Origin of the sequence: Jeotgalibaca caeni (assembly GCF_028863945.1) — a bacterium.
Classification (GTDB): domain Bacteria; phylum Bacillota; class Bacilli; order Lactobacillales; family Aerococcaceae; genus Jeotgalibaca; species Jeotgalibaca caeni.
Genome location: NZ_JARBEA010000010.1, coordinates 1 through 57,671, shown reverse-complemented (window position 1 = coordinate 57,671; position 57,671 = coordinate 1). Strand labels below are relative to the sequence as shown.

Below are 57,671 nucleotides of genomic sequence, written 5' to 3'. Positions count from 1 at the left end.
CTGGGAACTCTTGCCCTCTGCGGTGATGATCAATAATGACTACTTTATTGGAAACCTTCATCAATTCCGGTGCCGGAAGCATGGAAGGTCGATGTACATCAACAAGAATAATAAGTGAATCTGAGGTAATCATTTCTTGTGCATGTTCTGGATCAATAATGTGTCTAGAGATATTGCTGTCTTTATCCACCACTTCCATCATCCGTAACATGTCATTGGAAAGTTGTTCCATGTCCATGACGACCCATGCTTCTTTATTATTCATTTGTACAATTCTGCGGATTCCTAGAGAAGAACCTAAAACATCCATGTCCGGATACGTATGCCCCATTACGAATACTTTATCAGCGTTAACAATTAATTCTTCTAAGGCTTGGCTGATCATACGGGCACGAATACGAGTTCGTTTCTCCATGGGGTTTACTTTTCCGCCGTAAAACCGTGCATCTTCATTTTCAGCTCTGACAACGACTTGATCTCCACCACGCGCTAAAGCTAGATCGACATTTGCTTGCGCGAGCTGTGCGATATCTTTCCATTTTACTTGCGTTGGACTCATGGTGTATGAGAATCCCATGCTTAAGGTTAATGGGAAGTTTTGTTTATAGGTACGTTCTCTTATTTGGTCTACGATTTCGAATTTACTCTTTTCTAGTCGCTCTAACGTTTTCTTTGTTAACAAGGCAATGAACCGATCATCTTCTACTCTTTTTAAGTAGATGTTGTTGATGTTCGCCCAATTGGTAAGTTGATTGGTGATGTAGTTATTTACATTAGACCGTTTACGGTCATTCATTGATTGAACCGCTTCATCATAATTATCAATAATAATATTTCCAAAGACAACACGTTCATTCTCATACTTTACTTCTATATTAGCGTACTGGGTAATATCCATTAAATAGAGTACGCCAATATTTTCTTGAATGATCATTTCAAATGTCCGTTCGCCCCAAACAACTTTTGTTATTTCATTTGTTTCATATTTTTCCATCCATTGATAAAGCTCTTCGTCTACGTCTTTAATCTTTCTCCCTAAAATATCTTTCTTTTCAAAGTACTTTAGTAAATAAGGATTTGTCCATTGAATTTCCTTTTCTTGATTAAATAAAAGAATTCCAATTGGCATTTGAATTAATGCTTCTTGTTCACCTTTTTTAATTCGATACGACAAATCAGAAATATATCGGTTGGTCTCCTCAACAAGATAATCCGAAGAGTAGTTCAACAACCAAAGTATCAAGAGGAGGATGAACAAGAGGGCAATACCAATCATCCAATTCGCTACAAACGTTAATACAGTGAAAATCACCATAGAAGCAAGTAAAAAAGTAGCAGGAACCTTTATTTGATCCGATCGGACAAAGGGAGGAAGATTCTTTAATTTTTCCTTTAGTTTCATTATTGCTCCTTTTCTTCCCTCATTTTTTCAGAATTACGTCTTCATATTTTACCATAATCGAAGTTGAATAGCTATATTGCTATTTTTATTACGCTCTCAAAATGTTTCACGTGAAACATTATTTCCACTACTAAAATGTTCCACGTGAAACATTCTGGATTATCCACGTTAATAGTTATCCACAGGTTGATAACTATTAACGCTTCGTATTTCCCTTTGGTACTGCTTATTTCATAGCTTTATACACATGTGCATAACTATTATTATTTTACCATACATACTGTGGATTATCTTGTTTTTCTTCTGTTTAGTGCGAAGTATTATCCACAGGTGGGTTCGGTGGCTGTAGCTACAATAATGGTAAGGAATTTCCATATAACGACAACTTCTATCTATATTTATGATGATAATTTTTTATGCAAAAAAACAGCTTCCAATAAAATTGGAAGCTGTTTGTTTATTTATATTATTCAGCGATTGTGAAAGGCATAAGAGCCATAATGCGCGAACGTTTGATTGACATTGTCAATGGACGTTGATGTTTTGCACATGTACCTGTTACACGACGAGGTAAGATTTTACCTTTTTCAGATACATAACGTTTCAATAGATCAGTATCTTTGTAGTCTACATGATCAATGTGATTTGCGCAGAAATGACAAACTTTTTTACGCTTACGTCCGCCGCGGCGGCCACGTTGTTGAGCCATGTTAATTTCCTCCTTTTTTACCCTTTACTATCAAGTATATATTAGAATGGCAGATCGTCATCAGAGATGTCGATAGACTGCCCACTTGATAGGAATGGATCATCATTTGAATTATAATCAGAAAAGTCATTTGATTGACCGGATGATGAGTAAGATTGATTATTAGATTCGTTGTAATTTCTGTTAGATGACGAAGATTGGTAAGAATTACCTCTGTCATTGGAAGTCGAAGAAGAGTTGTTTTCTCTTGGTCGTTGTTCCGTAACACTTCTAGATTCAAGCAGGGTAAAGTTCTCTACGACAATTTCAGTAACGTAGACCCTTTGTCCTTGTTGATTCTCATAGTTCCTCGTTTGAATTCTACCTTGAATTCCAACTAACGATCCTTTTCGAGTGAAATTAGCAAAGTTTTCTGCTGCTTTTCTCCAAATTACACAATTGACAAAGTCCGTTTCTCTTTCGCCTTGTTGATTCTTAAATTGACGATCAACCGCGATGGAGAAGGAACCAATTGCCGTGCCGTTTGAAGTATAGCGTAAATCTACATCTTTCGTTAATCTTCCGGTTAGTACAACATTATTAATCATCGTTTCTTACCCCCTTAAAATGTTTCACGTGGAACATTTTATGCTTCTTCTTTAACGATAATATGACGAAGAATGTCATTATTGATTTTAGCTAGACGGTCAAATTCATTAATCGCTGCAGCTTCTTCAGATTTGATTTTCACGATATGGTAGATACCTTCGCGGAAATCGTTGATCTCGTAAGCTAAACGACGTTTTGACCAGTCTTTCGATTCAATAATTTCAGCTCCATTATCAGTTAAAATAGAATCAAAGCGTTCGATCAATTCTGCTTTAGCTGCTTCCTCGATGTTAGGACGGATAATGTAGTTAATTTCGTATTGAGTCATGTTGACTGTCACCTCCTTATGGACTATTGGCCCTTCCTTTTTGAAAAGGCAAGGAGAGTATTTTGAAAATACTCACGTCTAAAGATATTACCATACTTATCAAAAGAAAGCAAGAAAAAAGAGAAAGCTCCCTTCGCTCATGCGTCAGAATCTCCCTCTTTCCTTATTTACTCTTCGGTATCTTCTAAGATGTCATCTGCAAAATCTTGCATATCCATCTTCAATGTTTCATCGTCTTTTCTTGGATCCATTCCAATTTCCTCGGTAGGAGACTGTTCAACAGGTACTTCGACCGTTTCCTCTTCATCTGGTTCTACAACAGCCATCGTAGAAACAGTAGAAGCATCGTCTAAACGCATCAAACGGACTCCCAAGGTAGCACGTCCTGTTTGAGAAACATCTTTCGCGTGGAAGCGAATCATGACTCCTGTATCGGTCATAATCATAATGTCATCTTCATCACGAACGGTTGCTAGACCTACTAGCTTGCCGTTTTTCGGCGTTACGTTCACAGTCTTGATTCCTTTACCCCCACGGCCTTTAATCGCATACTCGCTAATTTTGGTACGTTTCCCGTACCCATTTTCGGTAATGACAAGGACTTCTTTTCCTTCTTCCAGAAGATCCATCCCAACGATATAGTCGCCTTCACGTAAACGTGCCCCACGAACACCGGTAGCTGTACGTCCCATAATTCGAACGTCATTCTCATCAAAGCTGACAGAGTAACCAAAGTGAGTTCCAATGATAATTTTCTTTGTACCATCGGTTAGAAGAACTTTGATTAGTTCATCTCCTTCATTCAGGTTAATCGCACGCAAACCGCTTTGACGGATGTTACGGAAGTCCATCGTATCGGTCCGTTTTACTACACCTTGACGGGTAGCAAAGAAAAGATTTTCACCTTCTATTGGCTCATTCCCACTCAAGTTGATAATGGTTTGAATTTTTTCATCCGCATCCAAGTTTAGCAGATTGATAATCGGCAACCCTTTCGCTTGGCGACCATATTCAGGTACTTCATAACCTTTCGTACGGTAAACTTTACCTTGGTTAGAGAAGTAGAGCAGGGTGTCGTGGGTAGAAGCGGTAATCAAGGTTTCAATAAAGTCATCATCATGGATGCCCATTCCTTGTACACCGCGACCGCCACGTCTTTGTGCTCTGAATTCACTACTTGGTACACGTTTGATGTATCCGTTATTGGTTAGAGTAAGGACCACTTCTTCTTCTTCAATCAAGTCTTCATCTTCCAAGGACAGTACTTCACCAACTAAAAGTTCAGTGCGACGTTTGTCTCCGAAGCGATCTTGAATTTCCAACAACTCTTCTTCAATAATCGTGAACATCCGAGTTTCGCTGCCTAGAATATCTGCTAAATCAGCAATCAGAGCCATCAAATCATCATACTCACCGTCAATTTTTTCACGTTCTAAACCAGTTAGGCGAACCATCCGCATATCCAGAATTGCTTGTGCTTGGCGATCAGATAATCCATAGTCTTCCATGAATGTTTGTTTGGCAATATCACCACTTGGAGAACTACGAAGAATATGGACAATTTCGTCAATATGATCCAGGGCAATTTTCAAACCAGCTAAGATATGAGCCCGGCTTTCTGCTTTTTGTTTGTCATACTGGGTTCTACGACGAATCACTTCTTTTTGGTGATCCAGGTAATGCAGAAGAATACTCTTTAAGCTTAGGGTTTCAGGAATCCCGTTTACAATCGCAAGCATGTTAAATCCGAAAGAAGATTGAAGAGGAGTCAGCTTGTAAAGATTATTCAAAATAACCGATGCACTCATATCTCTTCTCACATCAATGACGATTCGCATACCATCACGGTCTGATTCGTCTGCTAAGTCGGTAATTCCTTCAATTCGTTTGTCACGTGCTAATTCAGCAATTCGCTCTACTAATTTCGCTTTATTGACCACATAAGGTAATTCTGTAATTAGAATTCGTTCTTTGCCATTTTTGAGAATTTCAATTTCTACTCGTCCACGAACAATAATGGAGCCTCTACCTGTTTCATAGGCTTTACGAATACCTGATTTACCCATGACGATTCCGCCAGTAGGGAAGTCAGGACCAGGGAGAGCTTCCATTAATTCAGCGGTCGTTGCATCTGGATTCTTCATCAAAATATGCAAGGCAGAAATAACTTCGGTTAGGTTATGCGGTGGAATATTTGTTGCCATCCCAACTGCAATCCCTGAAGCTCCATTAACTAATAAGTTCGGGAAACGAGCAGGAAGCACATCTGGTTCCCGCTCACTTCCATCGTAGTTATTATGATAGTCAATGGTGTCTTTGTTAATATCCCGTAGCATTTCAAGAGCAATTTTTGACATCCGAGCTTCGGTATAACGCATCGCAGCTGCGCTGTCGCCGTCAACCGATCCGAAGTTCCCATGCCCGTCTACTAATGGATAACGGTAACTGAAGTCTTGTGCCATCCGTACCATGGATTCATAAATCGCACTGTCACCGTGGGGATGATATTTACCCATTACGTCTCCGACAATACGAGCAGATTTTTTATGGGATTTATCAGGTGTGATTCCTAGTTCACTCATACCGTATAAAATACGGCGGTGAACAGGTTTCAATCCGTCCCTTACATCAGGAAGGGCACGCGCAACGATTACACTCATTGCATATTCCAAGAAGGATTTCCGCATCTCTTTGCTGAGTTCGCGGACTTCCATTCCTGAATCTAATTCTTTAAATTCTTCACTCATTTACTAATGACCATCCTTCCTAAATATCCAAGTTTTCAACGTACTCAGCATTGTCTTGAATAAAGTTACGTCGTGGTTCTACTTTTTCACCCATCAGCATGCTTAGTACGGCATCTGCTTCAATCGCATCTTCAACCGATACTCGGGCGAAGCGACGATTTTCTGGATTCATGGTTGTATCCCATAGTTGTTCCGCATCCATTTCTCCAAGTCCTTTATAACGTTGGACAGATGGCTTTGGTGTCGCAGGGATTGAGGCAATGTATTCAATTAATTCTTCTTCACTTTGCAGATATGCTTCTTTCTTGCCTTGTTTCACTTGGAACAAAGGTGGTTGCGCAATATAAACGTATCCTGCTTCAACCAAAGGACGCATATAACGATAGAAAAGGGTAAGCAGCAAGGTCCGAATATGAGCGCCATCGACATCCGCATCCGTCATGATTACTAACTTATGGTAGCGAGCCTTTGTCACATCAAAGTCTCCGCCGAACCCTGTTCCCATGGCTGTAAAGAGGGACCGAATTTCTTCATTGGCTAGAATACGATCCAAGGAAGCTTTCTCTACGTTCAAAATTTTCCCACGAATCGGCAAAATTGCTTGGAAATGACGGGAACGTCCTTGTTTAGCTGAACCACCCGCTGAGTCTCCCTCTACGATAAACAATTCTGATTCAGAAGGATCCTTACTTGCACAGTCAGCTAATTTACCAGGAAGATTACTGATTTCTAAACCACTTTTCTTCCGGGTTACTTCACGTGCCCGTTTTGCAGCGAGACGTGCTTTCGCAGCCAATATCCCTTTTTCAACAATTTGACGAGCTGTTTGAGGATTTTCCATTAAGAATTTCTCAAAGGTAGAAGAGAATAGACGATCCGTAATGGTCCGCGCTTCTGAATTTCCTAATTTGGTCTTCGTTTGTCCTTCAAACTGTGGATCAGGATGCTTGATGGATAAAACCATTGTCAATCCTTCACGGACATCTTCACCGGTCAAGTTTTCTTCGTTTTCTTTCAAAATTTTGGTTCGTTTTCCATAGTCATTGATAACCCTTGTTAGTGCGGTTTTCGCACCTGATTCGTGGGTACCACCTTCATAGGTATGGATATTGTTAGCAAAACTAAACAAACTAGTATGGTAACCATCCGTATACTGCAAGGCTACTTCCACTTGGATGTCATCTTGTTCTCCTTCGACATAAACAATCTCATCGAAAAGAGGTTTTTTATTTTGGTTTAAGTATTCAACGTAGCTTTTAATTCCGCCTTCGTAGTAATACTCATGAATAAGCGGTTCGTCTGGACGATTATCTGTAATAGAGATATTCAATCCTTTGTTTAAGAAGGCTAGTTCGCGTACTCGAATCGACAATTTTTCGAAATCAAATACGGTTGTTTCTGTAAAAATTTCTGGATCTGGCCAGAATTGAACGACTGTCCCGTGCTGATCGGTTTCACCAACAATGGTGAGGTCCGTCATGATGACGCCTTGTTCGTATTGTTGCTGATAAATATTACCGTTTTTATAAACTTGAACAATAAGCTTTTTAGAAAGAGCATTTACAACGGATGCTCCAACACCGTGTAGCCCACCGGATACTTTATATCCGCCACCGCCGAATTTCCCACCTGCATGCAAGACAGTATAAACTGTTTCTACTGCTGGACGACCGGAGTGAGCTTGAATATCAACCGGAATTCCACGACCATCGTCGGTTACTTTAATGCTGTTGTCTTTTTCAATAGAAATTTTGATGTTTGATGCGAAACCGGCAAGGGCCTCATCAATCGAGTTATCTACGATCTCCCATACTAAGTGATGTAAGCCAGCTCCACTAGTGGAACCAATGTACATTCCTGGACGTTTCCGAACTGCTTCTAATCCTTCTAATACTTGAATCTGACTCGCATCATATTCTTGGGCTAACTCTTGTTTTGTTTTTTCATGTTCTGACATTTATTTAAGCACCTTCCTTTTCTACCGTACCTGCATGAATATGAAAAATTGTCGGTTCTTCAATCTTATTTCGTTTAATTCCGTCTAAACTAGTAGTCGTTAAAAAGGTTTGGACTTTTTTCTCAATTGTTTTTAAAAGATGCGTTTGCCGATCATCGTCTAACTCTGACAAAACATCATCTAATAAAAGAATTGGATATTCGCCCAAAACTTCCTTCATACATTCAATTTCTGCTAATTTGAGACTCAAGACTGTTGTGCGCTGTTGCCCTTGAGAGCCGAACTGGTGCACATTTTTTCCATTTACATAAAACGTTAAGTCATCACGGTGAGGGCCAAAAAGAGTCGTTCCTTGTTCCAATTCCCGATCTTTCACCCGTTCGTATTCTTCCATCACTTTTCCATAAACGGTATCTTTATCCATCGTTTGTTGAACTTCGATCGTAGATTTATAGCGAATTCGCAAGTGCTCTTTTTCATTGGAGATCTGATAGTGAAGCGGATCTGCCCATCTCTCCAACTGCTCCAAAAATTGGAGGCGAGAGTGAATGATGTTCGCCGCTAGTTTCACTAATTGCTCCGTCAGCACTTCTAAATAGACCACATCGTTCTCTTTTCTAAATAACAATTGTTTTAAGTAGAGATTGCGTTGTTTCAGCACGCGTTGATATTGGACTAAATCATATAAATATACTTGGCTCATCTGTCCGATTTCCATGTCGAGGAATTTTCTTCGCTTAAGCGGCGCTCCCTTTACCAGATCTAAATCTTCTGGTGCAAACAGAACGACATTTAACTTCCCTACATACTCGCTCAGCCGTTTCTGCTCCATGTGGTTCACTTTTGCCATTTTACCCTTTTTGGAAAATTGTAATTCCAAAGGGTAATTGCCGTTTCGTCGCTCAATCTGACCGGTAATATGCGCGCCGTCTTCCTCCCACTGAATCATTTCTTTTTCATTGGACGTGCGAGGGCTGCGAGCCATGGAAAGCGCATAGATTGCCTCCATTAAGTTCGTCTTCCCTTGAGCATTTTCTCCCAAGAATACATTGATTCCGGGAGAAAAAGTAAGAGAAAGATCAAGATAATTACGAAATTGTCGTAAAGTGATCTCTTTCAAAATCATAGAGAAGAGCCATTTTCTGTTTCAGTATTTTTTTGAACAACAAAAGTTCCTTCACCTGGTACTTCTACTACAGAACCTGGATAAATTTTACGGCCACGACGGTCTTCTTTCTCCTGATCGACATATACGATATATTCGGATAAATACCACTTCGCCATTCCTCCGCTGGAAATAATATCTACATGTTTGAGTAGTTGCCCAAGCGTAATGAAATCTTCATCAATATGAACAATATTTTTCAATGATTTCACCCTTTTCCATTAAAATATGCGTGGAAACTCGCGAATCCACGCACCAACGCTTTTCATTTATTATTATACCATTTTTTTGATGAAAATTCAAATAAACGCCAAAAAAACGCCTTTCTAAGGATTTTAGTATGAAAATGATGTTTCAGTCCATTACGTATAAAAAACTGATATTGCACAAATTTGCGTAGGAGAGCAGATTAAATAAAAAATTTAATGCGAATATTGAAAAAATATAATAAAAAAAGAGGATAGAATTTTACTTCTACCCTCTTTTATCGTTTTTAGTAAGTTCGTACCGGTGTAATCAGTTGGATAAAGGATTGTTCAATCGCTGTATTGTCATCTGCTGGTACGACCGTGAATGGACGGATTGGAGCAGAAAAACCGACGCGCACGTTTTGTTGCCCGAATGTACGAAGTGCGTCTTTCAAGTAATCTGGGTTGAATGAGATCACCAATGGATCACCTGAAGCGTCCACATAGTTTAATTCTTCTTCTACCGTTCCAATTTCTGGCGAATTGCTGGAAAGCTCTACTTGATTTGCTGAAATAGTTAGTTTAACTACATTGTTCTTTCCTTCATGAGATAACAGAGACGCACGATCCGTTGCTTGCAGCAACTCAGCTGCGTTCATGGTTAACTCAGTCGAAGAGCTAGTTGGAATCAAGCGGTTGGTATCTGGATAGTACCCTTCTAATAAACGAGAGTAGAAGTAAATGTTCTCTGCTTTGAAGAGAACTTGATTCTCAGTCACCATCATTTCAATCGTATCCTGATCTTCTACAATCCGGGATAGTTCTACCAAACTTTTTCCTGGAATAATAACTTTGTAACTGTTCTCGCGCAAGTTTTCTGGAACCGTGATTGGAATAATCCGTTGGCTTAAGCGGTGGCTGTCTGTAGCAACTGCTTTTAGGGTGCCATTTTCAATCGTAATATTTACCCCCGTCAAGATTGGGCGGCTTTCTTGGGTCGATGTTGCAATAACGGTATGTTGAATCACTTGTTTGAATAAGCTGGTTGGTAAGGTGATGACCTCATTAGAGTCAATCATTGGGAAATTCGGATAATTGTCGACGTTAATGCTGTTGATCTTGAAGGATGCATTAGCTGAAGTAATATGGGTTTGGAAATGGTCTCCTACTTCAATCGTTAATTTTTCATCCGACATTTTTCTTACAATCTCACTGAAGATTCGAGCAGGAAGAACGATTCCTCCTTCTTGGAATACTTCTAATTGGTTAGACTCGTCTGCTACAGGAACAAATATTTCAATCGAGATGTCTGAGTCGCTACCGCTTAACATCAATCCACTTTCATCAGCTGTAATTTTTACCCCTGTTAATACAGGAATCGTAGTTCGGCTGGAGATCGCTCTTTGAACATCGGTTAGGTACTTAATGAATGCAGGACGATTAATCGTAAACTTCATAATGCTTCCCTCCGTGGTAATTTAGTTTATTTAAAAAATTAGTAGTAGTAGTAGGGCTTGTTAATACTGTGGAAAACTAAGAAACGAATAGAAAACATAAAGTTTTCCACTTGTGGATAGTCTGGGCATAACATTGCCCTTTTTGAAACAGTTTTCCACATGTGCAAAATGCAAATAAAAGTACTATTTATTTTTCAATGTTTCTTTAATGGTTTCTATTTCATTTTTTAATGAATGATCCTTCTTCAATGCAGTAGATATTTTATCATACGCATGCAAGACGGTAGTATGATCTTTCCCACCAAACTCGGTTCCAATTTTCGGTAAGGAACTGTCCGTCATTTCACGAGAAAGAAACATGGCGATTTGACGAGGCATAACGATGCCTTTTGTTCGTTTCTTCCCTTTTAGTTCTTCAATCGTAATATGATAGAATTTCGCCACCGTTTGTTGAATCGTATAAATGGATAATGATTTCGGTTTGTCTGTCGGCAAAATGCTCTTTAATGCATCTGCTGCTAAACTCGTTGAAATATCTCTTCCTTGAATCGCTGAAAAAGCCTGCACTCTTACTAATGCGCCTTCTAGTTCACGAATGTTGGAATCAATCTGGCCTGCAATGTAGCTTAACGTATCATCTGGAATTTCCAGACGCTCACTGTTGGCCTTGTTGCGCAGAATCGCGATTCTAGTTTCTAAGTCAGGCGGAGTAATATCGACAGAAAGTCCCCAAGCAAAGCGGGAAACAAGTCGTTCTTGCAGTTTGGGAATTTCATTCGGTAAACGATCACTGGTAAGGACAATTTGTTTGCGATCATCATAAAGAGCATTGAACGTATGGAAAAATTCTTCCTGCGTTCCTTCTTTATCTGCAAAAAATTGGATATCGTCCACTAATAATAAGTCCACGCTACGATATTCATTCCGAAATTGTTCTTGAGTTCGGTTCTGAATGGAATTAATGAAGTCATTCGCGAATGTTTCGCTGCTGACATATTTTACTTTTGCATTCGGTCGTAGTTGGAGCATTTGGTGCCCAATCGCGTGCATCAAATGCGTTTTTCCTAACCCAACTCCTCCATAGAAGAAGAGTGGATTATAAATCGTCCCTGGTTCTTCAGCGACGACTAGTGCTGCAGCATGCGCCATTTGGTTTCCTTTTCCGATGACAAAGGTATCAAAGGTATATTTGCTGTTTAATTGTGCTTGTTTGAATGGTTTTTTAGGTCCATTCTTTTGCGTGGTGGTTGTTAGAGATGGCATTTCTTCATTTTTAATCATAAAGATGGGTGAAATCTCTTTTCCACTAAATTCATAAATTCCTTCTACTACACGGGTGGCCAAATTATTTTGCCAGTAATCCTTATGCAGCGAAGAAGGTACTTCAATAATGATATTTGTTTCAGTGATTCGTAAGGGAATCGCACTATCAATCCAGGTATCATAGCTCACTTTCGATAAGGACTGTTTAAATTTATCCTCCAAGTAACGCCAAAGAGAAGTAAGATCTTCCAATAGGAGCTTCCTCCTTTTCTATTTTTTTTCTTGATACAAATATGACTTCCATCAAAATTTCCAAGTACCTCATATTCTAGCATTTTTTATTAAAGTTTTCCACAACTCTTTCTTCTGTGCATAATCTTTTCAAACTGGGGATAAAAAGATATCCACAACTAAGAATTGAGGTGGGGATATCTTTTGGAAGATTTGAATAGCCACAAAGACCTGTGGATAAAAACTATTTTCGAAACCCCTATCTAATAAGGTTTTTAAGAGTTATGAACAATTTTAATGAGTTATCAACAAAATAAAGTACACAAGATGTAGCTATGTGGATAACCTTTGACTAACTCGTAGACAACTATTTTCTCTTTTTTTATTATCCCAAAGCTTGTGCAAAAATGAAAGAGAAACTGTGGATAAAAATATAAAAAAGTGGAAATAATTTCTCTTCCTATAAGAGAAAAATTATGCTATGATATTCAAGTGAGTTTAAAGATTTATTTTTTACTTGACAGTTGGTACTTTGTTTTTCTATAATGTTTGAGACTGTCTATGAGAAAATAGATAATTTATTGAGGAAAGTTTTATCAGGAGGTGTACGAACAAAATGAAAAGAACATTTCAACCAAAAAAACGTCATCGTCAATCAGTTCATGGATTCCGCAAACGTATGAGTACAAAAAACGGCCGCAGAGTTTTAGCAAGTAGACGCCGCAAAGGAAGAAAAGTATTGTCTGCATAAGATCACTGACCGTCAGTGGTCTTTTTTTGTAGAAAGCATCAAGAAACGGTCATTTCCATGAGTCAGTTATTGATGAGGAAGTGACCTATTTTTGTTTTTTACGATTATAAAAACATCCAGAGAGAGGGATCACGATGAAAAAATCCTTCCGGGTAAAAAAAGAAAAAGAATTCCAGATGGTATTTCAAAGCGGTTCCTCTAAAGCGAATCGCCAATTTGTAGTTTATACGTTACCGAAACCGGGTCAACTTCATTTTCGAGTGGGAATTTCTGTTGGAAAAAAAGTAGGCAATGCAGTCGTACGAAATGCAGTCAAACGCAAAATTCGTCAGGCATTGCTGGAATTGAAACCAGAATTAAAAGCAGAAATAGACTTTATCGTAATTGCTCGTCCCCCGGCAGCGAAAATGTCTACAGAAGAAGTTAAAAAAAGTTTAATTCATGTGTTAAAATTAGCTCATGTATTAGAGAAGACTATGTAATAGTTTGAAGGAGGAAATTTTGTTGTCTAAGCGAAAGCGATTACTTTTTACACTCGGACTTGTTCTTGTTATGATGGTATTATCAGCTTGTGGGAATGGAAGCCAAGCACCTATTACTTCTGAGAGTACTGGATTTTGGGACGGAATGGTCATTTATAATTTCTCCCGCGTCATTATCTGGTTGTCAGATTTATTCTTCAATAATTATGGATTAGGAATCATTGCCTTTACGGTAATCATTCGGGTTATTTTATTACCTATTTCTTATTTCCAAACGAAGAGTACCCGCAAGATGCAAAGTGTACAACCTCAAATTAAAGAACTTCAAGAACGATATGCATCTAAAGATACGCAAACGCGTGAACTTCTCCAAGCGGAAATTTCCCGTGTTTACCAAGAAAATGATGTAAATCCTTATATGGGCTGCTTGCCAGCAATTGTACAAATGCCGGTTATGATTGCTTTATTCCAAGCCATTAATCGGACGGAAGTTTTAAGTTCAGGAAACTTTTTATGGATGAACTTAGGTGAAAGTGATCCGTTCTTTGTTCTCCCAATCTTAGCAGCAATTTTAACGTACTATACATCGAAGTTAACCTTCATGACGCAACAAGATGGCGGCGGTCAAGGAAAAGCGATGATGTATACCATGCCGGTTATGATTTTAGTAATGGGGATTAGCTTACCAAGTGCTCTTTCCTTATACTGGGTAATCAGTAATGCCTTTACGGTTGCTCAAACTCTTCTTTTGAGTAATCCTTATAAAGTGGTTCGTGAACGTGAACAAGAAGAGCAAAGAAAACGTGAATTAGAAAAAGCACTACGTAAAGCACAGCAACCGAAGAAGAAAAGAAGAAAATAATTAACTTTTTTGAAATGGAAGGATGGAACAACAATGGAAAATGAGAAACTTGTGGTAAAAGAAATAACCGTTGATAAAGCAATCAGCAAAGGTTTAGCGCAACTTAATTTAGGAAGCCATGATGTAGACATCAAAATCATTTCAGAAGGTAAAAAAGGACTTTTCGGATTTGGTCAAAAAGACGCAGTTGTAGAAATAACACCAAAACAACTTCCTGAAATGAGAGAACCTGGAAATATAGCGGTTTTTGAAAATGAGGAACGTGAAGATTATATCTCCGAACATATGGAAGAAGAAAATCTGAACAACGAAGAAGATGGCTATGATTATACAGAGACCGTTGAATATGCCGGTCAGGCTGATAATGAGAGCCGTGTAGCAGTGGTTGCTGATACGTTAGTAGATGTAGAATATGAAGACGATGAATTTGAAGATGACCTTTTGGATGAAGAGGATGAAACAGACGGCTCTTCTCGGAAGGAAACAATGGCATATATTGTTGAATATTTGACGAATACGGTAGAAGTATACGGAGCTGACGCAACTGTAACAACGGAAGAAAGTAAAAATGCGATTACCTTCCACATTGATACCAATAAACCTGGATTAATTATTGGGAAACATGGGAAAATCGTAAATGCTTTGCAAACTTTGGCACAGACCATTTACCAACAAAGAGAACGCCGCCGTGTATCGGTAGTCGTAAACGTTGGAGATTATCGGGAACGCCGAGCAAATATCTTAGAAAACATTGCTGATCGTACAGCAGAACGTGTATTGCGGACGAAGCAACCCGTTTTCTTAGAACCTCTTCCAGCATTTGAACGGAAGCAGATTCATGCTCGTTTAAGCAGAAACGAACGCATCAAAACCCACTCAGAAGGAAAAGAACCACACCGTTACTTGGTAGTGGAAATCGCTGAATAAAATGAAAAACCTCATCACCTAGAAATAGGTGGTGAGGTTTTTTTGTTGACTGGATATTAAAAGAAAATAGAAATCAAGAAGATCGCTAGGACTACTTGAACAACAGAAAGGGTGAGCCCATATAGAAGTACTTTTGGTCCTTCTTTTGCAATTTCTGCCACTCTGATCCGCATTCCAATTGCGGCCAGAGCCATGATCTCGAATTGACTGCGGACATTCGAAGAAAATGAAAGAAAGGATTCCGGTAAAATATCGAGACTCCTGATCCCAAAGAAAAGAAGAAACCCAATAATGAACCAAGGAATCGTGAAGGAAACACTTCGAGCGGTTCCTTTAGTGGAGGAATGAAAGAGTGGTTCCTCTTCTTTGAGGTTCAAGCGGCTGAAGATAAGGGCAACTCCTGCAATCATCAAGACCCGCAATAACTTGAAAACTGTGGCCAAGTGCAACACATCGTCGCCGACGATTTTTGCGGAAGCGACCACTTGCCCAACGGACTGGATCACTCCACCAATCAGAGCGGAGGTTGGAACAACTGCTTGGTCATAGAGAAGGGCAGCCAGCAGAGGCAGTCCCATCATTAAAAAAGTCCCCATTACATTGACGGCAGTGATGGACATACCTTTTTCTTTACTTTTTGCGTCTAAGATAGGAGAAACGGTTCCAATCGCAGCCGTACCACAAACGGCATTCCCAGCTCCCATTAACAAGGAAAACACTTTTGTGAAGCGAAAGAGACGGCCAATGCCATAAGCAGCCACAATCGTCAGCGTCATTTGAAGAAGGACAAAGAGAAGTCCAGCCAAGCCAATTTCTCTCATTAGTTGAAAATCAAGGGTAAGACCGTTCAAAACAATGGCTATTTCCAACAATCGTTTCTCAGCAAATTTTGTCCCAGCGTCAAAAATCGGTTGCTGGAAAAAAGTATTTCCGGCGATAAGCCCTAATAAAATAGCTAATAAAGCAGCACCAACTGTAGGAAGGAACTGAGCCAGCAGCTGACTGAGAATGGATAAAAGTAAACTTAATAATAATCCAGGAAACAGGATTTTAATACTATTTTTCATCAAGGTGGAAGATTCCTTTCTACATATAAAGATTGTCTTTAACTATAAGTGAATCGAGGAATTTAGTCAAAAAGTAAAAATATGGACCTATTTTGGAAATATAAATTTAATACGAAAATATTTTGAAAAATGTTTAACAATCTCTGTCCAAGAGCCGATAAGAAAGATAGAGTATTTGATTGAACAAAAAGGAGTGATTTTGTTTGGATACAACGCAACAAGTAGAAGAAAGTAAGAAAATTGTGTGGAAAGAACGGCTCAAAAAGTTTCAGCCAGACTGGAAAAACTGGAAACAAAAATTCCAGAAAATAGAATGGAAAAAGTTGAAGCAAGGAAACCGAACCATTCGAACGCGTATTTTAATGGCTTTCGGTGTGTTGCTGATTCTCTCCCTTGGCTCAGGAATAAGTAGCTATTATACCCTTCAAAAAGTAAATCAAGACGTAGAGAAACTCGTAAATAAAGATATTATTCTGATGCAAAATTATGAAAAAGTATCGTATTATATGGCCCAACGCAATTCTTCCTTAAGAGGGTATCTTCTTACCAGCAAATCAGAATATTTGAACCAATTCACTGACTATTCCGCCATGATCAAGCAACATCAAGGTGTCATCGTAAAACACGATGATTCTGCTGAAAACCAACGGATCTTCAGTTTGATGGATGAGTGGGAAACCTATACGAATGAATCGGTCTTAGCACTGATGGCAGATAATCAACGAGCCACAGCCATGCAGAATATGAATGAATATGTAAATCCGAAAGCACAACAAATTCAAAATGAAATATCTTCTCAAGCAGGAGCTCAATCGGTAGCAACACTCATGCAAGCAAATGCATTAATCGATAATAACAAGCAATCCATGCTTTTCATGGGAATCAGCCAGGTAGTTATTATCGCTGTCTCCATCTTACTAGCACTCATTTTTTCTAATAGTATTTCTAAGCCAATGAAGCAGATAGCGAACCGGCTACATGTCCTTTCTACCGGTGTATTGAATAAAGAACTAGTGGAAGTGAAAGCAACCGGTGAAATTGGCGAGCTGCATACAGCAGCAAACAGCTTACAACTCCGCCTCATTGATATTATTACGAAGTTAAGTAGCGGTGCCGAACAGCTTGCCCAGCAAAGTGAAGAACTTTCTCATTCTGCAGCAGAAGTGAAATCAGGTTCAGAACAAGTTGCTGTTACGATGCAGGAGCTATCTATTGGTACAGAGAACCAAGCTCATTCTGCCAGTCTATTGGCAGGAAACATGGATGTATTTGGGGAAGAGTTCAACCAAGTATTTGCTCGCAGTGAACAGATTGACAACCGTACGGATGAAGTATTGCAACTTTCTGGAAAAGGGAAGGAACTGATGATGTCCTCTCATCAGCAAATGGAAAAAATTAACTTTATCGTCCAAGAGTCAGTAGGAAAAATGGATAATCTCGAAAAAGCGAGCCAAGAAATTACTAAATTAGTAGTGATTATTCAAAATATCGCGAAACAAACCAATTTACTTGCTTTGAATGCTGCAATCGAAGCAGCGCGGGCAGGAGAACATGGTCGTGGTTTCTCTGTAGTCGCTGATGAAGTAAGAAAATTATCCGAACAAGTTGCTCATTCTGTGAAAGATATCACGCAATTCGTTGAAAATATCCACATCGAAACGAATGATGTAACGAAATCTCTGAATGAAGGATTTGAAGAAGCAAAATCAGGGCTTCTTGGAATCAAAGAAACAAACGAAACCTTTGATCACATTAATCAAGCTCTCCATAACGTAGTGGAAAACATTCATGAGGTAAATGAAAGACTGCAAGTATTGACGGAAAGCAGTAAGGAAATGAGCCATGCAGTTGCGGAAATTGCTTCGGTTTCTGAAGAGTCAGCAGCAGGGGTGGAAGAAACTTCTGCAGCGTCTGAAGAAATTAACAGCACCATGGAGGAAGTGGCAACCAACGCTAGTCAAATTGCCAGCTTGTCTGAAGAAATGAGAACTATGGTAGGGAATTTTCAAATCGATTAAATGTGTTCTAAAAAGTAGACCCACATCGTTCATTGTGCAGATGTTGGGTCTGTGTTTTGGATAGCACGAAGAACGAGAAAGAGGGAACATATGAATAAGTTTGTATTATTTAAGTCTCATGAACAATTTTTTGCTGTTTCAATTGCTATTATTGAAAAGATTATCCTTTTTCAACCACCTACCCTCATTCCAGATACATCGGCTTATATTTTAGGCTACCTGCCTTATGATGGACAGCCATTGGCATTAATTGATATGCGGATGCGCCTGTTCCAAGTAGCAGGAGTTCCTGATGAAGAAACGAAAATTATCGTTATTCATTGGAAGGGGAAAAAGTTGGGGCTAGTAGTAGATGAAGTAGTGCGAGTCCAAGATTTTCAAGCAGACTCCAATCGCGAAACCCGTTCAGAAGACGAAAAAACGAATTACATCGTTGAGATATTCCAAGAGAAGGATGAAATTATCTTGCACTTGGATATAGACAAGCTCTTCTCTGAAGAAGGTGTGGAAGAAATCGAAGCGATTATCGAAAAATGAGGGGATTAGGCGGGAATGGAAGACAGTATAAAAGTAGGAATCGGTGAGTACAAAGTCTCCCGATCACCGCATTCATTAATCACCATTGCGTTAGGATCTTGTGTTGGCATTGCCCTGTATGACTCCACCAATAGAATTGGAGGATTAAGTCATATCATGTTGCCCGACAGTACGGCATTCCAAGGAGAACAAAAGGTAGGGAAATTTGCTGATTTAGCAATTCCCTCCTTAGTAGAAGAATTACAGGCAATGGGTGCCTCCAAGCACTTAAAAGCAAAAATTGCCGGTGGTGCCAGTATGTTTAAGATCAGCAACCCTGTTCCGCAGATGCAAATCGGACAGCGGAATATAGCGGCGGTAAAAGAAGTGTTGGCAAGTTTAGACATCCCAATCATCGGTGAACACACAGGTGATCATGTCGGGCGTACGATGTGGCTGGATCTAACAAATCTGGCGGTAGGAGTCCGGACTGCAACAAGAGAATACATTGATTTGTAAGGAAGAAAGGAATTAAAAATGAATAAACGCATCTTAGTAGTGGATGATTCAGCATTCATGAGGAAAGTATTGACCCAGCAAATATCAGCGGTCCATGGATATGAAGTAGCAGGTACCGCTCGAAGTGGTGAAGATGCGCTGAAGAAAATGGAACTAGTAAAGCCGGATGCCGTCACATTGGACGTGGAGATGCCTGGAATGGGCGGACTAGAAACCCTCACGCATATTAAAAAACAGTATGATATTCCGGTATTCATGTTGAGTTCCTTGCAAGGAAAGGAAATTACGATTCAAGCTTTGGAAGCAGGAGCTACGGACTTTATCGAGAAGCCTAGTAATTTGTTGGAGAATGCAGCAGATTTCCAGGAAAGGTTAGAAGCTCATTTGTCAATATTGTTAGACAATAAGAGAGTCGTTTCTCCGTATCCTTTGCCAATAAAACAGGAAAAGATGAGCATGAAAAAAATAAAAGCAATCGTGATTGGCGCCTCCACGGGTGGACCCAGAGCGTTGCTACAAGTAATCCGATCATTACCTTCCGAACTCCAGATTCCTGTTTTTATCACCCAACATATGCCAGAGGGTTTTACTACCTCTTTTGCCAAGCGGTTAGACGATAGTGCACGGATACCGGTAAAGGAAGCGGAACATGGAGAACTGATTCAACCAGGTACGGTTTACGTAGCGCCAGGAAATTATCATATGGCAATAAAGGGAGACCGAATTTACTTAGACCAGACTGAGAAACTGAATGGCGTTCGTCCAGCGGTTGACGTGCTGTTTGATTCTGCTTCTCAGGTATATAAAGAAAATCTATTAGCTGTGATCCTGACTGGAATGGGTAAGGACGGTACAAAAGGAATGAAATCGGTGAAAAAGCTGGGTGGACATACGTTGGCCCAAGATGAAGCTTCTTCGGTCGTATACGGAATGCCGGGCAATGCTGTAAGAGCAGGTGTGGTAGACCGATGTGCAGATTTAGTGGAGATAGCCGATATTCTGAAGGAAGTAGCAAAGGTGAGTAAATGACATTACAATTTGAAGAATTTTATGCCTGGTCCAAGCGGGAGCTGAACTTGCAGCTGGATGGCTACAAACAGAAGCAATTACAACGCCGCATCACAACCATCATGAAAAAAAGCGGATCAGACAACTTAACCATGTATGCTCGTACGATAAAGCAAGATCCCGAGGTAAAGAAAGCATTCCTAGACTACATCACGATTAATGTGACGGAATTTTACCGGAATGACAAACTATTTGCCGAATTCGAGCAAATTCTAGTAAATGACATTGCGCCGAAGTTTCCTTCACTGAAAATTTGGAGTGCTGCTTGTTCAACAGGAGCAGAAGCCTATTCGGTAGCGATGATTCTAAAAAAACAGAAGCTAGAGAATCGCAGTACGATTATCGGTACGGACATTGATCAGACCATTTTACAAAAGGCGCGAGAGGGCATCTACCGAGATGGAGAAATTAAAAATATTCACCCCACTGACTTGAAGCAATACTTTGTTGAGAAAGAGGGGCAGTATCATTTAACAGACGCCGTTAAGAAAATGGTAACCTTTCGCCAGCATGACTTGATTCTTGATGCGTATCCAAAAGACTGCCAAGTAATCATTTGTCGCAATGTAATGATTTACTTCAATGATGAAGTGAAGGAAAACATTTTTAAGAAGGTAAGTGAAGCTCTTGTTCCAGGCGGTATCTTCTTTATCGGAGCAACAGAAACCATTTATAATCCAAGTCAATATGGCTTGCGAAAAATTGGTTCCTTTCTATATGAAAAAGTAGGAATAGAGGAGGGATAAAGATTGGACGATAATACACAATATTTAGAGATGTTCTTTGAGGAAACGGATGATCATCTGCAACGATTGAATGAGTTGGTACTTGATTTGGAGAGCGACCCATCTGACTTGGAGTTGCTAAATGACATTTTTCGTTCTGCTCATACCTTGAAGGGAATGGCTGCAACGATGGGATTTGTCACCATGACAGAAGTAACCCATCACTTGGAAAACGTCTTTTCCTTGCTGAAGGAGCAAAAGATAACAGCTGATGAAGATGTCATTACTCTTGTATTCAAGAGCTTGGATGCTTTGTCGGAAATTGTTGAAGACATTCGCCAAGGGAGAAATGAAGTTCGTGATTATTCAGAAGTCATCGAATTATGCGACCGAGTTGCCAGTAGAGCAGATGACTCTCCAACAGAAGGACCAAAAGAAAAGCAAGCCGTGAACACTCCAGCAAAAATGGAAACATTGGATTCCTCGGATTATGACGTTGCCAGAAAGGCAAAGGAAACAGGATATCATGCCTATACCATCGCGGTTCAAATAGAAAAAGAAAGCGTCATGGTAAACGCTCGTGTCTTCTTGGTATTCAATAAACTCGAGGAATATGGGGAAGTACTTAAAACAGAACCCGCAATGGAAGTGCTGGAAGCAGAAGAATTCGGTCATTTCTTCCAATGTCTCTTTTTAACAGAACTGGAGCAAGCAGAAGTTCAACAGATGCTGGAAGAAATTAGTGAAATAGAATCGATTCGAGTAGAGAAACTAGAAGAACCGGTAGCAGAAACGGAACAAGCGAAGCCAGTCGAAGTGGAAACCAAAAAAGCAGAAGGAAATACGCAGAATGCGCAGTCTCATAATCAATCGATTCGAGTAGACATTGGCAAGTTAGACTCCTTCATGAATTTAGTGAGCGAACTCGTTATTTATCGCACGCAGCTAGAAGATATTGGGCAAAAAACGCAGAATAAAAAATTAACGGAAACACTAACCTATGTATCCCGTATTACGGAACAACTACAAACGTTGGTCTTAAATATCCGTATGCAACCTCTGCACACTGTAACGAGTCGCTTCCCACGTTTAGTGCGTGACTTAAGCAACGATACAGGAAAACCAATGGAACTAGTGATTGAGGGAGACGAAACGGAACTTGATCGGACAATTGTAGCGGAACTCAGCGAACCGCTGATTCACTTAATCAGGAACAGCGCCGACCACGGAATCGAATCGTCAGATGTACGCGAATCGTTAGGGAAAGCTCCAAAAGGAACCATCAAAATCAGTGCTTATCAAGAAGGAAACCGCGTATTTATTACCGTTTCTGATGATGGGAAAGGACTGGATGCTGAGGCAATCCGTCAGAGTGCCGAGAGAAAAGGCATCGTGACAGAGGGGCTGACAAGTCAGGAGATTCAAGAATTAATCTTCCATCCAGGCTTCTCTACTGCTAGCACGGTAACCAAAATTTCTGGTCGCGGAGTAGGGATGGATGTTGTAAAAACAAAAATTGAGGAACTGGGCGGAAGCATTGACATTAAGAGTACGCCACATGTAGGTACTTCTTTCCGCTTGAGTTTGCCACTGACCTTATCCATTATTCCAGCTTTATTGGTCCAAGTGGAGAATCATGTTTTTGCTTTACCGTTAAGTGTGATTGACCATGTCATCCATACCCAAAAAGAGGACATTAAACAAACTCATCATGGAGAAGTCTTGATGAACCGGGGGAAAGCTGTACCAGTCATTCGTTTAGAGGATCAGCTAGGCATGACAGGCGATACGATGCATTCTACTCATATGGTTCTTGTCACCATTGATGGCAAAGAGTATGCCTTGTCTGTAGATTCCATTATTGGTCAACAAGAAATTGTGATTAAAGAATTAGGACCTGAATTCAAATCAATGAATGATTATTTAGGCGCTGCTATTATGGGAGACGGCAGCATCGTACTCATCTTAAATGTAACGGCTATTTGTATGGAAAGGAATCAAGTTGCTTATGTCTGAGATGTATACAGAAATGGAACTGGATGTCCTAAAAGAAATCATTAATATCGGCGGCGGAAACGTTGCGACCAGTATTTCGAAACTTTTAAATAAACGAGTAGAGATGGATGTGCCCGTGATTGTCCATCAAACGTACGAAGAAGTATTTGAAACGATCATGCCAGCAGAGATGATGGTCAAAGCAGTACAAATCCATACGAGCGGCGATTTATCTGGAGCGTTCCTATACATTCTTCATGAAGAAGGAATTAAGAGAATCGCTTCCGAACACTGGCAAGCTTTCCAAGAAAATCCAGAAATTGCTGATTCAGCTTTGTGTGAGTTGGCCAATATCTTGGTGAACAGCTTCTTAAATGCAGTCACTCGCTTCTTAGATTTGAACACGCAGTCTTCTGTTCCATATTTAGCGGAAGACATGTTCGGTTCTCTTTTAACGAGTGCTTATCTAGAAGAATTACAATATGATAATCGCATTTGGATTTTTAAGAATGATTTTTGGATTGAAGAACATAAATGGGAATCGTCCTTGTACTTTGTGCCACAAAAGGGTATCTTTGAAAAGCTAATAAACACAATCATGTGAAAAGGGGAAAAATAAAATGGGAAAAAATATTTTAATCGTAGATGATGCAGCATTCATGCGCATGAAGTTGAAAGATATTTTACAAAAAAATGGCTATACAGTAGTAGGTGAAGCTCAAAACGGAATAGAAGCGGTGCAATTGTATCAAGAAGTACAACCTGACTTGGTAACCATGGATATCACGATGCCAGAGATGGACGGAATTGATGCATTGAAGAAAATCAAATCCATAGATCCAGCCGCAAAAGTAATCATGTGCAGCGCAATGGGGCAACAAGGAATGGTAATGGACGCCATCAAAGCCGGAGCGATTGATTTTATTGTGAAACCATTTGACACCACTCGTGTCATTAAATCAATCAGTAAAGTAGCATTATAAGGAGGGATAAAATGCAAATTGTCATTTTTTCCCTAATGGATAAGCTTTATGCCATTCCTTCAGATGATGTAGAAGAAATTACGGGTAAAGTAGCGTGGACCGATGTACCTAAAACACCAAATTGGCTGTTAGGGTTGGTTAACTTGCGCGGTACGGTTATTTCTTTGATTCATTTTGAACAGTTTTTGAACTTTACAAGAACGAGTCAAGAAACAGAAAATCTATGCTACAATAATACCGTTATTGTTAAAAACGGCAAAACGAAGACAGCCTTCGCGGTGGATCGAGTAGAGGAAGTTATTCATTTGGATGAAGAAGAACTCCAATTGATTGGCAACCAGGATACCGTGCAAGGTGTATTTTCGAGAAAGGATCAGATCGTCAATCTCATCCATTTGCCGACATTATTTTCAAAGAATGAGGGGTCTATTTGAATCCAGTTTTATCACAAGAAGAAATTGATGCGTTGATGGCTGGCATGATAAGCGGTGAAATTGACGTCATGGCTCTGGAAGAAAAGGAGCAGGTAAAGGTCAAAGACTACGACTTCAGAAGACCGGTACGTTTGTCGAAAGAATACGTATCAACATTGAACATGGTCTTTGAAGAATACGCCAAGATTGCCGAGAATTTACTTACTACACAGCTCCGTTCTAATGTCGCACTTGAATTGAAATCCATCGAACAAGTGAGTTTCGATGAGTTTCTCCACTCTGTCCCTCATTTCACGATGATGGGTGTCTTTCATGCGGATCCTCAACCAGGGATTCAAATCATGGAAATGAACCCACAGATTTGTTTGCAATTAATTGAGTTATTGTGTGGAAGTGCAGAAACGACGACTTTTAATTACAACAATACGAAAGATCATTTTACTGAAATCGAACAAGCTATTTTAGAAGAAGTAGTGATTCAATTTGGGAAGGCATTTCAAGCCGCATGGCGCGATATCGTTGGGCTTCAAGTCCACCTCGATATGATGGAAACAAATTCCCAAATGATTCAAGCTATTTCACCGAATGAGCCCGTAACGTTGGTTACGTTTGAAATAGAAATGCTGGGAACGACCTCTTTCTTGAATTTGTGTATCCCTTATGTATTCTTTGAATCCATTTTGGATAAGTTGAGTTTACGTAATTGGTTCCATACGGGTAAGGGCGCGGACGCTGCAGACCAAGGACGTTTGGAACGCAATCTACAACATGTAGAAGTGAACTTGGAAGTCGTGCTTGGAAAAACCGAAATGAGTCTGGAAAGTTTCCTGCAATTGGAATTGGGAGATATTATTCCGTTAGAGAAGCGAACGAATGAACCGCTCGTTCTATCGATTGAAAAAGAACCCTATTACCTTGTAAAGCCAGGAATTGTGGATCGTCGCATGGCAGTAGAAGTATTACAAAATATTGGAGGAAATCAGGAAGAATGAGCAATGGAGCATTAACGCAAGAAGAAATCGATCGGTTGTTAAACCCCACTCCCGATGATACAGCGGTACAGTCGGTAGATGCATTAAGTCAAATGGAATCTGATATTATTGGTGAAGTCGGTAATATTTCTATGTCCCAAGCTGCTACAACTTTGTCCGAACTCCTTGGTAAACAGGTGAGAATTACGACGCCACGTGTACAAACGACGACAGTGGCCACCATCTTAAAAGAATCGCATATCCCAAAAGTGATTACTTCCATTACATTCAAAAAAGGAATCACTGGTAAAAACATGTTAATCTTGGATGTGTCGGATTCAGCTAGTATCGCAAACTTAATGATGGGCGGAGATGGCCAAGCCGAAACAGATACACTGGGTGAAATTGAGCTTAGTGCGGTAGCGGAAGCGATGAATCAAATGATTGGCTCGGCTTCTACCGCTATGGCTACGATGTTAGATCGTACCGTAGACATCTATCCTCCAAGCGTAAACATGTGGGACGAAGAAAATGAACACAATATGGATGAAGATTTGGAAACAACTGTATGTGAGATTTCCTTTGAACTAGAAGTGGAAGGAATCTTAAAGAGCACCATCATGCAAGTATTCTCTTTGGATGCGGTTCATGATATCACAGAGTTGATGTTGGGAGATGAGGCAATCGTGGTAACGGATCATGTAGAAGAACAGCCAGTTCCAGTAGTTGCTCCAGTAGAAGAAGTAGAGAAAGTTTCTGTCCATAAACCCGAATTCCAGCAGTTAGACAATCAGCCAACGCATCATCAGCCACAAAATTTAGATTTAATTATGGATGTGCCGCTTGAATTCAGCGTTATGCTGGGAGAAAGCAAGAAAACAATTCGTGATATCCTTTCGCTAGGAACAGGATCTGTAGTCGAGCTAGACAAAATGACAGAAGAACCACTTAGCATCTACGTAAATGGGAAAATGATTGCAGAAGGCGAAGTGGTAGTCATCAATGAGAACTTCGGTATCCGCATTACGAATATATTGAGTAAAGAGAAACGATTGAATAACATCTAGAAAGAAGCGGCATTGTGCCCGCTTCTTTTTTCTTTTTAGTAAACGAAGAATCACACAACTTCATCCTTTTAAGATAGAATAGGGAAGGATACTTTTTTCTATTTTCTGGTTAAATTAAATAAAAGAATGCCGATATAGTAAAAGAGCGAGAAATAAATCGGAAAAAGGAGGCACTTCCTATGAAAATAACCAATGGACACCAACAATATCTACGTGCAATTCAAAATAATCACAAAGCGCCTGCCGGAAATCAATCAAAACCAATTGAAAAAACAACCAAAGAAGAATATGTTTCGGTAGAAATATCTGATGAAGCTAAAAAACTTTCAGCTACTACTCAAGAAGCTGCACCAAGTGAACGCGCGGCTGCCATTAAAAAAGCAATCCAAGCAGGCACCTATCAAGTCTCCGCTGAAAAAGTTGCGGATGGCATGTTTGAGGCCATTACCGCTCAGAAAAAGGTTGAAGAATAATGAATCAAACCGCAATTACTTTTTTAACAGATTTCCTTCAATTACTGGAAACAGAAAAAGACGCATTGATGAAGAATGATGGTTCAGCAATTATCACCATCGTAAAAGAAAAGGAAGTTTTTGTAGAGGCATTTCCTACGATGGATTTTAAGAAGGTAGACCAAAAAGAGGTTACTCGACTAGTCGGAGACATTCGAAAGTTGCAAGAAACCAATTTATTGTTAACCAAACAAAGCCTTCGTTTCCATGAAACAGTAATGGAAGCTTTGAGCCAAGGCGCACAGAAAAATGGAAAAACATATTCGAAACAAGGTCAAAAGACGGGTTTGGACCAAGCTAATTTATTGAACCAGTCATTATAGGAGGTACATCGTGTCAGGATTATTTAATTCACTAAACATCGGAACGAGAGGGATGACTGCAGCGCAGACCGCATTGCAGACAACGAGTCATAACCTTTCGAATTTGAATACAGAAGGTTATTCGCGCCAACGCGTTGATTTACAGGCGAGCAATCCCTACCATATGCCCGGCGTAGGCCAGTTAGGTACCGGAGTGACGATGTCTGGAGTGATTCGCGTGGTAGATGATTATGTAACCAAGCAGATCCAACAAGAAACGAGTTCCTTCAAAAAATACGAAACAAAGTCCGACACGTTAGCCCAATTAGAAATGATTTTCAATGAGCCTTCTAAAGCTGGATTAAGTGAAGGGTTTAATCGTTTTTACTCTACATGGAACTATTTAGGGGCCAATCCAGAGTTGGCAACCGCAAAAACGATGGTAAGCCAAGAAGCACAAACCTTGACGGATACTCTTTCTAGTATGTCAAAACAAATAGAAGGTCTTAAGGGAGACACGACGTACGCAATTGAAAAAGATGTTCTTGATTTCAACAGCAAGGTCGATCAATTAAACACCTTAAATAAGCAGATTTTTAATGTGGTCGTAAAAGGCCACACCCCAAATGACTTGTTAGATCAGCGTGATCGTTTGACAACGGAACTAGCTGGAATTGTAGATGCAGACTTCAGCTATGATAAATTTCAGCGCGTAAGTATCAAGGTTTCTGGAAATGATATATTGAATGAAAACAGCAGCCAAAAGTTAGTCAACTTAGCAGATGGCCAAGTTGGTTTAGCAAATACGAACCAACCGATCACTGTAACAAACGGCAGTATCAAGGGTTCTCAAGAAGCCTTGCAGGTGATTACAGATAAAGGCAAAGAATTGGATCAAATGACTTATACCTTTGCGAGCGCTGTGAACAAAATTCATAGCGATGGAGGAAAAGGAATTGATTTCTTTACGGTTTCTCCAACAGATTCTGCGAAAAGTCTGAAAGTAAACAAAGACATTATTGCTGATCCAAGTAAAATAAATGCAGGAAGTTCCCTGATTAAACCAGTAAGCGGTGATGGATCAAGAGCGACTGCTATTTCATCCCTTGCCAATACGTCTCTTCTTTATTTTAACGGCGGACTTTCCAATGATTATGACGCCGATACGATGTCTTTCATTTCAAAGCCAGGCGGAACTACGACAGACGGCGCTTATAACAATATGATTACTAGTATGGGGATCATCAAGGAACAAGCTGACCACATGACGACCAGCCAAGGTGAAGTACTAGGATTTTTGAAAGATCGAAGAAGTTCGATTTCCGGTGTCAACATGAACGAAGAAGTAGTAGATATGATGAAATTCCAGAGTGCTTTCCAAGCCAATGCTCGAATTATTTCGATGGTGGATGAGATGCTGGATACTTTAATTAATCGGACAGGAGTGTAACCATGCGTATTAGCGACCAAATGACTTCCAGAAGTTACTTAACAAACCTTTCACGGAACCAACAAAACGTGCAAAAGTACCATGAACAGCTCTCAACGATGAAAGAAGTTTCCAAGCCTTCTGATAACCCACTCTTGGTTTCACAAATCATAGACTTGAAAACGAATATCAGCCAAAACCAACAATATCAAACGACAATCGAAGATTCGTTGGACTGGACGGACATGCAAGACGCGTCCCTCAAAGATGCATCAGATTCCTTGATGCGAATTAGTACATTGGTTCAATCTGCGGCGAATGATACGATGAGTTCTTCTGACCGTTTGGCAGTCAGAGCTGAAGTGGAAACAGAAATTGCAACGTTCGTGGATGCACTGAATACAAACTTCGGTGGCCGTTATATTTTTGGCGGTACAGAAACGATGACGACTCCGTTCGAGATTACTCGCGATACAACGGGTGAAATGACCGGAATCACTTATCATGGAACCGAACAAAATCTTTCCCGAGAAATTGCAAGTGGCGTGAATGTGAGCCTGAAAACGGACGGAGCCTCTCTCCTGCAATCAAAGGATGGCGATATCGGCACTTATTTCTCTGAAGTTCTCAGCGCCCTTAAGAACGATGAATCGGAAAAGCTAGGCGGATCGTTACTTAAAAAGGCCAATACTAGTATTGACCAAGTCGTGACGTATCGAAGTGAAATTGGTGCGATTTCGAACCGCTTAGAATCTGCCAAGACCAGAAATGAAAGTCAAGATCTCAATCTAAAAGGGATGCTATCTTCCAAGGAAGACATTGATTTCGCTGAAAAGTACATGCAATTCATGATGGAACAAGTTGCGTATCAATCTTCCTTGCAAATGGGAACCAAAGTATTGCAAACGACGATTTTAGACTACCTGTAGAGGTAGTCTTTTTCTTTGTTAAAAGCTATAAAAATAATAAAAAGCACTTAACAAAAATGAAAACCCTCCGATAAATAAGATAGAGGCAAGACCTCACTAAACATTGAGAAAACAGGAGGCAATACAACATGAGAATTAATACAAATATTTCAGCAATGAACACTTACTCTCGTCTAGGAGCAGCAAACTCTGCTAAATCAGGATCTTTAGCAAAACTTTCTTCAGGACTTCGTATTAACAAAGCAGGGGATGATGCAGCAGGTTTATCTATTTCTGAAAAAATGAAAAACCAAGTGAGTGGTTTGACTCAGGCTACTCGTAATGCCCAAGATGGTATTTCTTTAATTCAAACAGCTGAAGGTGCTTTGAAAGAAACGCACAGTATCTTGAATCGCATGCGTGATTTATCTGTGCAAGCAGCAAATGAAACAAACAGCTCAGATGACTTGACTGCTATTAAATCAGAGATGGATGAATTAGGTAGCGAAATTGATAGAATTGCTAAGACTACGAAATTTAACGAAAAATCTCTTTTAGATACTGAATCTAAGGCGTTTGTTTTACAAATTGGTGCTAATGTATCAGAAAACGATGCATTAACAGTTACAATTAATGCAATGGATACCGCAGGTCTTGAAATTGATGCGTTAGATGTAACTACAACGGCTGGGGCAACTGCAGCTATTAACACTTTGGATTCAGCAATCAAAGAGGTATCAGCGCAACGTACTTCTTTGGGGGCGAATCAAAATCGTTTAGAGCATACAATCAATAACCTGACAACTACCAAAGAAAACCTTTCCGAAGCGAACTCCCGTATCGTAGATGTTGACATGGCTGAAGAAATGATGAGCTTCACGAAATCTAATATCTTGTCTCAAGCAGCTACTTCCATGCTTGCTCAAGCAAACCAAATGCCTCAAGGCGTATTGCAATTATTGCAATAATCTTTATAAATTCTATTTTGAACTGGAAGCCGGCATCTGTCGGCTTTTGGTTTTCATTTTTACTACATAATAAAGGGGTCGTTTATCATGGAACCAGTGCCATCGATGAATCGGGTTTTATTTGATGCAAAGCAACGCTATATTGAGCAAGTCGAAAGAAGCGGTAATCCTACTGAATTGAGCAAAGGTGATAACAAGGAGCATCTCCATTCAGAAACCGACTTAAAGCGAGTGGTCAGTGAGGCGAACCGCTATGTAGTGGGCTTGAATGTAGAATTTTTTATCGAGACACATGAAGCGACCAATCGAACGATTGTCCAGTTGCGTGATATAGAGACGGATGAGATAATTAAGGAATTCCCACCAAGAGAACTGTTAGACATCGTGGCAGATATTTGGGAACAAGCGGGTATCTTGGTAGACAGAACGGAGTGAAACAATGGCAAGTACAATGAATATTTTGGGAACCTATTCCGGGATTACCATGGATACAATCGAACAACTGGTTCAAGCTGAAGCTAATAAAGTTGTAAAGTATACCAATGAACAAGAAGAAATAAAGCAAGAACAAACGGTTTGGAAGGATATTCAAACACGTCTAGATAACTTAGCAAGTAAGCTAAGCGACTTAATGAAACCAGAATCATTTGAATCTAAAAAAGTAACAGCTTCTCCAGAAGGAAAAGTTGTTTTTACAGCAGGAACAAAAGCAATCTCTGGTGATTATTCAATCACTGTTTCCAAACTTGCGACTCGTACGCAAGTGACCGGAAATAAGTTGAATTTGAGTGAAACCAAAATTACTGAAGCTTGGGGTAAAAACGGCACTCTTAAACTGACTTCTCAGAAGTCAGATCAATCAGACGAAGCAAAGTCGATTGAAATCGAGATTACTGCGGAAGACAGTTTAGAAAAGGTAATGAATAAAATCAATGATAAAACCAAAGACAGCGGCATTTCTGCGGTCATGATCGACAATCGTATTGTCTTGCAAGAGCAGGCCTTTGGTGACCGTACGATTTCCATTGAGGGAGACATTGCGAAGGACTTAGGTCTAGAGAACTCGGAAACTCGGAAAGGTCAAGCTGCGAACTTGACTGTTAATGGCATCCCTATTACAAGAGACAGCAATCAAATTACGGATGTTATGGACGGCGTAACCTTGGACTTAAAGGCAGTCACCTCTGAACCCATTCAAGTCAGTGTAGAAGATGATTTACAAAAGGCATCTGACACGGTAAAGGCATTCGTTGACCAATACAATTCCACTTTGAAATTTATCGAAGAGAAATTGGATGTAGGCGATCCTTCAAAAGAAGATAACAAAACCGGAGCATTATCGGGCGATAGCAGCTTGATGCGGCTGCAATCACAATTGCGAAGTCTCCTGACCCAAGCTGTAGACAATGGCAATAAAGGAATGAATACTGCTGAAGCAGTCGGAATAACCGTAGATCGTTACGGTGCAGCAACATTGGATGAAGGAAAGCTGAAAGAAGCATTGAAAGAAAATCCACAAAAAGTGATGGATCTCTTCAGCTTTACCAAAACGACAGAAGTAACTGAAGATGGTACAACGGTTACGAAGAAAGAAGAAGTAGGATTAGCGCAAAAATTTAATACGCTACTCAATAGTTTTACTGATTCCAAAGAAGGCGTTATTGCCACAAAGAACGAAACCTATGACAAGTTAATCAAAGACTTGAACAAGCGTATTGAAACGTTTAATGAGCGTTTGGAAGTAAAACGCAAAGGCTATATCGAACAATTCACTGCATTGGATATTGCGATGATGGAAGCAGAATCGCAACTTAGTTATTTAATGAGTCAAGTCGGTACGACGAATGGAAATAAATAGCAGCACGAAGGTAAAATGGAGGTTATGAAGTGGAAGTACGTTCTTTGACAGAAGATCGGACGATGGTTATCGAAAAGATGGATAAGTTGCTTCAATCTTGGGATGGAACAGCAGATTCTGGTCCAGTTATCATTGAGAAAATGAAATACTTATTGGATGAATTACAACAAATTCAGGAAAATAAAGGAGATTCAATCCCCTATTCTACAGAAGAAGCAACACTCTTAACGCAAATTTATCGTACAGAAAAGTTGTTGTTATTTGCCATGAGAAATCGAAAAGAATACTTGGCAAAGGAAATGATGGGGATGAATAAGAAAGAGACATTGGTCCAAAATTACTTATACCCGCGTAAGGCACCTGTTTTCGTGAACCAGCATTTATAAGGAGTTAATCATGTACAACCAAAATATTAAAAATGTCTATTTACAAAATCAAATCCTAACGGCTTCTCCTAAGAAACTTGTCTCGCTACTCTACGAAGGAGCCATAAAAAACTTAAAGCTAGCAAAAATCCATATCCAAAAAGAGAATTTTTCTGAAGCACATCAATCTCTCATAAAGTACCAAGATATCGTTGAAGAATTGCAACGCACCTTGGACTTTGAAGAAGGCGGAGACATTGCTAGCGACCTGGATGCTCTTTATTCATTTTTGTTGACGCAAGGGATGAAAGCAAACATTCAAAAAGATGTCACAATTATAGACACATCTGTCAACTTATTAGAAGAATTGTTAGAGACATGGAACCAAATTTAACTCTAAAAAGTGTTGATTTGAAGCCCTTTCTGGTTGTTTAACCAGTAATAAGGGCTTTTTTGTCGCGTAAAGTTACGACAAAATGTTTATATAAATTTTTTAACTATTTTTCTTTATCATCTTGTACAATAACGTAGGTGAGCAAACAATAGTTTGACTTTTATGAGAATTTTATAATGGAAAAGACTTTAAACGGTGTACTTTATAGATGTACGTGCATCGAGTACTTTGATGTTCAAATAAAACAGACAAAATTGAAAGGAGTTTTCCTAATTGAGTACGATCAATCTATTAAAGCAGTCCTTGAATGCTGCATCTTTCCGGCAAGAAGCCATATCAAGTAATTTAACCAATGCGAATACGCCTGGTTATAAAGCGAGTCAAGTACAGTTTGAGAGCTTACTTGGAGATGCGCTGGAAGGGACTGCTTTGCGGAAAACCCATCCCAATCATTTTGGTGTAGGGCCAGACATGAATGTGGAGCCAGTCCTCCAAAAACAAACCAATACGAGCGTAAAAGAAAACGGCAATAATGTCGATGTCGATATGGAAATGGTGAACTTGGCGCAGAATCAATTGCATTATCAAGCACTCATTTCTCAATTGAACGCACAGTATCGCCGTGTAAATACGGTAATCAATACGTAATAGGAAGGAGAAAGTCTTTTGTCCATTTTTGATTCATTACATATCAGTGCCAGCGGATTAAGCTTGGAACGGTTAAAACTAGATACGATTTCTACTAATATCGCGAATGTGAACACGACTCGTACGGAAGAGGGTGGACCGTATCAAAAGAAATCCATCGTTTTTGAAGAAGCATTAAAACAGAGCGGTCAAGCTTTTTCAGTTGGGAACGGTCAAAAAAGCTTTGGTGTGCGGGCGACTGAAATTACCGCAGACGAAACGGAACTTAGAGAGTATCAACCAACCCATCCTGATGCGGACGAAGAAGGGTATGTCCTCCTCTCAAACGTAAACATGGCCGATGAAATGGTCGAGATGATGAAGACACTCCGTGCATATGATGCGAATATTACCTCGTTAGAAGCAGGAAAAGATTTACTTAAACAAGCGTTAACTATTTCAGCAAAATAACCCGTAGGAAGGAAATCGATCATTGAATATTGAAGCAAGTACACGTGTCCTATTAGACAAAATGAATGCCATTCAAAATGGCGATTTACAAGCAATGAAGAAGCCAGAGGAAAGCCAAGCGTTTGGCGGGATTTTTGGGCAAGCAGTTCAACAGTTTGAAGCGTCACAGTTGTCTGCTGAGGAAGCAGTCCAGTCATTAGTAAAGGGAGAAGACGTGCAATTGCATGACGTCATGATACAAACGACAGAAGCACAACTTTCCTTAGAATTAGCGGTTCAAGTACGGAACAAGTGCCTGGAAGCGTATAACGATCTCAAGAATATGCAATTCTAGCATGAGTAAGGAGCTGCGGGAATACAATGGAAGTTGTGAATAATTTAATAAATTCAATCAAATCTGGTTGGGGCAGCATGTCAAAAGGTAAAAAAATTGGTCTAAGTACGATTATTGTTCTTTTCCTCGTAGGAGGGCTAAGTCTTTCGCTATTTTTGAATAAAGTTCAATATACCATGCTCTTCTCGCAAATTGAGGAAGAAGACGCAGGGAATATCGTGAATGATTTAGAGGCGCAACAAATTCCTTATCAGTTAGCTGATGGGGGAACGACCATTTATATTGATGAAAATTATGTCGATAAATATCGGATTGAACTCGCGGTAAATGATTTACTACCGAATAACTCCATCGGGTTTGAGATATTTGATAATACGAGCATGATGGCGACCGATGAAGACCGTGAAGTCATGCGTCAGCGTGCCATTCAAGGTGAGTTAGAGCGGGCAATCGGTTCTTTGAGCGGGGTGGAAAGTGTAAAGGTCATCCTATCGATGCCCGAGAAGAGTATCTTCACTCGTCCAGATGAAACTTTGCCGGCGAGCGCTTCTGTTATGTTGCGAACGATAAACGGACATACGTTATCTACACAGGCAGTAGAAGGGATTGCATCGCTTGTTTCTGGGGCGGTAGACCAATTGCCGAAAGAAAATATCAGCATCATCGATCAAAACGGAAATGTATTGAGTGCCTTTATCCAATCCGATACAGGGATGCAGACTGCTGATCTAGCTTCCCGTAACCGAGAAATGGAACAAAACTATGCACGAGAACTAGAGCAAAAACTATTAAAAACGTTATCTCCTATTTATGGAGCGAATAATCTCTCCATTTCTGTAAACGTAAAAATGGACTTTTCTATGGAAGAAATAGAAGACACGGTGTACGGAGATGCTCAGTTACGAAGCCAAGATATTTCAGCTTCCGGTGGTGAAATCGTTGGAGACGGCGAGGCAGGATTAAGTGGGAATGATGTTGCAGTTTCTGAAATTATTGAAGGAGAGACTGGAAATTCAGCTTCCTATCACAGCACGACCAATAACGAAATCAATACAACGATCACCCATACGATTAGTGAAACCGGTGAAGTGACAGCAATCACTGCCTCTATTCTCTATAACACCGGAATACCTGGCATGAATGAAGGGGATTTACAACGTGTAGCACTGAGTGTCTTAGGACCAGCTGAAGCACGGACTGTCGAAGTACACGGAGCAAACTTCTCTGTCCCAGAAACGGGAGACTTCACGGACCCAGTTGTTGCAGGGAATCCATTAGAAGCAATCTGGGAGCAATATGGCATGGTAATTGTGGCAGGCGTAGGTATTTTATTATTTGCGGTCGTGACAGGTTCCATCGTTCAGTCTTTGCGCCGGAAGAAACGGATGCAACTAGAGGAAGAAGAGTGGGAAGAGGAAGTTTCGCTCGACTCTGCACGTGAAGAGGAGAAAGAAACCAAGACCCTACAGGATCTGCTACAAAATGAGAAGTTGCAAAAAGAAGGCTCGGCTATGAAACATGCCAAGGACAATCCGGAATTGGTAGCTGATCTGATAAAAATGTGGATGAAGGATGAGTAACGAATGGAAGATATGTCTGGGATCAAAAAGGCGGCGATCCTGTTAATATCACTAGGGGCTGAAACGTCGGCTGAAATTTTGAGGCTATTACCGGACAGCTATATCCAAAAAGTGAGTTATGAAATCGCCAATATTGACTATGTGAACCCTAATGAACGAGAAGAAATCCTAAATGAATTCACAGAAATGTCGCAAGCTCGCCAATACGTAGTAGATGGCGGTGTAGACTATGCTCGGGAAGTATTAAACCGTGCGTTAGGGCCGCAACGAGCGAAAGAAGTGATTGATTTACTAAATCAAATTCAACTTCGTGAACGTCCTTTTAATATTGCGCGAAAGGCAGATCCGATGCAATTGAAAAACTTGTTATTAAACGAACAGCCGCAAACAGTAGCTTTGGTTCTTTGTTACATGCAACCGGATAAAGCGGCTCAAATTCTTGGTCAGTTTCCATTAGAACTTCAAACGGAAATCGCCGAGCGAATTGGGACGATTACGCGGACTTCACCAACTGTTATCGAACGGATTGAGAAGGTAATCGAGAATAAATTCTCTAGCTACGTTGAAAATGAAACAGAAACGGTGGGCGGCGTTCATGCGTTGGTTGAGATTTTGAATTCAGTAGGACGAAGTACGGAGAAAAATATTCTGAATGCCTTGGAAGAACGGCATAAAGAGTTGGCCGATGAAGTGCGGTCAAACTTATTCACCTTCGAAGACATTACCACATTGGAAAATTCCGATGTTCAACGAGTACTGCGTTTTGTCGATCAAGACGATTTGATGCTCGCTCTCAAAGGCGTTTCCGACGAAATTCGCAATTTTATCTTCAAAAACATGTCCGCACGTTCTGTGGAGACCATCAAGGAAGATATGCAATTTATGGGAGCCGCTCGTTTGTCTGCGGTAGAAGAAGCACAACAAAAAATCGTGGGTGTTATTCGCTCGCTGGATGAATCAGGCGAGATTTACATAAGAAGAGGTGAACAAGATGCAATCATCTCTTAAAGTTATTAAGGCACAGCAATCCCTGCAACCAGTTGGAATGGCAAAGGTACAGACGGAATTGCGGGTAGATGAAACATTCGAAAAAAAGATAGCCGCGAAAACAGATTCCAAGCAAGCCTTCTACATGGACCGCATGGAACAGTTAGTCAGAGAAGCAGAAGCTGAGAAAGAACAAATCATTCTAGCCGCTCAAGAGGAAGCTGAACAAATAAAGGCAGCTGCTCAACAAGAAGGGTACCGAATCGGCGAACACGCTGGGCGAGAAGAAGGATACCAAGCTGGCTATCAGGCAAGTATCCAAGCCGCCATAAAAGAAGTAGAACGAATGAAGCAAGCAGCCGATCAACTTCTAAAGGACGCTGCTAAGGAAGTAACTCTTTATCATACGGAAAAGAGACATGAAATCATTGAACTAGCTGCCCAAATGGCGGAAAAAATCATTCATGAAAAAATTAATACGTCAGATGAGACCATCATGGGGTTAATCGTGCCAGTATTGAGTCGCATGGAACAAGAAAGTAAGTTCATTACCATCTCCGTGTCTCCTGAAAAGGCACCGGTTGTGAAAGAAAATATCAAGACGTTGGAAGCTGACTTTCCCTTTTTCCGTTTTGCTGTACTGACAGATGCTTCACTTGAGGAGAATGGATGTGTGATTGAAAGTCCGCATGCCATTATGGATCTACAAATCAAGCAGCAACTGACTGCTATGGTACAAGATTTACAGGAACTGAAGGTGGATGAACATGTTTGACGTTCCTGTTGCTGCCTATAGTAAACAACTGAAGAAGAAGAGCTATATCCAAATCAAAGGAAAAGTATCTGAAGTGACGGGTCTAATCGTGAAAGTGGAGGGACTCGAAGCATTCATCGGTGAAGTATGCGAGATTGAGCTGAAAGCTACCGGCAAAATTGTGTTAAGTGAAGTAGTTGGGTTTGTGGAGCGCACGGTCCTTTTGATGCCTTTAGATAACTTAGATGGCATTGGCCCTGGCTGTGTAGTAAGGCCAACGGGACATTCGTTACAAGTGGAAGTGTCAGATGCACTGCTTGGAACAACGATTGACGGACTGGGGCGCCCGATGTCACATGAAACGACACCGAAGGGAACTTTCCATGAAGTAAATGGTTCTGCTCCGGATCCCTTTAAGCGTAAAAAAATCGAAACAATCATCCCTACCGGTATCAAAGCCATTGATGGTCTTCTAACCATTGGCGAAGGACAGCGGGTTGGGATTTTTGCGGGGAGTGGGGTCGGAAAGAGTACCTTGCTCGGCATGATTGCCCGCTACTGTGAGGCGGATGTGATTGTAATAGGTCTTATTGGGGAACGGGGCCGTGAGGTGCTGGAGTTCATTGAAAAAGACTTAGGACCAGAAGGATATAAAAAATCAGTTGTTGTCTGTGCCACTTCTGATTCACCGGCACTAGTGCGGCTGAAGGGTTCCTACACAGCTACTTCTATCGCGGAGTATTTCCGTGATCAAGGAAAACGGGTTGTTTTGATGATGGACTCGGTCACGCGGGTAGCGATGGCCCAACGAGAAATCGGGCTGGCAATCGGAGAACCGCCTACCACGAAAGGGTACACTCCCTCTGTTTTTACTACTTTGCCTCGATTATTGGAGCGATCGGGTATGTCTGATAAAGGTTCTATTACGGCCTTTTATACCGTTTTGGTAGAAGGAGACGATATGAATGAGCCGATCGCCGATACGGTGCGAGGGATTTTAGATGGACACATCATCTTATCGCGGAAGATTGCGGCTGAGAATCAGTATCCCGCAATCGATGTGCAAAATAGCGTCAGTCGGTTGATGAAAGATATTGTTTCTGAAGAACACCACCAACTAGCTGGAAAGTTAAAAGAAAGTATGGCCATTTACTCCGAATCAAAGGACTTGATTGATGTCGGTGCCTACCAAAAAGGGACAAACCCAACAGTAGACCGAGCCATTCAATTACATTACCCAATTAAGAACTTCTTGAAGCAACAAGTCGAGGCTCCTTTTACTTTTGCGGAAAGTCTTCAATTGTTGCGTAAAACAATCGAGTAAAGGCATAGGAGGAAAAAGGATTGACACAGTTTTCCATGGAAAAAATCTTGGATTGGCGTTTGGACTTAGAGGACGAAGCGAGAATGCAGCTGTCCCGCTTGGAAGAAAAGTGGCAGCAAGAAAATCGTCAGCTCCAATCGTTGATACAAGAGAATACGAAAGTAAAAAATGACTATCTGAAAAATGTACAGATTTACACGTTGCGTTATAACGATTATTACAAACTCGTGTTGGATGAGAAAATTGTCAAACAAAAAAATCAAATGGATCGTACGCAAGCAGAGATAAAGACTGCTCATGAAGAGTTAATTGAAACGCATAAAAACCGGAAAGCAATGGAAAAGCTGAAGGAAAAGGAACTGGACTTGCTGTACCAAAAAGAGAAATGGCAAGAACAAAACCAACTTGATGAAATGGCAACGATGAATTATAGACGAAAAGCCCTTTAATGAAACTCATGGAAAGGAGGTGAAACTGACTGGAAAATGTAGTTTTATCATCTGCTTTTTTGCAGATAACGGTTCCTCAAGTAGGGGAGATTCCCCTGCTACATGTAGATGGGGAGGAGTTCCAACAATTGTTGGGGCAGTTTTTGGAAGAAGGGAAAGAGACACCGGAAGCAGTGGTAGAAGAGACTCTAGAACTTCCTACAGTTGAAGAGGAAGAAGCTGTAGAAGAGGTTTTGTATCACATGATGCACACGTTCTTGCGAATCCCACCTGCAGAAACAGGCACGGTCTCCAAACAAGGTGCGCGTTCAGAGGAAGAGGTACGGGGAATCAGCACGTTGTCCATGCCGGATGTAAGAGAGACGGTGAACGAAAACGTTGTTGCAGGAGCGGAGCAAGTAGAAGAAAACGCTCCAGAGCAGCTTGAGCAATTGCCTGTTCAGCAATCGATGTCTTCTCCTCCACTATCGAACAGTGCTCCAGTACCGCTTAAAGAACCACCAGAGAAACAAGAATCAGCTCTACAGATTGAACCGGCAAGCCTAGAACAATCAAACATTAACAAAACAGTATCAGAAAAAGAAGGAAATAAGGTCACGGAGTCCGTGACAGAATTCAAACTTCCCAACGAGAAAGATTTAGGAGAACCAATTCCGCTCAAAATGATAACGGAGGCTCCAGATGTATTACAAAAGGATTCCCTGCCACCATTGGAGTTTGTCCCTGCATCGTCTGCCGTTGGAGGAACGAAAGAAGTCACCTCGCCACAAGTAGCAGAAAAGGTGGTCCTCCATTTCCAAGAACCACAAGTATTCATGAAGCAAATAGCTGAAACAATGACGATAGCGATCCCGAAACAATCCATTGAAGCGCCAAAAGTCGTGCAGATAAAACTGACACCCGAAACGCTGGGTGAAATGGAAATCCATTTGGAATGGCAAGGGGAGCAAGTAGAAGCAAAAATTTATGTTCAAAAAGCAGAGTTAAAGCAAGTCTTGGATGAACAAATGCCTCTTTTACGGGAACAGCTACAAGTAGATGCACTGATTCAAACCTTATCAGTTGAGGTTTTACCGTCACAATCTTTCTTACCGCAATTTGCTGGTGAATTTGTTCCTCATAAACAAGGAACCAACCAACAAGGAAAAGGACGCTATCAGCCTCATCAAGAAAGGGAAGAAGAAGGGGAAGATCCGCCATCCGCCTATGAGCGGTTAACAGGATTAAGCCTTTATATCTAAAGAAAGGAGAAAAAGAAATGGAAATATCACCAAATTTTACCATCGGATCCATTGACCAAGCGATTGTGAAAGGAAAAGAGTCCAACTCCGATATGGATATGGATGATTTCATCAAAATTATGGCCGCCTCGCTTAAAATGCCTTCTCCAGATGGCGAAAGTGGAGGAAACAGCTCGACTGATTTTATGGGACAAATGATTCAATTCAGTACCATGGAACAATTAAATACGCTCACCGAAACGTTATCGACTACCATGCTGATGACCCAACAACAACAAGCACTTGCGATGATTGGGAAGGAAGCTACCGTTGTTCAAGACGGCACTATGGTGAAGGGAACCGTTGAAAAGGTAAAGTTCTTTAACGGCTATGCCACCATTCAATTAAACGGCAAAGATTACTACATGAATAACGTTCAAGAAGTGGGGCTTGGTCAATCGTGAGTATAAGAATCAATCAAGTTCCCTATCAACCGATTCAAAAACAAGTAGCAAATCCAGTGAAAACAGCAGATTCTTTTGAAACGCGCATAGCGGCTCAGTCGTTAAAAATCTCCAATCATGCACAAAAACGAATGGATCAACGAGGCTTTACCTTGGCCGAGAATGATTTAACGCAGTTAAATTCGGCAGTCGACGAGCTACAAGAAAAAGGTTCAAAAAATTCTTTATTGTTATACAAAGATTTAGCCCTGATTGCAAATATCCATAACCGGACAATCATCACTGCATTAGACCGGGAAGAAGTAGACACCATAACGAATATTGACAGTACTAAGTTTGTAAAAGAATAAGTCAGGCTGGACCGCAAGGAAGCCTTGTCCGTGGACGGAATGAAGCGGACCTTAAAATGAACCCTAATTGGAGGAATATCAAATGTTAAAATCTCTATACTCAGGCGTAAGCGGAATGAAAAATATCCAAACAAAAATGGACGTTATCTCGAATAACATTGCGAACGTAAATACAACAAGCTTTAAGAGTGGTCGGGTTCGTTTTGAAGATATGATGAGCCAGACATTGGCACAAGCAGAAACAAATCGTAACGGTAAACAAGTTGGTCTAGGTGTACAAATTGGTTCGATCGATACCGTTATGAATGGTGGATCACTCCAATCAACCGGACGTGATTTAGACTTTGCTATCGAAAATGGCGATAATTCTTTCTTCACAGTCAGCGCAAATGGCGAGGACGATCAAAAATTATACACACGTGATGGCGGATTTTATTTGAACCCGGACAATCAACTTGTTACGGCTTCTGGTTACCACGTGCTAGGGGTAATGGCACAAACACCCGTAAAGTATGATGATAATTTTAATATCAATAGCTTGAAATACAATGAACAGACCGGCATTAGCGCTCTATCGATTCCGAAAACCATTCAAGCCAATGGTGCACAAGCCCTTGATAGTTATGGGATTGATGGAAGTGGTTTGATTGTTGGGGTCTACAATGGTGAGTCCTATGTATTGGGACAAGTTTCCTTGAGCAACTTCAGCAACGCAGCGGGTTTAGAGAAAGCAGGGGCAAATCTGTACTTAGAAACTGCTAACTCCGGACAAGCCGACATTGGTGCTGCTTCAGAAGAAGGTTATGGTGAAATCCGTTCTGGGTTCCTAGAAATGTCAAACGTTGACCTTTCAAATGAATTTACAGAAATGATTGTAGCAAGCCGTGCTTACCAAGCCAACTCTCGTAGCATCACAACTTCTGACCAAATGTTAGAAGAACTGTTGTCCTTGAAACGTTAATCGCTGAGGGATAAGATACGATGATTCCATTAAGAACTGTCACAGGAAAAACCTTTTATATAAATAGTGATTTGATTTACCGCATAGACGAAAGCTTTGACACCATGATTACCATGGTGAATGGCAATACTGTGCGCGTTGCGGACACAGCGGAAGAGATTAACCAAAAAATAATTCAATACAAGCGCACCATCATGTGTCCGGAAAGAGAGGCAAGAGAATGAAAAAAGATTATGTGCCCGTCCTCTCGTTAGTAGCGGGCGTACTGCTCATCTTTTGGGCAATTTCAGATGGAGGATCATTAGCCGGATTTATTGATGTTCCTTCCATTATCATTACCGTTTTAGGGTCATTTATGGCGTTACTAATCAGTTACCCAATCGCTCAACTTAAAAAAATCCCACAATATTTCATAAAAATTCTAGATACGGTGGATGATGATCGACAAGGATTATTGTCTACAATGACCGACTTAGCGCGGACCGCACGTAGTCAAGGGCTACTAGCATTAGATAATGAATTAGAAGGCTTAGACAATTCTTTTTTAGTGGAAGGGTTGCGAATGGTTGTAGACGGGATGGAGCCTGATTCGATTCGAGAAATTTTGGAATTAAAAATCAGCAACATGGAAGATCGTCACAGCATCGGCCAAGGAATTTTTCTGAAATGGGCAGAACTAGCGCCAGCATTCGGAATGATTGGAACACTGATTGGTTTGATTAACATGCTTGGTTCCTTAACGGATCCAACTACATTAGGTACAGGAATGGCAGCTGCTTTGGTAACAACTTTTTACGGAAGTTTCTTGGCAAACCTAGTTTTTACTCCGTTTGCGCAAAATTTGAAGTCCAAAACAGAAACAGAGGCGTTAATTGCTGAGATGATTACGGAAGGTGTTCTTGCTATACAAGCCGGACAAAATCCGCGAGTGATCGAACAAAAATTGGCCAGCTACTTAGATGGAACGAAAGTAAAAGACAAAGACGAAGAGGGAGTCCTGCAAAGCGAGGGACAAGGATATGTCTAAAAGAAAAAAGAAGGAAGCAAGTGCAGCAGCAGGTTCTCCAGCTTGGATGACCACTTTTTCAGACTTGATGACGCTCCTCTTAACCTTCTTTATTCTCCTGTTCTCCATGTCCAGTATTAGTGAAGAGAAATTTCGCAGCCTATCACAATCTCTAGCCAGTTCTTTTTCTGGAGGGGAAGGGATTTTAGAAGGAGTCATTATCCCGCCTGAAAATGGCGTAGAACCAGTTAATCCTGATGCCTTGGATCCAGCCTTACTGGAGATGTACAACAAAGTTACGCAATTCATTGAGAAGCACGACTTAGGTGACAGCGTAGCGATTACAGCTGATGAGAATGGGATTTACGTCAACCTGAATAATGCCATCCTTTTTGGGAAAGAAAGTGCATCGATTACGCGAGAAGGAAAAAAGGTTTTGCGTTCGATTGCTGATTTACTGAATGAGATTGGCAACAATGTCGTTATTGAGGGGCATACCGATAATATCCCGAATGCCTACGGTCAGTACCCGACGAACTGGGAGCTATCGACAACGCGGGCTGTCTCCGTTCTTCGTTACTTAAGTGAGGAAGAAAAGGTCAACCCGATGCGATTATCGGCAGTTGGCTATGGGGAGTATCGTCCCTTGGTACCGAACGATACCGCGGAAAATCGAGCGAAGAATAGAAGAGTAAATATCGTTGTTGTTTACGAACCGGAGGATGAATAGATTGAAAAATCAAAAAGAAAAATCGCCACTATCCATCCAAAAACTAATTGTATTGGGAATCGCAATGCTAGTCCTTGCGATTGGAGGCGGAGTACTAGGTTCTGCTATTGCGTCAGGAAAAGCTGCAGAATTGTTGGCTAGTACGAAGGAAGAAGAGAAGGAACGAATAATCGTTCCTTCTGAAGAGTTTCTCCTTAACCTAACCCCAACAAACCTGAAGAATAATTTTTTGAAGATTGAACTTTCGTTTTTAGTAACCAATGCGGAAAATGAGGCGAAATTAACGGAAGAAGAGGCCATGATTCGAGATGCAATCATCACGAGTCTCCGTAAAAAAACAGCACTGACTGTGTTTGAAGAAGCTGAAGGAGAATTGGTTATAAAAGAAGAACTGAGAACACAAATCAACCAAATTCTAGGCGCAGAGATTGTTGAAGAAATTTTTGTTACGAATATTGTAATGCAATAAGAAAGAAGGCCAGAAATACACGATGGGACTTGAATATGTGCTTAAAAGTGTAGCTGCTTTGGTGGTGATCATCCTTTTAGCGAATGTACTAATTAAACAACTGAATCAATTGTCTAGAAGGGGCAGCAAACATCTACGGATTGTAGAGAAGCTGCCGTTAAGCCGTACTTCTTCCCTCTATGTTGTCGAAGTAATGGGAACCTACTACTTAATGAGCGGCACGGAACAGCATAACGAGATTCTCAAGGAACTGTCGCAGGAAGAAGTAGAATCCAGTGAATGGCGTAAGGAAAAGAGGAGCCAATCATGAAGAGACGGATACAACAAATTGGTTGGACCCTTTTCCTTTTCTTCCTTACAGCGCAACCTGTACAGGCTGCGGAGCTTGAGAATGTGTGGAGTGATGTAGGTTCTGCCGACACGGTTCAGCTTTATTTAGTTCTTGGGTTGCTAAGTGTCATTCCGGCATTTTTAATTTTAACCACTAGTTTTACCAGGATTATTGTTATTCTTTCTTTTCTGCGCAGCTCTCTTGGTACGCAGCAGAACCCACCCAATCAGGTGTTGGTAGGATTAGCTTTATTCTTGACCTTTTTTATCATGCAGCCTGTTTACACAGAGGTGTACGAGGATGCCATCAGTCCTCTCGTCGAAGAAGAAATTTCATTGGAGACTTCTCTTAGCCGAGCAGAAACGCCGATTAAGGACTTCATGTTGGATCAGACCCGGGAAAAGGATCTGCAGCTGTTTCTTGACTTATCAGGACAAGAGGCAGAAGTTAGTGAGCGAAGAGAATTGCCTTTGACGGTAGTCATTCCTGCATTTGCGATTAGTGAATTACGAACTGCCTTCACAGTAGGTTTCTTATTGTTTATTCCGTTTTTGATTATTGATATGGTGGTTGCCAGCATTTTGATGTCGATGGGGATGTTCATGCTGTCACCGGCTATGATTTCCTTGCCGTTTAAGTTGTTGTTGTTTGTGTTGGTGGATGGCTGGTACTTGGTTGTCGAGTCCGTTGTCTTGGGCTTTTATTCATAGAAGAGGTGAAAGATGTCTTTACAAGGTAGTTTAGATGTATTAAGAGAAGCATTTATGACCATTTTAACGGTGTCAGCACCGGTCTTGTTAATTGCCCTTGTGGTAGGACTGATTATTAGTATTATTCAAGCAGCCACTCAAATTCAGGAACAAACCTTAAGTTTTGTACCAAAAGTATTGGCTGTCATTGGCTCTTTGATTATTTTCGGAAACTTCATGTTGAATGCCATTATTGCCTATACCGAAAAAATTTTTGAAATTATTGCAAGTTTGTAGGTGCTGGATGTGACAGCACAACTTCAAACCTTTTTATTGATTTTTATCCGAATTGCCACGTTTGTATTTGTTTGTCCGGGTTTTTCATTAAAGGGGATGCCCAATTTCATGAAAGTGGCGCTATCTCTCGGAATAAGTTTGCCTGTTTTTAGTCTTCAAACCGCGATAGGAGGAGAGCTAGGCATGTTTGCTCTCATCTTCTTAATCGTCAAAGAAGCGTTAGTAGGACTTGCGATCGGGTATATCGCTCAACTTTTTTTTGCGGCTATTGAGATGGCAGGTTCGTTTGCTGATGTGCAAGTCGGCTTTTCCATGTCGCAGTTGTTTGATCCGTCGATTGGAATCAATGCATCTTTCTTAGGAAAAGTTTATTACTGGATTTCGTTAGCTGTTTTCTTTCTAACCGATATTCATCACCGCGTGATTGAAACGTTAGTGGGATCATTCCAGCAGTTGCCGGTACAGTCGCTCCTATTTAATCCAGTGGATGGTATTTTGCACTTATTCACGCTTGTCTTCGGGACAGCGTTTCGTCTTGCTGCACCACTGATGATTGTAGCTCTGTTAACCGAAATCCTGCTTGGTGTGTTGTCCAGAACGGTTCCGCAGATTAACGTTTTGATTCTGAGCATGCCGCTAAAGGTTTTAATTGTTTTGATTTTTCTGTTGGCCTTTTTCCCGACCTTGTACCGGAATATTGCCGACTTGATGCCACAAATGTTGCAGTACATGAATGAATTCATTTATTCGTTCAGTCAAAGGTAAAGGGGCGGTGATGAAGGATGTCAGAAAAAGATGGCAAAACAGAAAAACCCACCCCCAAGAAATTAAGGGACGCTAAGAAGAAGGGTGAGGTGGCGAAGAGCCAAGAACTAACCAGTTCCCTCACGTTTGCGGTGTTTGCATTGGTGGGGGTGAGCATGGTCACTCGAACGTTGGAGCAGAGTTTTCCTATCCTGAAGCGCCAGTTGTCAACGAATTTGATGATTGAGAATATCGGTGAAAACCTAGGCAGCATTGGCATGCAAGCCATTCTCTACTTTTTCGTATTAACCGGCCCTTTTCTGGCGATTGCTTTTCTCGCTGCTATTATTGCAAACGTGGCACAAGTAGGACTGTTCTTCTCCAAAGAGTCGCTTAAATTTAAGTTCAACCGATTGAACCCGATCTCGGGTTTGAAAAATATGTTTAGCAAAAAGGCTCTTTTCAATTTGTTGAAGAACCTTGCTAAGTTGGCTCTACTCTTCTGGGTGGCTGTTTCATCCGCCCAAGAAGCGAGTTACTACGCATTAAATTCCGGCTCCGTTGGGATGGAGAAGCTCTTTTTTGTTGTATTGGAAATAGTGAAAGAGGTCAGCACCAAGCTGGCAATCATCTTGTTCATACTAGGCGCTGCCGACTTTGCCTTTCAAAAGTATGATTATCAAAAGAACTTACGTATGTCGAAGCAAGAAATCAAAGATGAATACAAAGAGATGGAAGGGGACCCGCACATTAAGTCCCAAAGAAAACAAAAGCATCGCCAGCTAACCAGGCGGATGCTGCAAGATGTAGAGACTGCATCGATTATTATTACGAATCCGACCCATCTAGCGATTGCAGTGCGTTATGACCGGGAGAAAGATCCGGTCCCAATCGTAGTGGCGAAGGGGGCGGATCATATGGCTGCCAAGATTCGGGAACGCGCCACAGAACACGGTGTGCCCATCATGGAAAATAAACCTGTTGCTCGAAGTTTATATAAGAGCGTAGAAGTTGGCCAGTCCATTCCTGCCGATCTCTACCAAGCTCTGGCTGAAATGTTAGCGTTGGTCTACCAAATGGAATTATTGAAAAAGAAAAAAATTTAACAGAGATTCACACAGCAGAAAGGTTGGCGGAAGAAAATCATGGCTACAAATTTACTGAAGAAAAAGAAGCAATCAACTGGATTGATGGATATAGGGGTTTCCATCTTCGTCCTCTTGATTTTAGCGATGATTATTCTTCCTCTCCCACCTGGATTACTGGATCTCATGTTGATTCTAAATATGGCATTATCATTTGCCATTTTATTACTGACTTTGTTTACGAAAAGTGTGCTGGAATTCTCCAGTTTCCCTACTATTTTGCTGATTACTACGATGTTTCGCTTAGGGTTAAACATCTCCTCTACCCGGCTCATCCTGACAAAGGGAGATGCAGGGAAAGTAATTGATACGTTTGCGAACTTAGTGACAGGGAACAACATCATTGTAGGGGCAGTTATTTTCCTTATCATCTTCATCATCCAGATTGTTGTCGTAACAAATGGTTCTGGGCGTGTTTCTGAAGTGTCGGCTCGTTTTACCTTAGATGCGATGCCCGGGAAACAAATGTCCATTGACTCGGACTTAGCTTCTGGATTGATTACGGAAGAGCAAGCTCGTTCCCGGCGCAACGATTTAGAGCGGGAAACACAGTTCTATGGGGCAATGGATGGAGCGAGCAAGTTTGTTAAAGGAGATGCGACTGCCAGCATTATCATCACCTTGATTAACTTAATCGGCGGGATTTTGATTTTCTCTTTGCAACACGGGATGGGGATTGGCGAGGCGCTGAATAAGTTCGGCAAGTTGACGATCGGAGATGGCTTAGTTGGACAAGTTCCTTCCTTATTAATTTCGATTGCGTCCGGTATCTTGGTGACGCGTTCGGGTAATGATAAAAGTTTTGGTAGTTCTGTAATTCCAGAACTATTCTCTACAGCGAAAGTCATGTTTATTCTGAGCGGTGTGATGGTTGTTTTCTCCTTCGTGCCGGGATTCCCAACCTTTCTATTCTTACTGGTGGGGCTCGCTTCAGGAGTAGCCGGATACTTGCTCATGGAAAACGAAAAACAAGAACAAGCAGCAAGCATTGCACAAGAACAAGCTCAACTTGCTAATAAACGGACCGAACGCGATAAAAACCGCGGAGAAGTAGTGGTTCCGTATCAAATTGATCCGGTTGCGATTGAAATCGGGTATGGGTTGATCGGGATTGCGGATGAGAGTAAAGACGACAATATTATGAATCAAGTACTTGTTATCCGCAAACAGTTCGCCCAAGAGCTGGGGATTTTACTGGGACCTATCCGTATCCGGGACAACTTGCAACTGGGCGTCAATGAATACGTCATTAAAATAAAAGGCAACGTTCAAGCCAAAGGTGACTTGTTCATGGATAAAGTATTGCTATTGATGCCAGAAGGGGAAGAAGTTCCTTTCAAAGGCATCCCTGCGAAGGAACCGGCTTTTGGGTTAGATGCGCTATGGATTGACGAGAGCGACCGAGAAATGGCTGATTTAACTGGCTTCACAGTTGTTGATCCACTGACGGTATTGGTTACCCACTTAAAAGAGACGATTCGCCAGCATAGTCACTTCTTACTTGGACGCCAAGAAGTCAAACAATTACTAGAAGGTTTGAAAGAGAAATACAGCGTAGTAATTGATGAGCTGATCCCCGACATTATGCGTCTTGGAGAAGTGCAGAAAGTATTGCAGAATTTATTGAAAGAAAAAATTGCCATTATCGATATGGTTACCATTCTAGAAACTCTGGCCGACTATGGCACAACCGTCAAGGACACGGAAGTGCTGACAGAATATGTTCGTCAAGCTTTGAAACAAACAATTGTCCAAGATTACTTGGATGCAGAGCGGACCTTAAATGTCATCACGGTGCATCCAGATACCGAGGAATTAATTAGTCACAGCATCCAGAAATCATCAGCAGGTTCCATTCCAGTTCTGCAAGGGGATCTGGTTACCCGCTTGTTTGACAGTGTGAAGAGCAATCACTATGACTTAGAAGGAAAAGGAATTCCGCATGTGCTGCTTGTATCTCCAAAGATACGACCTGCTATGAAGAACCTATTGGCGTACAATTTCCCTGAACTAGCGGTATTGTCGCTGAATGAAGTACCAAATGAAATCGCGATTACAGCGGTGGGAATGATTGAAAAAGTTGTTTAAGGAGCAGTGGGAGGTGGACTATGTTTCAGGCACAAGATCGGGATGAAGAAATTCTTCACTACTTGCCGTTAGTTGAAAAGGTAGTAAGTGGGTTACGAATGAAGAACTCCCAGCATGAACGCGGTGACTTGATTAATTTTGGCGTAATCGGTTTGATGGATGCGCTGGATAAATACCACGGCGATAAAAATGTTCCCTTTGAGAGTTACGCGTATACACGAATTCGTGGCGCAATTATTGATGAAATTCGCAAGACTTCACCGATTTCCCGAACGGGGATGGACAAACTAAAAGCATATTACCGCGTCAAGGAAGAACTGGAACAGGCGCTGAGAAGAGAGCCGACGGAGCATGAAATTGCTGCTCGCTTGAATCTTTCCAACAAGCATCTGGATGACATTTACGATATTATTCATCAATTGTCCGCAGTGAGTTTAGAGATGTTGGTATTCCAAGATGAAGGGACCCAATCAGAATTGGTGAACTTTGTGGAGGATACCCACGCGCTTAGCGTAGAAGAAAACATTTTAGAACAAGAGAAAAAAACAGAATTAACAGAAGCCATTCGCTTGTTGCCGGAACGGGAACAACAAATCTTGCAATTATATTATGTAGAGAAGTTACCATTAAAAGAGATTGCCTTTATTTTTGATATATCTGTGCCGCGAGTATCGCAGATTCACGGCAAAATCATTGCGACTTTGCGCGATTATATGAGGAGGAAAGACCTTGATTAGAAGTATGGACACGTTACAGCACAATTTCCGCATTTTGCAAAAGAAACAGGAGATGGTAGCCGGGAACTTTGCGAACATCAACACGCCTGGGTATCAAGCACAAAAAATGGTCCAACGTGCTGGAGAAGAGCGGGCAATGGTGAATCACTTAGGAGGACCTGATCGAAACCTGCAGACGGATGTCGGCGGATTCACCTTCCAGAACTATATCGATGAAGTGTATGTTGATGAAACGCCAGGAGCTATCAAGGAGGATCCAACTAATCCAGGGTCCTATATCGAGATGTCAAATGTAAATACGGCGGATGAAATGGTCGAGATGATGAAGATTTCCCGTGAATTTGAAGCCAATCAAAAGGCCTTGCATGCGAGTGACGAAACTTTACGTAAAGCAAGTAATGAAATTGGGAAAGTGTAGAGGATAAGATGATGAATCAATTATTAGGGATTTCTAAAAGTGGCCTACATGCTTTCCAATATGCGATGGACACGGTAGCGAATGACTTAGCGAATGTGCAATCAACAGGCTATAAAGGCCGCGATGTTCAGTTCACAGAGCTGATGGAAAACATGGAAATGACAGGTGATAGTCTGCTGTTAGATGATGCGATGGCAGATGTACGCATCAATAGTGGCGCACGAAGCGAAGATTACCAATTGAATCTGACTCAAGGAAGTTTGGTTGAGAGTCAAGGGGAGCATCAATATGCAATTGTAGGTGAAGGCTTTTTCCGCGTCACCGATCCTGCAGGAGAAACGTTCTATACACGGGACGGAGATTTCCAACAAAATGCAGACGGCAGGGTTACGAACGCTCGTGGAGAGGCGTTGTATCGTCTACCAGACGGAACCGTGCCACTTTTCCAAGCAGCAACCTTCACGCCAGTAGGGGAGAACAAGTACGTAGCGGCAGGAGCGGTAGTTCCAGCAACCGGTACAGTTCAAGAAGGATTTTTAGAAAATGCAAATGTCGACTTAGCCACTTTATTCAGTGAAATGATGATTCTGCAACGGGGATATGCCATGAACATACGGGCAGCCCAGAGTACAGATGAAATGATGAGTGGTATCAATCAGTTCAAGCAATGAGAAAGAGTGTAGGACATGAGTACAATTATTGAATGCAAAAATGCGACGATGACCTATCCCCGAAACGTCAAAGGAATTGAGAATGTATCATTGGCGATTGAGGAAGGCGAGTTTGTTTATTTATTGGGGGCAAGCGGCTCAGGGAAATCTTCTTTGTTGAAGCTTCTGTACCGGGAAGAGAAGCTGACGAAGGGCTCGATGTCCGTTTGCGGGATGGAACTGAGTAAATTAAAGAACAAAGACTTGTACAAGTTGCGCCGAGAAATCGGTATTGTTTTCCAACAATACAAGCTGATGCCGAATAAAACGGTCTACGAAAATGTTGCGTTTGCTCTTGAAATTATTGGCATTTCTGCTGAGGAGTGCCAGCCTCGCATCTGGCAAACATTGACCTTGGTTGAGCTAGCGGACAAGGCCCATTGCTATCCAGATGAGCTGTCAGGTGGGCAGCAACAGCGCGTCGCCATTGCACGTGCCATCGTGAATGAGCCGAAGCTTTTATTGGCGGATGAACCAACGGGGAATTTGGATCCAAGAACTTCGAAGGAAATTTTCCGTCTGCTCTACCGGATCAACCGCCGCGGAACAACGGTTGTCTTAGCAACGCATGATTACCATATTGTAGAGAACTTCCGCTTCCGTCAATTATCTATGAAGGATGGGAGCTTAATCCAAGATGAGGATAAGAAGGCACCAGGTTCTCTGCAGTACGACTTTAAGAAAAAAGACTTTTATATTGTCTAGGAGAGGGAGAGAACGCCAGTGAAAAAAGCTGAGAATCAGCCTTTTGTTCCCGTTATTTTGGGAGGGAATCGTGGCGCTTATGGATTAGCACGTGCTTTTTATGAAGCCTATGGCATAAAAACACACCTGATTAGTCCCTTTCTAACTGGCCCGATTAACCGCTCCACAATTATTGAGCATTATCTTGTACCCAGTATGACCGATTTTCATTCCTTTCAAAAAACAATGCTCCAGATTGAGAACCAGTACCCAGATTGTCAGAAGTTGCTCTTTGGCAGTGATGACCGTTATGTCGAAGATTTACTTCGTTGGCGGGATACATTTCCTAGTCATTGGGTGGTTCCGTACGTGGAGAGAGAAACGTATGAGGCTGTGACGAACAAGGTGCGTTTCCATGAACTTTGCGAAGCCGTTGGAGTTCCTCATCCAAGGACAGTGGTTCTGACAAAAGAGGATCAGGACTTCACTCTGCCTTATCCCGTCATTATAAAACCTGCCGATACTCCGGCTTATCAACGAATGGATTTTGCAGGAAAAAAGAAGGTGTACATCTGTCTGGATGAGGTGGAAGCATCAAGAAGAATAGCGCTTATTCGTCAGAACGGCTATCAGGAAGACTTGATTGTCCAAGAATATATCACCGGCAATGATGAGACGTTGGGGGTAGCCATGGTCTATGTGGCGAAATACGATCGCAAGGTGAAGCTTCATTCCTTTGCCAATGTGCTGGTGGATGATCCTACTCCTTCCGCAATCGGCAACAGCTTAGCCAGCATTGTGGTAGAAGAGGAAGAACTGACTGAGTCCATCGAGAAAATCTTTGCCGCAACGAACTTCTATGGATTTGCTACCTTCGATGTGAAGTACGATTCACGGAAGCAGCAGTATGTTTTCTTTGAACTGAATGCCCGATTAGGGTCAAGCAATTATTATGTGACGGCAGCAGGGAACAATGTGGCGCAACTCTACGTGAAAGACTTCTTGTATCAACAAGAATTGCCTGAGCCCGCACCGCAAAAAACAATTCTTTATAGCTCCTTGCCGAAATCGATTCTCCTTCCGCGAGTTGAATCCCCACGCTGGAAGCAAAAAATCAAAGACGCCTATCAAAAGGGGAACGTGATCCATCCTCTCGCTGCATCTTATGAGAAGAGTTGGCGAAGGAAAGCGTATATTGCGTTAGCGGGGCTAAACTATTGCTATAAACTGTGGAAGTTTCCTTCCTTAGAACAGAGCAACCAGGAGAATCAGGCCCGGGAGAAAGAAGGACCCTCTTTCCCAAGCTCGCTATCCTATTTGCAAAAAAACCATCACCTTTAATACGATACAAACAGCAACTGATCCTTCGGGATGAGTTGCTGTTTTATTTTCGTGCAAGTGGGAGCTTAAAAAAAGCTCACTTGTACCATTTTTGCCAAAAACGTGCAAGTGAGGTCATAAAAAAACGCCACTCATACCATAATCGTAAAAATGGTATGAGTGAGCGCTAAAAAAGAGCCCACTTGCACACTTTTGCAATTTTATTTGTTATTTTTCTCCCTCCAGCCCTTTTTGTTTGCTTTTTGATGGTAAACGGTTGCATTATTTGTTTGTAAGAGTTAAAATAAAGGTACCAAAAACTTGTCTATACAAGTTATAAAAGGAGGAAGAATTACCATGCCAGATTTCAAGCAAGATGCCAAAGATTTGCTGGAACATGTCGGTGGTCCCGATAATATTTCAGCTGTCACGCACTGTGCCACTCGGATGAGGTTTGTATTGAATGATCCAGATGCAGCGGATGTAAAGAAGATTGAAGACATTCCTGCGGTAAAAGGAACGTTCACACAAGCTGGACAATTTCAGGTAATTATCGGTAATGAAGTTCCCACGTTCTACAATGAGTTTACGGCAGTTTCTGGTAAAGAGGGCGTTTCGAAAGACGAAGTAAAATCGGCTGCGAAACAAAATCAAAACCTAGCGCAACGCGCAATGTCTGTATTAGCAGAAATTTTTAGTCCGTTAATCCCAGCCATTATCGTTGGAGGTCTTATTCTCGGTTTCCGAAATGTTCTAGGAGAAATTCAATTTGCGAACGGCACGATTGTTTCAAACTCCCAATTCTGGGCAGGGGTCAACGATTTCCTTTGGTTAATCGGGGAAGCAATTTTCCACTTCTTGCCAGTTGGAATTACATGGAGTGTCACTCGTAAGATGGGTACCACGCAAATTCTAGGGATTGTACTAGGGCTTACACTCGTATCACCGCAATTATTAAATGCATACGGCGCAGCAGGTGCAGCAGCAGCAGGGGAAGTTCCATTTTGGGACTTCGGATTCTTCACCATTGATAAAATCGGGTATCAAGCACAAGTCATTCCAGCCATGTTAGCTGGTTTCACCCTCGTTTATCTAGAAAAATGGTTGCGTAAGTGGATTCCACAAGCTATTTCCATGATTTTTGTTCCATTATTTGCTCTACTTCCAACCGTTATTATCGCGCATACTGTATTAGGACCAATTGGTTGGACAATCGGTGACTGGATTTCTGATGTAGTGTACGCAGGAATCACGAGCAGTTTCAGCTGGTTGTTTGGTCTATTGTTTGGTACCTTCTACTCGCCGCTTGTTATCACAGGGCTCCATCACATGACGAATGCGATTGACCTACAGCTACAAAATGCCTTTGATGGTACTCAACTATGGCCAATGATTGCTCTCTCTAACATTGCCCAAGGTTCTGCCGTATTGGCGATCATCTTCATGCACCGCGGCAATAAAAAAGAAGAGCAAGTTTCGATTCCAGCGATGATTTCCTGTTACCTAGGTGTAACGGAACCAGCGATGTTCGGGATTAACATTAAGTATATCTATCCATTTATCGCAGCAATGATTGGATCTGGTATTGCAGGATTGTTCTCAGTGGCCACTGGTGTAACAGCGATTACGATTGGTGTAGGGGGACTTCCAGGTATCTTGTCCATCTACCCAGAGCACTACATCACATTTGCTATTAGCATGGTAATCGCCATTGTGATTCCATTCCTACTGACTGTCTTCTTCGAGAAGAAACAACTCTTCGTGCCAAAAGGCGATATAGAAGATGCACCAGTGATTGAAACAAGCAATAAGTAAGCAGAATAAATTCATCGAGGAGCAAAAAGGAGAATACGTACCTTTGCTCCTCGTTTTTTTAGAAGGAGGACATTATGGAACATTTAAAGGATAAAGTGATTTATCAACTTTACCCAAAGTCATTCAATGACACAAACGGGGATGGCATTGGGGACATCAGAGGAATCATAGAGAAGCTCGATTATTTAGAGCAGTTAGGCATCGATATGATTTGGATGAATCCCATCTTTGTATCTCCGCAAAAAGACAATGGGTATGACATTACCGATTACTATCAGATTGATCCAATGTTTGGAACAATGGAAGAATTGGAAGAGTTGATTCAAAAAGCAAAAGAAAAAAATATTGAATTAATGTTTGATATGGTGCTAAACCATACTTCCATCACACACGAATGGTTCCAACGAGCATTGGCGGGCGAGAAAAAGTATCAAGACTTCTATATCATCCGTCCAGCCAAGGAAGATGGTAGTTTGCCAACCAATTGGGAATCCAAATTTGGCGGTCCAGCTTGGGAGCCGTTTGGCGATACCGGTGAGTATTACTTGCATCTGTACGACGTCACGCAAGCAGACTTAAATTGGCGCAACCCGGAAGTGCGCAAAGAGCTTTATAAAATCGTGAACTTCTGGTTGGAAAAAGGAATGACCGGCTTCCGCTTTGACGTGCTGAATGTCATTGGTAAAGATGAGGTGCTCGTTGACAGTACAGGAGATAACGAAAAGAGTCTCTATACCGACACGCCAATCGTCCATGAGTGGGTGCAGGAGATGAACCGAGAAAGTTTCGGTGCACACGAGAATATTATTACGGTTGGAGAAATGTCTTCTACAACGGTTGAGAATGGAATCTTGTACTCTGATCCGGCTCGCAATGAACTATCGATGATTTTCAGCTTCCACCATCTAAAAGTGGATTATGAGAACGGTGAAAAATGGACGGATGTGCCCTTTGATTTCTTGGCGCTGAAACAAATTCTTGACGAATGGCAGGCGGGTATGCAAAAAGGGAACGGCTGGAATGCACTCTTTTGGAATAACCATGACCAACCTCGTGCCAACAGCCGCTTTGGCGACCCAGAAAAGTACCCGTATGAAACAGCGACCATGTTGGCGCAAACCATCCATCTCTTAAGAGGAACCCCGTATATTTATCAAGGGGAAGAAATCGGGATGACGAATCCAGATTTCAATGACATTAGTGAATATGTGGATGTGGAATCACACAATGCCTATGAGAGCTTGCGTTTAGCAGGCAAAACACATGAAGAGGCGATGACGATCATTAAACAGAAGTCTCGTGATACAAGCCGCATTCCGATGCAATGGGACAGCAGCTTGAATGCTGGTTTTACAACGGGGACACCTTGGTTGAAAGTAGCAGACAACTCTTCCCACATCAACGTTGAGAAGGAACTGGCGGAAGGAAGAATCTTCCCGTATTACCAACAGTTGATTCGGTTGCGCAAAGAGATGCCGATTATAGCAGATGGTTCCTATGAAGGAATCTTGCTGGATGACCCAGAAGTCTTTGCCTACGTACGAGAAAAAGAGGACGAAAAACTGTTGGTCTTGAGCCACTTCTACGGCACGGACTATGCCTTTACCCTTCCAGAAGAATTCACAACCGCTGAAGCAAAATGGCTGGTTGGAAATTATGAGGAAGTCCCTCTAACTACAGAGATGACACTACGACCCTATGAAACCGTGGCTTTTCTATTAGAGTAAGAACGAAGAGAGTGGGACAAACACTCATGTTCGCTTCCGCGAACACCCTGATGGATGAAAATAGTAACGGCCTCCGGCCCTTTT

At 41.3% G+C, this 57,671-nt stretch carries 64 protein-coding genes (1 of these 64 running past the window's edge); 53 read left to right on the top strand and 11 right to left on the bottom strand.

What is annotated here, in order from left to right; genetic code table 11:
• The 10 genes from PVE40_RS03730 to dnaA all read right to left on the bottom strand — a co-directional run.
• A protein-coding gene (locus PVE40_RS03730; RefSeq protein WP_274730536.1) for a DHH family phosphoesterase crosses the window boundary here: on the bottom strand, positions 1 to 1,402 show its 5' portion. 626 nt of this gene lie to the left of the window's left edge; only the first 1,402 of its 2,028 coding nucleotides appear in the window; its start codon is at positions 1,400 to 1,402; the stop codon falls past the left edge of the window.
• A gap of 466 nt (positions 1,403 to 1,868) precedes the next feature.
• Positions 1,869 to 2,111 (bottom strand): 30S ribosomal protein S18, encoded by a 243-nt coding sequence (gene rpsR / locus PVE40_RS03725; RefSeq protein ID WP_274730535.1) that lies wholly within the window; start codon positions 2,109 to 2,111, stop codon positions 1,869 to 1,871.
• A 41-nt stretch (positions 2,112 to 2,152) separates the two neighbouring features.
• Positions 2,153 to 2,698 carry a single-stranded DNA-binding protein gene (gene ssb, locus PVE40_RS03720; RefSeq protein WP_274730534.1) on the bottom strand — a complete coding sequence of 182 codons (546 nt, stop codon included), beginning with the start codon at positions 2,696 to 2,698 and terminating at the stop codon, positions 2,153 to 2,155.
• 38 nt (positions 2,699 to 2,736) lie between these two features.
• Entirely contained in the window at positions 2,737 to 3,027 is a 291-nt protein-coding gene (gene rpsF / locus PVE40_RS03715; protein ID WP_274730533.1) for a 30S ribosomal protein S6, read from the bottom strand.
• Between the two features lie 167 nt (positions 3,028 to 3,194).
• On the bottom strand, positions 3,195 to 5,774 hold the full coding sequence (gene gyrA / locus PVE40_RS03710) for a DNA gyrase subunit A (protein WP_274730532.1): 2,580 nt from the start codon (positions 5,772 to 5,774) through the stop codon (positions 3,195 to 3,197).
• Between the two features lie 19 nt (positions 5,775 to 5,793).
• On the bottom strand, positions 5,794 to 7,731 hold the full coding sequence (gene gyrB / locus PVE40_RS03705; RefSeq protein ID WP_274730531.1) for a DNA topoisomerase (ATP-hydrolyzing) subunit B: 1,938 nt from the start codon (positions 7,729 to 7,731) through the stop codon (positions 5,794 to 5,796).
• Between the two features lie 4 nt (positions 7,732 to 7,735).
• Complete coding sequence (recF, locus tag PVE40_RS03700) at positions 7,736 to 8,857, bottom strand: DNA replication/repair protein RecF (protein WP_274730530.1); 1,122 nt, start codon at positions 8,855 to 8,857, stop codon at positions 7,736 to 7,738.
• Entirely contained in the window at positions 8,854 to 9,099 is a 246-nt protein-coding gene (yaaA, locus tag PVE40_RS03695; protein WP_274730529.1) for a S4 domain-containing protein YaaA, read from the bottom strand. Before yaaA ends, recF begins: the two co-directional genes overlap by 4 nt.
• Positions 9,100 to 9,389: 290 nt before the next feature.
• Positions 9,390 to 10,541 carry a DNA polymerase III subunit beta gene (dnaN, locus tag PVE40_RS03690; RefSeq protein WP_274730528.1) on the bottom strand — a complete coding sequence of 384 codons (1,152 nt, stop codon included), beginning with the start codon at positions 10,539 to 10,541 and terminating at the stop codon, positions 9,390 to 9,392.
• Between the two features lie 183 nt (positions 10,542 to 10,724).
• Positions 10,725 to 12,056 (bottom strand): chromosomal replication initiator protein DnaA, encoded by a 1,332-nt coding sequence (dnaA, locus tag PVE40_RS03685; protein ID WP_274730527.1) that lies wholly within the window; start codon positions 12,054 to 12,056, stop codon positions 10,725 to 10,727.
• A 595-nt stretch (positions 12,057 to 12,651) separates the two neighbouring features.
• Between dnaA and rpmH the strand changes: the two genes are divergently transcribed.
• From rpmH to jag, 4 genes are all read left to right on the top strand, one after another.
• Positions 12,652 to 12,786, top strand: a complete 135-nt coding sequence (gene rpmH, locus PVE40_RS03680) for a 50S ribosomal protein L34 (RefSeq protein ID WP_274730526.1) — start codon at positions 12,652 to 12,654, stop codon at positions 12,784 to 12,786.
• A gap of 134 nt (positions 12,787 to 12,920) precedes the next feature.
• Positions 12,921 to 13,268 (top strand): ribonuclease P protein component, encoded by a 348-nt coding sequence (gene rnpA / locus PVE40_RS03675; protein ID WP_274730525.1) that lies wholly within the window; start codon positions 12,921 to 12,923, stop codon positions 13,266 to 13,268.
• A 22-nt stretch (positions 13,269 to 13,290) separates the two neighbouring features.
• Positions 13,291 to 14,130: a membrane protein insertase YidC gene (gene yidC, locus PVE40_RS03670; protein WP_274730524.1), complete on the top strand. Its 840-nt coding sequence runs from the start codon at positions 13,291 to 13,293 to the stop codon at positions 14,128 to 14,130.
• Positions 14,131 to 14,163: 33 nt separating this feature from the next.
• Positions 14,164 to 15,057: an RNA-binding cell elongation regulator Jag/EloR gene (gene jag, locus PVE40_RS03665; RefSeq protein WP_274730523.1), complete on the top strand. Its 894-nt coding sequence runs from the start codon at positions 14,164 to 14,166 to the stop codon at positions 15,055 to 15,057.
• A gap of 56 nt (positions 15,058 to 15,113) precedes the next feature.
• Here jag and PVE40_RS03660 read toward each other — a convergent pair whose 3' ends face one another.
• Complete coding sequence (locus PVE40_RS03660) at positions 15,114 to 16,124, bottom strand: YeiH family protein (protein WP_274730539.1); 1,011 nt, start codon at positions 16,122 to 16,124, stop codon at positions 15,114 to 15,116.
• A gap of 203 nt (positions 16,125 to 16,327) precedes the next feature.
• Here PVE40_RS03660 and PVE40_RS03655 point away from each other — a divergent pair, with 203 nt between their 5' ends.
• The 49 genes from PVE40_RS03655 to treC all read left to right on the top strand — a co-directional run bounded on the left by PVE40_RS03655 (position 16,328) and on the right by treC (position 57,587).
• Positions 16,328 to 18,142 carry a methyl-accepting chemotaxis protein gene (locus tag PVE40_RS03655; protein ID WP_274730522.1) on the top strand — a complete coding sequence of 605 codons (1,815 nt, stop codon included), beginning with the start codon at positions 16,328 to 16,330 and terminating at the stop codon, positions 18,140 to 18,142.
• A 90-nt stretch (positions 18,143 to 18,232) separates the two neighbouring features.
• Positions 18,233 to 18,679 carry a chemotaxis protein CheW gene (locus tag PVE40_RS03650; protein ID WP_274730521.1) on the top strand — a complete coding sequence of 149 codons (447 nt, stop codon included), beginning with the start codon at positions 18,233 to 18,235 and terminating at the stop codon, positions 18,677 to 18,679.
• 15 nt (positions 18,680 to 18,694) lie between these two features.
• Positions 18,695 to 19,177: a chemotaxis protein CheD gene (locus PVE40_RS03645; protein ID WP_274730520.1), complete on the top strand. Its 483-nt coding sequence runs from the start codon at positions 18,695 to 18,697 to the stop codon at positions 19,175 to 19,177.
• A gap of 18 nt (positions 19,178 to 19,195) precedes the next feature.
• On the top strand, positions 19,196 to 20,206 hold the full coding sequence (locus PVE40_RS03640) for a protein-glutamate methylesterase/protein-glutamine glutaminase (protein ID WP_274730519.1): 1,011 nt from the start codon (positions 19,196 to 19,198) through the stop codon (positions 20,204 to 20,206).
• Positions 20,203 to 20,991, top strand: a complete 789-nt coding sequence (locus tag PVE40_RS03635; protein ID WP_274730518.1) for a CheR family methyltransferase — start codon at positions 20,203 to 20,205, stop codon at positions 20,989 to 20,991. Before PVE40_RS03640 ends, PVE40_RS03635 begins: the two co-directional genes overlap by 4 nt.
• A 3-nt stretch (positions 20,992 to 20,994) precedes the next feature.
• A complete protein-coding gene (locus tag PVE40_RS03630) occupies positions 20,995 to 22,986 on the top strand; it encodes a chemotaxis protein CheA (RefSeq protein ID WP_274730517.1) in 1,992 nt (663 codons plus the stop codon).
• Positions 22,979 to 23,569: a chemotaxis protein CheC gene (locus PVE40_RS03625; protein WP_274730516.1), complete on the top strand. Its 591-nt coding sequence runs from the start codon at positions 22,979 to 22,981 to the stop codon at positions 23,567 to 23,569. Before PVE40_RS03630 ends, PVE40_RS03625 begins: the two co-directional genes overlap by 8 nt.
• A 16-nt stretch (positions 23,570 to 23,585) precedes the next feature.
• Positions 23,586 to 23,948, top strand: coding sequence for a response regulator (locus PVE40_RS03620; protein ID WP_274730515.1), 363 nt, complete (start codon positions 23,586 to 23,588; stop codon positions 23,946 to 23,948).
• An 11-nt stretch (positions 23,949 to 23,959) separates the two neighbouring features.
• Positions 23,960 to 24,382, top strand: a complete 423-nt coding sequence (locus tag PVE40_RS03615; protein WP_274730514.1) for a chemotaxis protein CheW — start codon at positions 23,960 to 23,962, stop codon at positions 24,380 to 24,382.
• A complete protein-coding gene (gene fliM / locus PVE40_RS03610) occupies positions 24,379 to 25,374 on the top strand; it encodes a flagellar motor switch protein FliM (protein WP_274730513.1) in 996 nt (331 codons plus the stop codon). The genes PVE40_RS03615 and fliM overlap by 4 nt, the downstream gene beginning before the upstream one ends.
• The gene (gene fliY, locus PVE40_RS03605) at positions 25,371 to 26,420 is read left to right on the top strand and encodes a flagellar motor switch phosphatase FliY (protein ID WP_274730511.1); all 1,050 of its coding nucleotides are present in this window, start codon (positions 25,371 to 25,373) and stop codon (positions 26,418 to 26,420) included. The genes fliM and fliY overlap by 4 nt, the downstream gene beginning before the upstream one ends.
• Positions 26,421 to 26,599: 179 nt before the next feature.
• A complete protein-coding gene (gene flgM, locus PVE40_RS03600) occupies positions 26,600 to 26,893 on the top strand; it encodes a flagellar biosynthesis anti-sigma factor FlgM (protein ID WP_274730510.1) in 294 nt (97 codons plus the stop codon).
• A complete protein-coding gene (locus PVE40_RS03595; RefSeq protein ID WP_274730509.1) occupies positions 26,893 to 27,255 on the top strand; it encodes a flagellar motor switch protein in 363 nt (120 codons plus the stop codon). The genes flgM and PVE40_RS03595 overlap by 1 nt, the downstream gene beginning before the upstream one ends.
• Before the next feature lie 10 nt (positions 27,256 to 27,265).
• Entirely contained in the window at positions 27,266 to 28,684 is a 1,419-nt protein-coding gene (gene flgK, locus PVE40_RS03590) for a flagellar hook-associated protein FlgK (protein WP_274730507.1), read from the top strand.
• 2 nt (positions 28,685 to 28,686) lie between these two features.
• On the top strand, positions 28,687 to 29,592 hold the full coding sequence (gene flgL, locus PVE40_RS03585; RefSeq protein WP_274730506.1) for a flagellar hook-associated protein FlgL: 906 nt from the start codon (positions 28,687 to 28,689) through the stop codon (positions 29,590 to 29,592).
• 128 nt (positions 29,593 to 29,720) lie between these two features.
• A complete protein-coding gene (locus tag PVE40_RS03580; RefSeq protein WP_274730504.1) occupies positions 29,721 to 30,539 on the top strand; it encodes a flagellin N-terminal helical domain-containing protein in 819 nt (272 codons plus the stop codon).
• An 87-nt stretch (positions 30,540 to 30,626) separates the two neighbouring features.
• Positions 30,627 to 30,974, top strand: coding sequence for a flagellar protein FlaG (locus PVE40_RS03575; RefSeq protein WP_274730503.1), 348 nt, complete (start codon positions 30,627 to 30,629; stop codon positions 30,972 to 30,974).
• A gap of 4 nt (positions 30,975 to 30,978) precedes the next feature.
• A complete protein-coding gene (fliD, locus tag PVE40_RS03570; protein WP_274730502.1) occupies positions 30,979 to 32,397 on the top strand; it encodes a flagellar filament capping protein FliD in 1,419 nt (472 codons plus the stop codon).
• Positions 32,398 to 32,426: 29 nt separating this feature from the next.
• Positions 32,427 to 32,783, top strand: a complete 357-nt coding sequence (locus PVE40_RS03565; protein WP_274730501.1) for a hypothetical protein — start codon at positions 32,427 to 32,429, stop codon at positions 32,781 to 32,783.
• A gap of 10 nt (positions 32,784 to 32,793) precedes the next feature.
• The gene (fliS, locus tag PVE40_RS03560; protein ID WP_274730500.1) at positions 32,794 to 33,156 is read left to right on the top strand and encodes a flagellar export chaperone FliS; all 363 of its coding nucleotides are present in this window, start codon (positions 32,794 to 32,796) and stop codon (positions 33,154 to 33,156) included.
• Between the two features lie 273 nt (positions 33,157 to 33,429).
• Entirely contained in the window at positions 33,430 to 33,804 is a 375-nt protein-coding gene (flgB, locus tag PVE40_RS03555; protein ID WP_274730499.1) for a flagellar basal body rod protein FlgB, read from the top strand.
• A gap of 18 nt (positions 33,805 to 33,822) precedes the next feature.
• A complete protein-coding gene (gene flgC / locus PVE40_RS03550; RefSeq protein ID WP_274730498.1) occupies positions 33,823 to 34,254 on the top strand; it encodes a flagellar basal body rod protein FlgC in 432 nt (143 codons plus the stop codon).
• Positions 34,255 to 34,276: 22 nt separating this feature from the next.
• Positions 34,277 to 34,588, top strand: a complete 312-nt coding sequence (gene fliE / locus PVE40_RS03545; RefSeq protein ID WP_274730497.1) for a flagellar hook-basal body complex protein FliE — start codon at positions 34,277 to 34,279, stop codon at positions 34,586 to 34,588.
• Between the two features lie 26 nt (positions 34,589 to 34,614).
• Positions 34,615 to 36,168 (top strand): flagellar basal-body MS-ring/collar protein FliF, encoded by a 1,554-nt coding sequence (gene fliF / locus PVE40_RS03540; protein WP_274730496.1) that lies wholly within the window; start codon positions 34,615 to 34,617, stop codon positions 36,166 to 36,168.
• 3 nt (positions 36,169 to 36,171) lie between these two features.
• A complete protein-coding gene (gene fliG, locus PVE40_RS03535; RefSeq protein WP_274730495.1) occupies positions 36,172 to 37,176 on the top strand; it encodes a flagellar motor switch protein FliG in 1,005 nt (334 codons plus the stop codon).
• Positions 37,160 to 37,930 carry a FliH/SctL family protein gene (locus PVE40_RS03530; RefSeq protein WP_274730494.1) on the top strand — a complete coding sequence of 257 codons (771 nt, stop codon included), beginning with the start codon at positions 37,160 to 37,162 and terminating at the stop codon, positions 37,928 to 37,930. Before fliG ends, PVE40_RS03530 begins: the two co-directional genes overlap by 17 nt.
• Positions 37,917 to 39,233, top strand: a complete 1,317-nt coding sequence (gene fliI / locus PVE40_RS03525; protein ID WP_420828509.1) for a flagellar protein export ATPase FliI — start codon at positions 37,917 to 37,919, stop codon at positions 39,231 to 39,233. The genes PVE40_RS03530 and fliI overlap by 14 nt, the downstream gene beginning before the upstream one ends.
• A 20-nt stretch (positions 39,234 to 39,253) precedes the next feature.
• A complete protein-coding gene (fliJ, locus tag PVE40_RS03520) occupies positions 39,254 to 39,682 on the top strand; it encodes a flagellar export protein FliJ (protein WP_274730493.1) in 429 nt (142 codons plus the stop codon).
• A 128-nt stretch (positions 39,683 to 39,810) separates the two neighbouring features.
• Positions 39,811 to 40,923 carry a flagellar hook-length control protein FliK gene (locus PVE40_RS03515; RefSeq protein WP_274730492.1) on the top strand — a complete coding sequence of 371 codons (1,113 nt, stop codon included), beginning with the start codon at positions 39,811 to 39,813 and terminating at the stop codon, positions 40,921 to 40,923.
• Between the two features lie 17 nt (positions 40,924 to 40,940).
• Positions 40,941 to 41,366 carry a flagellar hook capping FlgD N-terminal domain-containing protein gene (locus tag PVE40_RS03510; RefSeq protein ID WP_274730491.1) on the top strand — a complete coding sequence of 142 codons (426 nt, stop codon included), beginning with the start codon at positions 40,941 to 40,943 and terminating at the stop codon, positions 41,364 to 41,366.
• Complete coding sequence (locus PVE40_RS03505) at positions 41,363 to 41,716, top strand: TIGR02530 family flagellar biosynthesis protein (RefSeq protein WP_274730490.1); 354 nt, start codon at positions 41,363 to 41,365, stop codon at positions 41,714 to 41,716. The genes PVE40_RS03510 and PVE40_RS03505 overlap by 4 nt, the downstream gene beginning before the upstream one ends.
• 82 nt (positions 41,717 to 41,798) lie before the next feature.
• Positions 41,799 to 42,677, top strand: a complete 879-nt coding sequence (locus PVE40_RS03500; protein ID WP_274730489.1) for a flagellar hook-basal body complex protein — start codon at positions 41,799 to 41,801, stop codon at positions 42,675 to 42,677.
• A 20-nt stretch (positions 42,678 to 42,697) separates the two neighbouring features.
• Positions 42,698 to 42,901 carry a flagellar FlbD family protein gene (locus tag PVE40_RS03495; RefSeq protein WP_274730488.1) on the top strand — a complete coding sequence of 68 codons (204 nt, stop codon included), beginning with the start codon at positions 42,698 to 42,700 and terminating at the stop codon, positions 42,899 to 42,901.
• Positions 42,898 to 43,704, top strand: a complete 807-nt coding sequence (locus PVE40_RS03490; RefSeq protein ID WP_274730487.1) for a motility protein A — start codon at positions 42,898 to 42,900, stop codon at positions 43,702 to 43,704. Before PVE40_RS03495 ends, PVE40_RS03490 begins: the two co-directional genes overlap by 4 nt.
• On the top strand, positions 43,697 to 44,413 hold the full coding sequence (locus tag PVE40_RS03485) for an OmpA family protein (protein ID WP_274730486.1): 717 nt from the start codon (positions 43,697 to 43,699) through the stop codon (positions 44,411 to 44,413). Before PVE40_RS03490 ends, PVE40_RS03485 begins: the two co-directional genes overlap by 8 nt.
• Position 44,414: 1 nt before the next feature.
• Positions 44,415 to 44,882: a flagellar basal body-associated FliL family protein gene (locus tag PVE40_RS03480; RefSeq protein WP_274730485.1), complete on the top strand. Its 468-nt coding sequence runs from the start codon at positions 44,415 to 44,417 to the stop codon at positions 44,880 to 44,882.
• A 22-nt stretch (positions 44,883 to 44,904) separates the two neighbouring features.
• On the top strand, positions 44,905 to 45,192 hold the full coding sequence (locus tag PVE40_RS03475; protein WP_274730484.1) for a flagellar biosynthetic protein FliO: 288 nt from the start codon (positions 44,905 to 44,907) through the stop codon (positions 45,190 to 45,192).
• Positions 45,189 to 45,923, top strand: a complete 735-nt coding sequence (gene fliP, locus PVE40_RS03470; protein WP_274730483.1) for a flagellar type III secretion system pore protein FliP — start codon at positions 45,189 to 45,191, stop codon at positions 45,921 to 45,923. The genes PVE40_RS03475 and fliP overlap by 4 nt, the downstream gene beginning before the upstream one ends.
• A gap of 12 nt (positions 45,924 to 45,935) precedes the next feature.
• Positions 45,936 to 46,199 (top strand): flagellar biosynthesis protein FliQ, encoded by a 264-nt coding sequence (fliQ, locus tag PVE40_RS03465; RefSeq protein ID WP_274730482.1) that lies wholly within the window; start codon positions 45,936 to 45,938, stop codon positions 46,197 to 46,199.
• Positions 46,200 to 46,964 (top strand): flagellar biosynthetic protein FliR, encoded by a 765-nt coding sequence (locus PVE40_RS03460; protein WP_338033466.1) that lies wholly within the window; start codon positions 46,200 to 46,202, stop codon positions 46,962 to 46,964.
• Between the two features lie 17 nt (positions 46,965 to 46,981).
• On the top strand, positions 46,982 to 48,049 hold the full coding sequence (gene flhB / locus PVE40_RS03455; protein ID WP_274730480.1) for a flagellar biosynthesis protein FlhB: 1,068 nt from the start codon (positions 46,982 to 46,984) through the stop codon (positions 48,047 to 48,049).
• 39 nt (positions 48,050 to 48,088) lie between these two features.
• Positions 48,089 to 50,176 (top strand): flagellar biosynthesis protein FlhA, encoded by a 2,088-nt coding sequence (gene flhA / locus PVE40_RS03450; protein WP_274730479.1) that lies wholly within the window; start codon positions 48,089 to 48,091, stop codon positions 50,174 to 50,176.
• Between the two features lie 20 nt (positions 50,177 to 50,196).
• Positions 50,197 to 50,913 (top strand): sigma-70 family RNA polymerase sigma factor, encoded by a 717-nt coding sequence (locus PVE40_RS03445; protein WP_274730478.1) that lies wholly within the window; start codon positions 50,197 to 50,199, stop codon positions 50,911 to 50,913.
• On the top strand, positions 50,906 to 51,331 hold the full coding sequence (locus PVE40_RS03440; RefSeq protein WP_274730477.1) for a flagellar basal body rod C-terminal domain-containing protein: 426 nt from the start codon (positions 50,906 to 50,908) through the stop codon (positions 51,329 to 51,331). Before PVE40_RS03445 ends, PVE40_RS03440 begins: the two co-directional genes overlap by 8 nt.
• Positions 51,332 to 51,342: 11 nt before the next feature.
• A complete protein-coding gene (locus PVE40_RS03435) occupies positions 51,343 to 52,002 on the top strand; it encodes a flagellar hook-basal body protein (protein ID WP_274730476.1) in 660 nt (219 codons plus the stop codon).
• A gap of 15 nt (positions 52,003 to 52,017) precedes the next feature.
• The gene (gene ftsE / locus PVE40_RS03430; RefSeq protein WP_274730475.1) at positions 52,018 to 52,746 is read left to right on the top strand and encodes a cell division ATP-binding protein FtsE; all 729 of its coding nucleotides are present in this window, start codon (positions 52,018 to 52,020) and stop codon (positions 52,744 to 52,746) included.
• Between the two features lie 18 nt (positions 52,747 to 52,764).
• On the top strand, positions 52,765 to 54,066 hold the full coding sequence (locus PVE40_RS03425; protein WP_274730474.1) for a carboxylate--amine ligase: 1,302 nt from the start codon (positions 52,765 to 52,767) through the stop codon (positions 54,064 to 54,066).
• Positions 54,067 to 54,402: 336 nt separating this feature from the next.
• On the top strand, positions 54,403 to 55,860 hold the full coding sequence (treP, locus tag PVE40_RS03420; protein WP_274730473.1) for a PTS system trehalose-specific EIIBC component: 1,458 nt from the start codon (positions 54,403 to 54,405) through the stop codon (positions 55,858 to 55,860).
• Between the two features lie 74 nt (positions 55,861 to 55,934).
• Positions 55,935 to 57,587: an alpha,alpha-phosphotrehalase gene (gene treC / locus PVE40_RS03415; RefSeq protein WP_274730472.1), complete on the top strand. Its 1,653-nt coding sequence runs from the start codon at positions 55,935 to 55,937 to the stop codon at positions 57,585 to 57,587.
• The last annotated feature ends 84 nt before the right edge of the window (positions 57,588 to 57,671 follow it).

Excerpts from the sequence above, each read along its gene's own strand:
- fliG (WP_274730495.1), top strand. The coding sequence starts at position 36,172 with ATGGAAGATATGTCTGGGATCAAAAAGGCGGCGATCCTGTTAATATCA.
- PVE40_RS03640 (WP_274730519.1), top strand. The coding sequence starts at position 19,196 with ATGAATAAACGCATCTTAGTAGTGGATGATTCAGCATTCATGAGGAAA.
- PVE40_RS03485 (WP_274730486.1), top strand. The coding sequence starts at position 43,697 with ATGTCTAAAAGAAAAAAGAAGGAAGCAAGTGCAGCAGCAGGTTCTCCA.
- treC (WP_274730472.1), top strand. The coding sequence starts at position 55,935 with ATGGAACATTTAAAGGATAAAGTGATTTATCAACTTTACCCAAAGTCA.
- PVE40_RS03595 (WP_274730509.1), top strand. The coding sequence starts at position 26,893 with ATGAATCAAACCGCAATTACTTTTTTAACAGATTTCCTTCAATTACTG.
- fliI (WP_420828509.1), top strand. The coding sequence starts at position 37,917 with ATGAACATGTTTGACGTTCCTGTTGCTGCCTATAGTAAACAACTGAAG.
- PVE40_RS03615 (WP_274730514.1), top strand. The coding sequence starts at position 23,960 with ATGCAAATTGTCATTTTTTCCCTAATGGATAAGCTTTATGCCATTCCT.
- rpsR (WP_274730535.1), bottom strand. The coding sequence starts at position 2,111 with ATGGCTCAACAACGTGGCCGCCGCGGCGGACGTAAGCGTAAAAAAGTT.
- rpsF (WP_274730533.1), bottom strand. The coding sequence starts at position 3,027 with ATGACTCAATACGAAATTAACTACATTATCCGTCCTAACATCGAGGAA.
- PVE40_RS03625 (WP_274730516.1), top strand. The coding sequence starts at position 22,979 with ATGTCTGAGATGTATACAGAAATGGAACTGGATGTCCTAAAAGAAATC.
- flhA (WP_274730479.1), top strand. The coding sequence starts at position 48,089 with ATGGCTACAAATTTACTGAAGAAAAAGAAGCAATCAACTGGATTGATG.
- PVE40_RS03495 (WP_274730488.1), top strand. The coding sequence starts at position 42,698 with ATGATTCCATTAAGAACTGTCACAGGAAAAACCTTTTATATAAATAGT.
- PVE40_RS03575 (WP_274730503.1), top strand. The coding sequence starts at position 30,627 with ATGGAACCAGTGCCATCGATGAATCGGGTTTTATTTGATGCAAAGCAA.
- rpmH (WP_274730526.1), top strand. The coding sequence starts at position 12,652 with ATGAAAAGAACATTTCAACCAAAAAAACGTCATCGTCAATCAGTTCAT.
- gyrB (WP_274730531.1), bottom strand. The coding sequence starts at position 7,731 with ATGTCAGAACATGAAAAAACAAAACAAGAGTTAGCCCAAGAATATGAT.
- PVE40_RS03475 (WP_274730484.1), top strand. The coding sequence starts at position 44,905 with ATGGGACTTGAATATGTGCTTAAAAGTGTAGCTGCTTTGGTGGTGATC.
- ftsE (WP_274730475.1), top strand. The coding sequence starts at position 52,018 with ATGAGTACAATTATTGAATGCAAAAATGCGACGATGACCTATCCCCGA.
- PVE40_RS03580 (WP_274730504.1), top strand. The coding sequence starts at position 29,721 with ATGAGAATTAATACAAATATTTCAGCAATGAACACTTACTCTCGTCTA.
- fliP (WP_274730483.1), top strand. The coding sequence starts at position 45,189 with ATGAAGAGACGGATACAACAAATTGGTTGGACCCTTTTCCTTTTCTTC.
- treP (WP_274730473.1), top strand. The coding sequence starts at position 54,403 with ATGCCAGATTTCAAGCAAGATGCCAAAGATTTGCTGGAACATGTCGGT.
- PVE40_RS03500 (WP_274730489.1), top strand. The coding sequence starts at position 41,799 with ATGTTAAAATCTCTATACTCAGGCGTAAGCGGAATGAAAAATATCCAA.
- flhB (WP_274730480.1), top strand. The coding sequence starts at position 46,982 with ATGTCAGAAAAAGATGGCAAAACAGAAAAACCCACCCCCAAGAAATTA.
- recF (WP_274730530.1), bottom strand. The coding sequence starts at position 8,857 with ATGATTTTGAAAGAGATCACTTTACGACAATTTCGTAATTATCTTGAT.
- jag (WP_274730523.1), top strand. The coding sequence starts at position 14,164 with ATGGAAAATGAGAAACTTGTGGTAAAAGAAATAACCGTTGATAAAGCA.
- ssb (WP_274730534.1), bottom strand. The coding sequence starts at position 2,698 with ATGATTAATAATGTTGTACTAACCGGAAGATTAACGAAAGATGTAGAT.
- PVE40_RS03435 (WP_274730476.1), top strand. The coding sequence starts at position 51,343 with ATGAATCAATTATTAGGGATTTCTAAAAGTGGCCTACATGCTTTCCAA.
- PVE40_RS03530 (WP_274730494.1), top strand. The coding sequence starts at position 37,160 with ATGCAATCATCTCTTAAAGTTATTAAGGCACAGCAATCCCTGCAACCA.
- fliY (WP_274730511.1), top strand. The coding sequence starts at position 25,371 with ATGAGCAATGGAGCATTAACGCAAGAAGAAATCGATCGGTTGTTAAAC.
- flgM (WP_274730510.1), top strand. The coding sequence starts at position 26,600 with ATGAAAATAACCAATGGACACCAACAATATCTACGTGCAATTCAAAAT.
- fliD (WP_274730502.1), top strand. The coding sequence starts at position 30,979 with ATGGCAAGTACAATGAATATTTTGGGAACCTATTCCGGGATTACCATG.
- flgL (WP_274730506.1), top strand. The coding sequence starts at position 28,687 with ATGCGTATTAGCGACCAAATGACTTCCAGAAGTTACTTAACAAACCTT.
- PVE40_RS03620 (WP_274730515.1), top strand. The coding sequence starts at position 23,586 with ATGGGAAAAAATATTTTAATCGTAGATGATGCAGCATTCATGCGCATG.
- fliQ (WP_274730482.1), top strand. The coding sequence starts at position 45,936 with ATGTCTTTACAAGGTAGTTTAGATGTATTAAGAGAAGCATTTATGACC.
- PVE40_RS03490 (WP_274730487.1), top strand. The coding sequence starts at position 42,898 with ATGAAAAAAGATTATGTGCCCGTCCTCTCGTTAGTAGCGGGCGTACTG.
- PVE40_RS03645 (WP_274730520.1), top strand. The coding sequence starts at position 18,695 with ATGGAAGACAGTATAAAAGTAGGAATCGGTGAGTACAAAGTCTCCCGA.
- gyrA (WP_274730532.1), bottom strand. The coding sequence starts at position 5,774 with ATGAGTGAAGAATTTAAAGAATTAGATTCAGGAATGGAAGTCCGCGAA.
- PVE40_RS03445 (WP_274730478.1), top strand. The coding sequence starts at position 50,197 with ATGTTTCAGGCACAAGATCGGGATGAAGAAATTCTTCACTACTTGCCG.
- PVE40_RS03635 (WP_274730518.1), top strand. The coding sequence starts at position 20,203 with ATGACATTACAATTTGAAGAATTTTATGCCTGGTCCAAGCGGGAGCTG.
- PVE40_RS03510 (WP_274730491.1), top strand. The coding sequence starts at position 40,941 with ATGGAAATATCACCAAATTTTACCATCGGATCCATTGACCAAGCGATT.
- PVE40_RS03660 (WP_274730539.1), bottom strand. The coding sequence starts at position 16,124 with ATGAAAAATAGTATTAAAATCCTGTTTCCTGGATTATTATTAAGTTTA.
- PVE40_RS03650 (WP_274730521.1), top strand. The coding sequence starts at position 18,233 with ATGAATAAGTTTGTATTATTTAAGTCTCATGAACAATTTTTTGCTGTT.
- fliF (WP_274730496.1), top strand. The coding sequence starts at position 34,615 with ATGGAAGTTGTGAATAATTTAATAAATTCAATCAAATCTGGTTGGGGC.
- fliS (WP_274730500.1), top strand. The coding sequence starts at position 32,794 with ATGTACAACCAAAATATTAAAAATGTCTATTTACAAAATCAAATCCTA.
- rnpA (WP_274730525.1), top strand. The coding sequence starts at position 12,921 with ATGAAAAAATCCTTCCGGGTAAAAAAAGAAAAAGAATTCCAGATGGTA.
- dnaN (WP_274730528.1), bottom strand. The coding sequence starts at position 10,541 with ATGAAGTTTACGATTAATCGTCCTGCATTCATTAAGTACCTAACCGAT.